Annotated in this window: 54 protein-coding genes and 1 pseudogene; 26 read left to right on the top strand and 29 right to left on the bottom strand. The window is 72.0% G+C overall.

The window, feature by feature from the left end; translation table 11 throughout:
- Positions 1-73: 73 nt before the first annotated feature.
- Positions 74-859: a glutamate racemase gene (locus tag ACFYZJ_RS11780; RefSeq protein WP_388565841.1), complete on the bottom strand. Its 786-nt coding sequence runs from the start codon at positions 857-859 to the stop codon at positions 74-76.
- Positions 860-915: 56 nt separating this feature from the next.
- Here ACFYZJ_RS11780 and ACFYZJ_RS11785 point away from each other — a divergent pair, with 56 nt between their 5' ends.
- Positions 916-2,091, top strand: a complete 1,176-nt coding sequence (locus ACFYZJ_RS11785) for a glycosyltransferase (protein WP_388565843.1) — start codon at positions 916-918, stop codon at positions 2,089-2,091.
- Between the two features lie 30 nt (positions 2,092-2,121).
- Here the strand turns inward: ACFYZJ_RS11785 and ACFYZJ_RS11790 are convergent, their stop codons facing one another.
- Positions 2,122-3,462, bottom strand: coding sequence for a TerD family protein (locus tag ACFYZJ_RS11790; protein ID WP_388565846.1), 1,341 nt, complete (start codon positions 3,460-3,462; stop codon positions 2,122-2,124).
- A 290-nt stretch (positions 3,463-3,752) separates the two neighbouring features.
- Here ACFYZJ_RS11790 and ACFYZJ_RS11795 point away from each other — a divergent pair, with 290 nt between their 5' ends.
- From ACFYZJ_RS11795 to ACFYZJ_RS11810, 4 genes are all read left to right on the top strand, one after another.
- Positions 3,753-4,190 (top strand): DUF6643 family protein, encoded by a 438-nt coding sequence (locus tag ACFYZJ_RS11795; protein WP_388565849.1) that lies wholly within the window; start codon positions 3,753-3,755, stop codon positions 4,188-4,190.
- Positions 4,191-4,470: 280 nt separating this feature from the next.
- Positions 4,471-4,830: a hypothetical protein gene (locus ACFYZJ_RS11800; protein ID WP_388565852.1), complete on the top strand. Its 360-nt coding sequence runs from the start codon at positions 4,471-4,473 to the stop codon at positions 4,828-4,830.
- Between the two features lie 117 nt (positions 4,831-4,947).
- Positions 4,948-5,553: a hypothetical protein gene (locus ACFYZJ_RS11805; RefSeq protein ID WP_388565854.1), complete on the top strand. Its 606-nt coding sequence runs from the start codon at positions 4,948-4,950 to the stop codon at positions 5,551-5,553.
- Between the two features lie 116 nt (positions 5,554-5,669).
- Entirely contained in the window at positions 5,670-8,105 is a 2,436-nt protein-coding gene (locus ACFYZJ_RS11810) for a right-handed parallel beta-helix repeat-containing protein (protein WP_388565857.1), read from the top strand.
- On the opposite strand, the gene ACFYZJ_RS11815 is transcribed toward ACFYZJ_RS11810, so the two are convergent.
- A complete protein-coding gene (locus ACFYZJ_RS11815; RefSeq protein WP_388565859.1) occupies positions 8,075-10,456 on the bottom strand; it encodes a hypothetical protein in 2,382 nt (793 codons plus the stop codon). The genes ACFYZJ_RS11810 and ACFYZJ_RS11815 overlap by 31 nt on opposite strands.
- A 275-nt stretch (positions 10,457-10,731) precedes the next feature.
- Between ACFYZJ_RS11815 and ACFYZJ_RS11820 the strand changes: the two genes are divergently transcribed.
- Entirely contained in the window at positions 10,732-11,562 is an 831-nt protein-coding gene (locus ACFYZJ_RS11820) for a DeoR/GlpR family DNA-binding transcription regulator (RefSeq protein WP_388565861.1), read from the top strand.
- A 67-nt stretch (positions 11,563-11,629) separates the two neighbouring features.
- A complete protein-coding gene (locus ACFYZJ_RS11825; protein ID WP_388565864.1) occupies positions 11,630-12,163 on the top strand; it encodes an SRPBCC family protein in 534 nt (177 codons plus the stop codon).
- Here the strand turns inward: ACFYZJ_RS11825 and ACFYZJ_RS11830 are convergent.
- Entirely contained in the window at positions 12,131-13,255 is a 1,125-nt protein-coding gene (locus ACFYZJ_RS11830) for a PLP-dependent cysteine synthase family protein (RefSeq protein ID WP_388565867.1), read from the bottom strand. The two genes, ACFYZJ_RS11825 and ACFYZJ_RS11830, sit on opposite strands and share 33 nt — an antisense overlap.
- Positions 13,256-13,660: 405 nt before the next feature.
- Here ACFYZJ_RS11830 and ACFYZJ_RS11835 point away from each other — a divergent pair, with 405 nt between their 5' ends.
- Both ACFYZJ_RS11835 and ACFYZJ_RS11840 read left to right on the top strand, forming a co-directional pair.
- The gene (locus tag ACFYZJ_RS11835; protein WP_388565869.1) at positions 13,661-13,984 is read left to right on the top strand and encodes a hypothetical protein; all 324 of its coding nucleotides are present in this window, start codon (positions 13,661-13,663) and stop codon (positions 13,982-13,984) included.
- Positions 13,985-14,227: 243 nt separating this feature from the next.
- Positions 14,228-14,752: an ATP-binding protein gene (locus tag ACFYZJ_RS11840; protein WP_388565872.1), complete on the top strand. Its 525-nt coding sequence runs from the start codon at positions 14,228-14,230 to the stop codon at positions 14,750-14,752.
- Between the two features lie 68 nt (positions 14,753-14,820).
- Here the strand turns inward: ACFYZJ_RS11840 and ACFYZJ_RS11845 are convergent, their stop codons facing one another.
- Complete coding sequence (locus tag ACFYZJ_RS11845) at positions 14,821-15,108, bottom strand: SHOCT domain-containing protein (RefSeq protein WP_388565874.1); 288 nt, start codon at positions 15,106-15,108, stop codon at positions 14,821-14,823.
- 179 nt (positions 15,109-15,287) lie between these two features.
- Between ACFYZJ_RS11845 and ACFYZJ_RS11850 the strand changes: the two genes are divergently transcribed.
- Genes ACFYZJ_RS11850 through ACFYZJ_RS11860 form a run of 3 tightly spaced genes read left to right on the top strand, consistent with a single transcriptional unit; the run spans position 15,288 to position 17,349 of the window.
- Positions 15,288-15,848, top strand: a complete 561-nt coding sequence (locus ACFYZJ_RS11850) for a TetR/AcrR family transcriptional regulator (RefSeq protein ID WP_388565877.1) — start codon at positions 15,288-15,290, stop codon at positions 15,846-15,848.
- Positions 15,849-15,859: 11 nt separating this feature from the next.
- A complete protein-coding gene (locus ACFYZJ_RS11855) occupies positions 15,860-16,444 on the top strand; it encodes a DUF4865 family protein (RefSeq protein ID WP_388565879.1) in 585 nt (194 codons plus the stop codon).
- On the top strand, positions 16,441-17,349 hold the full coding sequence (locus ACFYZJ_RS11860) for a phosphotriesterase (RefSeq protein WP_388565882.1): 909 nt from the start codon (positions 16,441-16,443) through the stop codon (positions 17,347-17,349). Before ACFYZJ_RS11855 ends, ACFYZJ_RS11860 begins: the two co-directional genes overlap by 4 nt.
- A gap of 65 nt (positions 17,350-17,414) precedes the next feature.
- Here ACFYZJ_RS11860 and ACFYZJ_RS11865 read toward each other — a convergent pair whose 3' ends face one another.
- Complete coding sequence (locus ACFYZJ_RS11865) at positions 17,415-18,653, bottom strand: ROK family protein (protein ID WP_388565885.1); 1,239 nt, start codon at positions 18,651-18,653, stop codon at positions 17,415-17,417.
- The gene (locus ACFYZJ_RS11870; protein WP_388565888.1) at positions 18,650-19,339 is read right to left on the bottom strand and encodes an alpha-ketoglutarate-dependent dioxygenase AlkB family protein; all 690 of its coding nucleotides are present in this window, start codon (positions 19,337-19,339) and stop codon (positions 18,650-18,652) included. The genes ACFYZJ_RS11865 and ACFYZJ_RS11870 overlap by 4 nt, the downstream gene beginning before the upstream one ends.
- Before the next feature lie 109 nt (positions 19,340-19,448).
- Between ACFYZJ_RS11870 and ACFYZJ_RS11875 the strand changes: the two genes are divergently transcribed.
- Positions 19,449-20,591 (top strand): methyltransferase, encoded by a 1,143-nt coding sequence (locus ACFYZJ_RS11875; protein WP_388565891.1) that lies wholly within the window; start codon positions 19,449-19,451, stop codon positions 20,589-20,591.
- A gap of 42 nt (positions 20,592-20,633) precedes the next feature.
- Here ACFYZJ_RS11875 and ACFYZJ_RS11880 read toward each other — a convergent pair whose 3' ends face one another.
- Complete coding sequence (locus ACFYZJ_RS11880) at positions 20,634-21,518, bottom strand: ketose-bisphosphate aldolase (RefSeq protein ID WP_388565892.1); 885 nt, start codon at positions 21,516-21,518, stop codon at positions 20,634-20,636.
- Between the two features lie 9 nt (positions 21,519-21,527).
- The gene (locus tag ACFYZJ_RS11885; RefSeq protein WP_388565895.1) at positions 21,528-22,424 is read right to left on the bottom strand and encodes an SIS domain-containing protein; all 897 of its coding nucleotides are present in this window, start codon (positions 22,422-22,424) and stop codon (positions 21,528-21,530) included.
- Positions 22,425-22,549: 125 nt separating this feature from the next.
- Between ACFYZJ_RS11885 and ACFYZJ_RS11890 the strand changes: the two genes are divergently transcribed.
- Both ACFYZJ_RS11890 and ACFYZJ_RS11895 read left to right on the top strand, forming a co-directional pair.
- Positions 22,550-23,329, top strand: a complete 780-nt coding sequence (locus ACFYZJ_RS11890; protein ID WP_388565897.1) for a DeoR/GlpR family DNA-binding transcription regulator — start codon at positions 22,550-22,552, stop codon at positions 23,327-23,329.
- Between the two features lie 100 nt (positions 23,330-23,429).
- Positions 23,430-25,265: a glycoside hydrolase family 15 protein gene (locus ACFYZJ_RS11895; RefSeq protein WP_388565900.1), complete on the top strand. Its 1,836-nt coding sequence runs from the start codon at positions 23,430-23,432 to the stop codon at positions 25,263-25,265.
- A gap of 227 nt (positions 25,266-25,492) precedes the next feature.
- On the opposite strand, the gene ACFYZJ_RS11900 is transcribed toward ACFYZJ_RS11895, so the two are convergent.
- The 4 genes and pseudogenes from ACFYZJ_RS11900 to ACFYZJ_RS11915 form a co-directional block, all read right to left on the bottom strand.
- Positions 25,493-26,566, bottom strand: coding sequence for a lactonase family protein (locus ACFYZJ_RS11900; protein ID WP_388565902.1), 1,074 nt, complete (start codon positions 26,564-26,566; stop codon positions 25,493-25,495).
- Positions 26,567-26,611: 45 nt separating this feature from the next.
- A complete protein-coding gene (locus tag ACFYZJ_RS11905; protein ID WP_388565905.1) occupies positions 26,612-27,085 on the bottom strand; it encodes a carbohydrate kinase family protein in 474 nt (157 codons plus the stop codon).
- A gap of 58 nt (positions 27,086-27,143) precedes the next feature.
- Positions 27,144-27,572: pseudogene (locus tag ACFYZJ_RS11910) on the bottom strand (PfkB family carbohydrate kinase); the annotation flags it as partial.
- A 351-nt stretch (positions 27,573-27,923) separates the two neighbouring features.
- Complete coding sequence (locus tag ACFYZJ_RS11915; RefSeq protein ID WP_388565908.1) at positions 27,924-28,592, bottom strand: bifunctional 4-hydroxy-2-oxoglutarate aldolase/2-dehydro-3-deoxy-phosphogluconate aldolase; 669 nt, start codon at positions 28,590-28,592, stop codon at positions 27,924-27,926.
- 246 nt (positions 28,593-28,838) lie between these two features.
- Here ACFYZJ_RS11915 and ACFYZJ_RS11920 point away from each other — a divergent pair, with 246 nt between their 5' ends.
- Complete coding sequence (locus ACFYZJ_RS11920; RefSeq protein WP_388565910.1) at positions 28,839-29,879, top strand: LacI family DNA-binding transcriptional regulator; 1,041 nt, start codon at positions 28,839-28,841, stop codon at positions 29,877-29,879.
- Entirely contained in the window at positions 29,876-30,166 is a 291-nt protein-coding gene (locus ACFYZJ_RS11925; RefSeq protein WP_388565912.1) for an SDR family NAD(P)-dependent oxidoreductase, read from the top strand. Before ACFYZJ_RS11920 ends, ACFYZJ_RS11925 begins: the two co-directional genes overlap by 4 nt.
- Before the next feature lie 72 nt (positions 30,167-30,238).
- On the opposite strand, the gene htpG is transcribed toward ACFYZJ_RS11925, so the two are convergent.
- The gene (gene htpG / locus ACFYZJ_RS11930) at positions 30,239-32,146 is read right to left on the bottom strand and encodes a molecular chaperone HtpG (protein ID WP_388565915.1); all 1,908 of its coding nucleotides are present in this window, start codon (positions 32,144-32,146) and stop codon (positions 30,239-30,241) included.
- Positions 32,147-32,327: 181 nt separating this feature from the next.
- Complete coding sequence (locus ACFYZJ_RS11935; protein WP_388565917.1) at positions 32,328-33,434, bottom strand: GNAT family N-acetyltransferase; 1,107 nt, start codon at positions 33,432-33,434, stop codon at positions 32,328-32,330.
- A 365-nt stretch (positions 33,435-33,799) separates the two neighbouring features.
- Between ACFYZJ_RS11935 and ACFYZJ_RS11940 the strand changes: the two genes are divergently transcribed.
- The gene (locus ACFYZJ_RS11940) at positions 33,800-34,540 is read left to right on the top strand and encodes a maleylpyruvate isomerase family mycothiol-dependent enzyme (RefSeq protein WP_388565920.1); all 741 of its coding nucleotides are present in this window, start codon (positions 33,800-33,802) and stop codon (positions 34,538-34,540) included.
- Here the strand turns inward: ACFYZJ_RS11940 and ACFYZJ_RS11945 are convergent.
- Positions 34,527-34,934 (bottom strand): MarR family winged helix-turn-helix transcriptional regulator, encoded by a 408-nt coding sequence (locus ACFYZJ_RS11945; RefSeq protein WP_388565921.1) that lies wholly within the window; start codon positions 34,932-34,934, stop codon positions 34,527-34,529. The genes ACFYZJ_RS11940 and ACFYZJ_RS11945 overlap by 14 nt on opposite strands.
- A gap of 86 nt (positions 34,935-35,020) precedes the next feature.
- Between ACFYZJ_RS11945 and ACFYZJ_RS11950 the strand changes: the two genes are divergently transcribed.
- Together ACFYZJ_RS11950 and ACFYZJ_RS11955 are read left to right on the top strand one after the other, a co-directional pair.
- A complete protein-coding gene (locus ACFYZJ_RS11950; protein ID WP_388565924.1) occupies positions 35,021-36,502 on the top strand; it encodes an MFS transporter in 1,482 nt (493 codons plus the stop codon).
- A gap of 72 nt (positions 36,503-36,574) precedes the next feature.
- Positions 36,575-36,883: a DUF6332 family protein gene (locus tag ACFYZJ_RS11955; RefSeq protein WP_388565926.1), complete on the top strand. Its 309-nt coding sequence runs from the start codon at positions 36,575-36,577 to the stop codon at positions 36,881-36,883.
- On the opposite strand, the gene ACFYZJ_RS11960 is transcribed toward ACFYZJ_RS11955, so the two are convergent.
- The 3 genes from ACFYZJ_RS11960 to ACFYZJ_RS11970 form a co-directional block, all read right to left on the bottom strand.
- The gene (locus ACFYZJ_RS11960) at positions 36,844-37,509 is read right to left on the bottom strand and encodes a response regulator (RefSeq protein WP_388565929.1); all 666 of its coding nucleotides are present in this window, start codon (positions 37,507-37,509) and stop codon (positions 36,844-36,846) included. The two genes, ACFYZJ_RS11955 and ACFYZJ_RS11960, sit on opposite strands and share 40 nt — an antisense overlap.
- On the bottom strand, positions 37,506-38,735 hold the full coding sequence (locus ACFYZJ_RS11965; RefSeq protein ID WP_388565932.1) for a sensor histidine kinase: 1,230 nt from the start codon (positions 38,733-38,735) through the stop codon (positions 37,506-37,508). Before ACFYZJ_RS11965 ends, ACFYZJ_RS11960 begins: the two co-directional genes overlap by 4 nt.
- Positions 38,736-38,814: 79 nt before the next feature.
- Positions 38,815-39,507, bottom strand: coding sequence for a TetR/AcrR family transcriptional regulator (locus tag ACFYZJ_RS11970; protein WP_388565935.1), 693 nt, complete (start codon positions 39,505-39,507; stop codon positions 38,815-38,817).
- A 255-nt stretch (positions 39,508-39,762) separates the two neighbouring features.
- Between ACFYZJ_RS11970 and ACFYZJ_RS11975 the strand changes: the two genes are divergently transcribed.
- Positions 39,763-40,224, top strand: coding sequence for a nitroreductase family deazaflavin-dependent oxidoreductase (locus ACFYZJ_RS11975; protein ID WP_388565938.1), 462 nt, complete (start codon positions 39,763-39,765; stop codon positions 40,222-40,224).
- Here the strand turns inward: ACFYZJ_RS11975 and ACFYZJ_RS11980 are convergent.
- Complete coding sequence (locus ACFYZJ_RS11980; RefSeq protein ID WP_388565940.1) at positions 40,208-41,446, bottom strand: geranylgeranyl reductase family protein; 1,239 nt, start codon at positions 41,444-41,446, stop codon at positions 40,208-40,210. The genes ACFYZJ_RS11975 and ACFYZJ_RS11980 overlap by 17 nt on opposite strands.
- Positions 41,447-41,664: 218 nt before the next feature.
- Here ACFYZJ_RS11980 and ACFYZJ_RS11985 point away from each other — a divergent pair, with 218 nt between their 5' ends.
- Entirely contained in the window at positions 41,665-43,020 is a 1,356-nt protein-coding gene (locus ACFYZJ_RS11985; RefSeq protein WP_388565942.1) for a dipeptidase, read from the top strand.
- Positions 43,021-43,082: 62 nt separating this feature from the next.
- The gene (locus tag ACFYZJ_RS11990; protein WP_388565944.1) at positions 43,083-43,790 is read left to right on the top strand and encodes an MBL fold metallo-hydrolase; all 708 of its coding nucleotides are present in this window, start codon (positions 43,083-43,085) and stop codon (positions 43,788-43,790) included.
- A gap of 27 nt (positions 43,791-43,817) precedes the next feature.
- Here the strand turns inward: ACFYZJ_RS11990 and ACFYZJ_RS11995 are convergent, their stop codons facing one another.
- The 3 genes from ACFYZJ_RS11995 to ACFYZJ_RS12005 form a co-directional block, all read right to left on the bottom strand.
- Positions 43,818-44,861 carry an NUDIX domain-containing protein gene (locus ACFYZJ_RS11995; protein WP_388565947.1) on the bottom strand — a complete coding sequence of 348 codons (1,044 nt, stop codon included), beginning with the start codon at positions 44,859-44,861 and terminating at the stop codon, positions 43,818-43,820.
- Positions 44,862-45,041: 180 nt separating this feature from the next.
- A complete protein-coding gene (locus ACFYZJ_RS12000; RefSeq protein WP_388565950.1) occupies positions 45,042-45,236 on the bottom strand; it encodes a hypothetical protein in 195 nt (64 codons plus the stop codon).
- A gap of 161 nt (positions 45,237-45,397) precedes the next feature.
- Positions 45,398-46,351, bottom strand: a complete 954-nt coding sequence (locus ACFYZJ_RS12005; protein ID WP_388565952.1) for an ROK family protein — start codon at positions 46,349-46,351, stop codon at positions 45,398-45,400.
- 240 nt (positions 46,352-46,591) lie between these two features.
- Here ACFYZJ_RS12005 and ACFYZJ_RS12010 point away from each other — a divergent pair, with 240 nt between their 5' ends.
- Positions 46,592-47,680: a LacI family DNA-binding transcriptional regulator gene (locus ACFYZJ_RS12010; RefSeq protein WP_388565955.1), complete on the top strand. Its 1,089-nt coding sequence runs from the start codon at positions 46,592-46,594 to the stop codon at positions 47,678-47,680.
- A gap of 78 nt (positions 47,681-47,758) precedes the next feature.
- On the opposite strand, the gene ACFYZJ_RS12015 is transcribed toward ACFYZJ_RS12010, so the two are convergent.
- From ACFYZJ_RS12015 to ACFYZJ_RS12035, 5 genes are all read right to left on the bottom strand, one after another.
- Positions 47,759-49,063, bottom strand: coding sequence for a DUF6986 family protein (locus ACFYZJ_RS12015; RefSeq protein ID WP_388565958.1), 1,305 nt, complete (start codon positions 49,061-49,063; stop codon positions 47,759-47,761).
- Between the two features lie 208 nt (positions 49,064-49,271).
- Positions 49,272-50,234 carry an electron transfer flavoprotein subunit alpha/FixB family protein gene (locus ACFYZJ_RS12020; protein WP_388565960.1) on the bottom strand — a complete coding sequence of 321 codons (963 nt, stop codon included), beginning with the start codon at positions 50,232-50,234 and terminating at the stop codon, positions 49,272-49,274.
- 57 nt (positions 50,235-50,291) lie between these two features.
- A complete protein-coding gene (locus ACFYZJ_RS12025) occupies positions 50,292-51,077 on the bottom strand; it encodes an electron transfer flavoprotein subunit beta/FixA family protein (RefSeq protein ID WP_388565963.1) in 786 nt (261 codons plus the stop codon).
- A 194-nt stretch (positions 51,078-51,271) separates the two neighbouring features.
- Positions 51,272-51,781 carry a flavin reductase family protein gene (locus ACFYZJ_RS12030; protein WP_388565966.1) on the bottom strand — a complete coding sequence of 170 codons (510 nt, stop codon included), beginning with the start codon at positions 51,779-51,781 and terminating at the stop codon, positions 51,272-51,274.
- A 205-nt stretch (positions 51,782-51,986) separates the two neighbouring features.
- The gene (locus ACFYZJ_RS12035) at positions 51,987-52,400 is read right to left on the bottom strand and encodes a thioredoxin family protein (RefSeq protein WP_388565968.1); all 414 of its coding nucleotides are present in this window, start codon (positions 52,398-52,400) and stop codon (positions 51,987-51,989) included.
- Between the two features lie 75 nt (positions 52,401-52,475).
- On the opposite strand from ACFYZJ_RS12035, the gene ACFYZJ_RS12040 reads away from it, so the two are divergent.
- Together ACFYZJ_RS12040 and ACFYZJ_RS12045 are read left to right on the top strand one after the other, a co-directional pair.
- Complete coding sequence (locus tag ACFYZJ_RS12040) at positions 52,476-52,892, top strand: DUF4395 domain-containing protein (RefSeq protein ID WP_388565971.1); 417 nt, start codon at positions 52,476-52,478, stop codon at positions 52,890-52,892.
- 182 nt (positions 52,893-53,074) lie between these two features.
- A complete protein-coding gene (locus ACFYZJ_RS12045; protein ID WP_388565973.1) occupies positions 53,075-53,803 on the top strand; it encodes a lysophospholipid acyltransferase family protein in 729 nt (242 codons plus the stop codon).
- An 18-nt stretch (positions 53,804-53,821) separates the two neighbouring features.
- On the opposite strand, the gene ACFYZJ_RS12050 is transcribed toward ACFYZJ_RS12045, so the two are convergent.
- Positions 53,822-54,415, bottom strand: coding sequence for a transglutaminase domain-containing protein (locus ACFYZJ_RS12050; protein WP_388565976.1), 594 nt, complete (start codon positions 54,413-54,415; stop codon positions 53,822-53,824).
- Positions 54,416-54,422: the final 7 nt, after the last annotated feature.

The raw sequence follows: 54,422 nt of genomic DNA on the forward strand, positions 1-54,422 counted from the left end.
GAGAGTACCCATGTTCCGTAGCGCGGGTACCGCATCGCGGAACGTCACCGGTTCGGGCTGATGTCTCCGCGGCTCACCGCGCCGGGCTGACCGCCTGCAGGAACCTTCCCTCGGGGTACGTCAGCGCCTCGGCGGGCAGCACGCCCTCCCGACCGCTCAACAGCACCGTCAGACCACCCTCGGCGGGGGCCTCCGGCGCCGGGTCCGCTCCGATGCGGCGCAGCGCCTGCGCGGCCACCGCTCCGGCACTTCCGTGCAGGATGAGGGGCACCGCGCCGGGCTTCTGCACGGCTTCGCGGATGCGGTCGGCGACCAGTTCGTAGTTGGTGCAGCCGAGCACGACGGTCGTGACATCGTCGGGGGTGAGCGCCGCGGCGGCGGCGATCGCGGCAGCGGTCGCGGAGTCCTCCGCATGGTGCACGGCGTCCGCGAGTCCGGGGCACGGCACCTCGGTGACCTTCACGCCGTCCGCGAACTGCTGGATCAGCCCCCGCTGGTAGGGACTTCCCGTGGTAGCGGGCGTGGCCCAGATCGCGACGGGACCGCCGCCCGCGGCGGCCGGTTTGATCGCCGGTACCGTGCCGATGATCGGCAGGTCCGGTTCGAAACGGGCACGCATCTCGGGCAGAGAGTGCACGGACGCGGTGTTGCAGGCGACGATCAGGACATCGGGATCGTGGGCGGCGGCGGCCTCCGCGACGGCCAGTGCCCGCTCGGTGATGTCCTCCGGGGTGCGCGGTCCCCACGGCATCCCGTCGGGGTCCCAGGAGAGGACGAGGTCCGCGTCTGGCCGCAGACGGCGTACCGCGGCGGCGGCCGGCAGCAGTCCGATTCCGGAGTCCATGAGCGCGATCTTCACCCGGCAACCATAGACGATGTGCCCAACGGACCCTGTGGTGGGGCAGACTGCCACGGGTGAGTGCCGTTGTGTGGATCGCCGTCGCGTCACTGGCAGCCTGGGTGTGGCTGCTGTTCGGCCAGGGCTTCTTCTGGCGTACAGATGTACGACTGCCGCCGCGTCGGGACCCCGATGTGTGGCCGTCCGTCTGTGTGGTCGTACCGGCACGGGACGAGGCCGCCGTACTCCCGCACAGTCTTCCCTCGTTGCTCGCACAGGACTATCCCGGACGCGCCGAGGTCTTCCTGATCGACGACGGCAGCTCCGACGGCACCGGCGAACTGGCCCGGGCGCTGGCGGAACGGCACGGCGGGCTGCCGCTCACCGTCGGATCCCCCGGGGAGCCTCCCCCGGGCTGGACGGGCAAGCTGTGGGCGGTACGGCACGGAATCGGACTGGCACGCGCGCGTGCACCCGAGTATCTGCTGCTGACGGACGCGGACATCGCCCACTCGCCCGACAGCCTGCGGGAGTTGGTGGCGGCCGCGCGCACCGGTGGCTTCGATCTCGTCTCCCAGATGGCTCGGCTGCGGGTGGAGAGCGGGTGGGAGAGGCTCGTCGTACCGGCCTTCGTGTACTTCTTCTCGCAGCTGTATCCCTTCCGCCGGATCGCGGTGAAGGGGTCACGGACGGCGGCCGCGGCGGGTGGCTGCGTCCTGCTGCGGGCCGACGCCGCCGGGCGGGCGCGGATTCCGGACGCCATCCGGCAGGCCGTCATCGACGACGTGGCGCTGGCGCGCGCGGTCAAGAGGAGCGGCGGCCACATCTGGCTGGGGCTCGCCGACCGGGTCGACAGCGTGCGTCCGTACCCGCGGCTGCAGGACCTGTGGCGGATGGTGTCGCGCAGCGCCTATGCCCAGCTCAGGCACAATCCGCTGCTGCTCGTCGGTACGGTGCTCGGACTCGCCCTCGTGTATCTGGTGCCGTCCGTCACGCTGGTCGCCGGGATCATCACCGGCGATGTGGCGGCCGCGGTGGTGGGCGGGCTCGCGAAGGCGGTGATGACGGCGACGTACGTGCCCATGCTGCGTTACTACCGTCAGCCGCTGTGGCTCGCTCCCCTGCTGTCCCTCACCGCGTTCCTGTATCTGCTCATGACGGTCGATTCGGCGGTGCAGCACTACCGGGGGCGCGGCGCGGCCTGGAAGGGCCGCACGTACGCCCGCCCGGACGCGGTGCTGGACGAGCGGTGAGCGGGCCCGGACGCGGGGGCGTACGGTGGGTCATTTCCTGCCCGGTGTCCAGTTCATGCCCCACCCGTAGGCCCGGTCGACGGTGCGCTGCGGGCTGACACCGCGCTCCGGGACGAGATAGCGGGCCTCGCGCTGGACGATCAGGTCACCGCCGCTGTTCGTGAGGAGGGCGAGCGCGCACACGGTGGAGGGCACGGTGCACTCGTCCAGGAAGAACTGGATGGGGGCGCCGTGCTGCGGCTGGAGCGTGACCGTGGCGTGCAGGTCGGCGAAGGAGCGGGCGCCTTCATAGATGGTCACGAAGACGAGGATGCGTCGGAAGCGGTCCTTGTGATCGAGGTTGACGGTGAGGTTCTCGCCGGTCTCCACGGCTCCGGTGCGGTCGTCACCGTCGAGGTGGATGTACGGCGGCCGGTGCAGCGAACCGAAGGCGTTGCCGAGCGCCTGGACGACGCCCTTGCTGCCGTCGGACAGCTCGTACAGGGCGCACAGGTCCAGGTCGAGGTTCGCCTGGCGGGGCACCGCCACGCCCTGTTCGCCGCTCCATCCGGGGAACTGCCCGCGCACCTGCCAGTTGAGGTTGACGCGCATCGCTCCGGAGGTACCGCCCTGTTTGGCCAGCGAGACGGTGGGGGCCTGCTTGGTGAGCGTGACCTTGGTGAGGCGTACCGGGGCGGGTGGTGCTGCCGGAGGGGCGGGAGGCGGGGGCGGCGACGCACCGTACGGGGTGGGGGCGGGGGGCGCCGTCACCGACGGCTGCCGCGCCGCGGCGGGCGGTGGTACCGCGGGGGCGTTGGGCCGGTCGACCAGGGCGGGCGGCGGGGGCGGAGCTGATGGCGCGGTGTGCTGCGGCTCGTCCACCGTGATCCCGTAGTCCGTGGCCAGACCCTGGAGTCCGCTGCTGTAGCCCTGTCCGACGGCGCGGAACTTCCAGGCGCCCTGGCGGCGGTAGAACTCCCCGAGCACGAACGCCGTCTCCACGGTGGCCGTGGGGTCGAAGCGCGCGACCTCAGTGCCCTGCAGGGCGTCGAGCACCCGGATGTACAGGCCGGGCACCTGGCCGAACGTGCCCCCGTCGGCCGAGGCGGCGAGCACCACCGTCTCGATCGCGGGCTCCACGCGCGCGAGGTCGACGAGGAGCGTGTCCGTCACTTGGCCGCCCAGGTCCTGCTTGCCCTCGTGGCGCACCGCGCCGGAGGGATGCACGGGCTGGTTGTAGAAGACGAAGTCCCGGTCGGTACGGACCCTCCCGGAGACCAGCAGCAGCGCCGAGGCGTCCGCGTCGGGCACGCCCGGGCCGGAACGCCAACCCAGTTCGACGCGCAGCGCCGTGGCCGGCACCTGAAGGTTGGACCCCTTCGCCATCGACATGTCCGCCCCCATCCACCTGTCACCACACCGGGGCCGGGGCGGGCAGCCCCTTGCATCCGTGAGGCCAACCTATTCCCCCGGGGCGCGAACTCCCACGACCCACGCCGCAACACCGCTGCTCAACCGCCGGTAACCCTCTTAGAACTCGTCCTTTACACGATCCAGGCCTCGTTTGCTGCCCTTTTTTGCCGAGTTCGCTCGCATTGGGGATCCCGCGTCACCCCGGGCACGGAAAACAACCCTCTTATCGGTCTCCCCAACCAGCACATCGTGGGCTTAACTTATGTCCCATGACCTCCCCCCGCTCCACCTATGGCGGCGGTTACTACTCCGCGTCGCCCTTCCCGGACACTCCGATCTACGACAAGCTCGTCGCCGAGCGGGGCACCCCGCAGATCGCTCCGATCCGGGTCCCCTCCGCGTACGAGCCGCCGGGCAGCAGCCTGCCCGCACTGCCGTCGGCGCTGCCCGCGCTGCCGTCGGGGCCCTCCCAGCAGGCCCCGGCGTACGGCTACCCCCAGACACCGCAGCCGGCACCCCTGCAGCAGGCCCCGACGGCGTACATCCCACAGCAGGCGGGGCCGCGCGGCTACCCGGCCCCGCAGCAGATGCAGCCGCCGCGCCCGATGGGCTCGGGCTACGAGGCGATGCGCCCCGCGGCGCAGCGCCCGGCTCCGACGCCCTACCAGGACCCGTACAACAACGGGCAGCAGTACCGCGGATACTGATCCGCGAACCGGGTGAGGCCGTCGACGCCGGTGGCTCGATGGCCTCATGCCGAATCCAGCGCTGTGCTCGATTCACGTCCACCCGGTCGAGGCGCTTCGGGGCCGGGCGCCCCACGAGCCGTGGTGGAGCCACGGGGGCCGGCCGAGGACCGACGCCGGGCGCTGATCGACCACATGGGCAGGGGCACCACCCGATGCGAGCGCCCGAGCCTGCCCCTTGAGCCGCCGAGATGCGCGGGCACCGTGTTGTGCCCACCACGAACGTGACCACCGCGGACGCGTGACCACCGCAGACCTCATCAGCACGGACGTGACCACCGCGGACCGGTCCACCGCCGAGCGCCGCAAAAAGCCGCCGCGCACACCGGCCCGCCATCGCCGCTTCGACGGCCAACTGGCCTTCCCGCAGGACCTGGTAGCGGAGACGACCGGCGCGGTCCGCATGCGCGGCCTCGTCCCGGTCCTCGAACAGGGCGGTCGGCGGGCCGCTCCAGGCCGCTTCCCCGACCCGGCGGAGCCGTTTCCCGCTTCCCGCGCCTTGGTGCGGAGCCTGGTTCTCCGAATCCGGGGCGAGAAAGGCCCGCGATGGGACACATGGGCGGGAACCCGGGCGACCGGCACGGTCGTTGAGTCCGCGTGAGAAGTTCATGAGTGGCGTACGGGGCGGGAGAGGGGTGATTTCGCTCTCTCTTCCCCGGCCTCGCGGGTGAACGGCCGGGTGCGGGGGTTATCACGGACGCGGAAGGGGGTGCGGGACGTGCGAGCAATCAACGGCCTGTGGCGTTGGCGGCACAATCCGCTGCGCCGTACGACCGATCTGATCGAGGCCTGGGTGGGGCTGGTCGCCCTGCTGCTGATCCTCGTCGCCGCGCCGGTCGTCGGGTCGCTGAGCGGCTCGGTCGCCCAGGACTCCCTGCAGCGCTCCGTGCGGGTACAGCAGGACAGCCGTCACCAGGTGATGGCCACCGTCGTCAAGCAGCTCAACCGCGGGCCGCTGGACCCCGATCCGGACTCCTCCACGACCCGGGACGCGCACAGCCGCGTTCTCGCCGACTGGACAGCTCCGGACGGCACCGCACAGCACGGCGCGGTTCTGGCCACTGTGTCCTCCCCGCACCCGGGCGACCGCTTCCCGCTCTGGACCGACGACCACGGCCGAATAACCGCCCGGCCCCTCGACAGTGCCACCGCCACGACGCACGCCGTGCTGGCCGGTTTCGGCGCGGCCGCGCTGACCGCGGGACTCGTCGAGGGCTGCCGCCGGCTGATCGTCTGGCGCCTGGTGCTTCGCCGCTACGCCCGCTGGGACCAGGCCTGGGACAAGGCGGGCCCGGACTGGGGCCGCACCGGCACGGGCAGTTGACGGCCTTGACCTCCGGTCATCCAGCCGCGTCCGCGCACGCTACGGTGGACCCGCCGGGCCGTCCGGCATCTTCGCGAGAACCCGCGTGAGCAACGAGGTGGGGGCACAGCAGCGCCATGGCACAGGGCACGGTCCAGGTGACGCACACCGGCACATCGCGGTGGCGGCGCCGCACGGGTGAGTACGCGTCGCTCGCCGCCGCCCTGGAGGCCGCGGGCGACGGGGACGTCCTCACCGTCGCGCCGGGCACCTACCGGGAGAACCTCGTCGTCCAGCGCGCGGTGACGCTGCGTGGCCCCGAGGGCTCCCCGGGCTCGGTGCGCATCGCGCCGGTGGACGGCGTGCCGCTGACCGTGCGCGCCTCGGCCGTGGTCCAGGACCTGCACGTCGAGGGGCAGGACGCGGCGGCGCCCGCGCTGCTCGTCGAGGAAGGCGCCCCCGAGCTGGTCGACGTGCGGATCACAACGCGGTCCGCGGCCGGCATCGAGGTCCGCGGCAGCGCGCGCCCCACGGTGCGGCGCTGCACGGTGGACAACCCGGCCGGTATCGGCATCGCCGTCGTGGACGGCGGCGGCGGGGTGTTCGAGGAGTGCGAGGTGGTGGCGGCGGCCCAGTCGGGCGTCGCCGTGCGCGGCGGAGCGCACCCGCGCCTCCAGCGCTGCCGGGTGCACCACACCTCGGGAGCGGGCCTCTCGGCGACCGGGGAGAACTCCTCGCTGGAGGCCGTCGGTTGCGAGGTCTACGAGGTGAGGGGCTCCGGTGTGCAGATCACCGGGCGGGCCACGGCCCACCTGACGGACTGCGATGTGCACCGCACCACGGCGGACGGCGTCACGATGGACACGGATGCGGTGCTCACCCTGGCCGACTGCCGCATCCACGACATCCCGGAGAACGCGGTCGACCTCAGGTCCCGTTCGGTGCTCACGCTGACCCGCACATCGGTGCGCCAGTTCGGCCGCAACGGCCTGTCGGTGTGGGACCCGGGCACCCGTGTGGACGCCAACCAGTGCGAGATCTTCGACAGCACCGGCGACTACCCGGCGGTGTGGGTCAGCGACGGCGCGACCGCGGTGCTCGACTCCTGCCGGGTGCACGACGTGCCGGACGCCCTGTTCGTCCTCGACCGGGGTTCCCGCGTCGACGTCGTGGACAGCGACCTCACCCAGGTGCGCAACACGGCGGTGTCGGTGAGTGACGGGGCCACCGCGCAGCTGGACGACTGCCGTATCCGGGAGGCGGCGACGGGCGCCTGGTTCCGGGACCACGGCAGCGGCGGCACGCTCTCCGGCTGCACCATCGACGGCACGCAGACGGGCGTGATCGTCACCAAGGGCGCCGACCCCACCATCGAGCGCTGCACGGTGACCTCACCGGCCGAGGCGGGCTTCTACGTCTCGGCGGAGGGCCGGGGCAGCTTCCTGAACTGCCGGGTGACGGGCAGCGGCGGCTACGGCTTCCATGTGATCGACGGCTGCCGTGCCACGCTGCGGAAGTGCCGCACGGAGCGGTGTGCGCGCGGGGGCTACGAGTTCGCGGACGGCGGCCCGGGGGCGCCCGGTGGGGGCGGCGCGGTCGTCGAGGACTGCACCAGCGACGAGAGCGCGGGACTGCGGCCGGTGGTCCAGGAGACAGCTGTGCAGACGACGAGCGCGTCACCGGGTCTGCTGGGCATTCCGAGCCAGCGCACCGCCGAGCAGGAGCCGCTCCTCACGGCTGTGCCGGAGCCGGAGAAGCCCGCCCGCACGTCACAGGACGTGCTCGGCGAACTTGACGCGCTGGTGGGCCTGGAGAGCGTCAAGCGCGAGGTGCGGGCCCTCACCGACATGATCGAGGTGGGGCGCCGTCGGCAACAGGCGGGCCTGAAGGCGGCCTCCGTGCGACGGCATCTGGTGTTCACGGGCTCCCCCGGCACGGGCAAGACGACGGTCGCCCGTCTCTACGGCGAGATCCTGGCCTCGCTCGGCGTCCTGGAGAAGGGCCACCTCGTCGAGGTCTCCCGGGTCGATCTGGTCGGCGAGCACATCGGCTCCACCGCCATCCGCACCCAGGAGGCCTTCGACCGGGCGCGCGGCGGAGTGCTGTTCATCGACGAGGCGTACGCGCTGTCGCCGGAGGACTCCGGGCGGGACTTCGGGCGTGAGGCGATCGACACGCTGGTGAAGCTGATGGAGGATCACCGCGAGGCGGTGGTGGTGATCGTGGCGGGCTACACGGCCGAGATGGAGCGCTTCCTGTCCGTCAACCCCGGTGTCGCCTCCCGCTTCTCACGGACGATCACTTTCGGCGACTACGGTCCGGAGGAACTGCTGCGGATCGTGGAGCAGCAGGCCGAGGAGCACGAGTACCGGCTCGGGCCGGGGACCGCCGAGGCGCTGCTGAAGTACTTCACGGCGATCCCGAAGGGGCCGACGTTCGGCAACGGCCGCACCGCGCGCCAGACCTTCGAGGCGATGGTGGAGCGGCACGCGGGCCGGGTCGCCCAGCTGGCGGACGCCAGCACCGACGACCTGTCCCTGCTCTACCCCGAGGACCTGCCGGAGCTGCCCTGAGCGCGCCCGCCGGGCTCCGCGCCCGGCGCTGAGGAGCCGTTCGCGGGCCGCGGCGCCGGCAGCCCGGGCCCCAGGCGCGCCAGCAGCCGCTCGCGTTCCTCGGCGAACGCCGGGTCCGCCTGGTAGTCGCCGTGTCCGAGGATCGGCGCGGGCAGCGGGTGTTCGCGGGTCCGGCCGTAGGCGAGCGGGTCCTTGAGCGGTGGGTGGTCCACCTGCGGGCCGCAGTCGCCGGGCAGCCGGATCGGGCCGCCGATCGGGTCGGTGAGGCGGTACAGATTGCGCCAGCAGTCCACCTCGCGATGCAGGGAGCTGAGCGCGGCCGGGCCGAAGTACGCCGGGAACCACCGCCCGTAGAGCCGTTCCAGGGGCGAGCCGTACGTCAGGAGGGCCACCTGCCTGCGTGCGGCCGGTTCCAGCTGCCAGGCCGCTGCCGCCGCCAACACGCTGCCCTGCGAGTGCCCGGACAGCACCAGCCGCCCTCCGGTGCTGCTTGTCCAGGTGGCCATGCGCCAGGTCAGGTCGGGCACGGCGCGCTCGGCGTAGCACGGCGGGGCGAAGGGGTGGGCGGCGCGCGGCCAGAACGTGCCGACGTCCCAGAGGATGCCGATGGTGCGGCGCGCGGAGGCGTCCTTGTAGGCGCGGCGCCCCCAGGTGACGAAGAGCAGGAAGCCGATGCCGATCAGCCAGGAGCCGAGGGCCTGGGAAGTCTCGGCAACGCCGCGGACGAACGGTGCGGTGCCGCGTGCGGCTCCTTCGGGCGTGTCGTCGGTGGCGAAGGCCCCTGCCAGGGCGACGGCACCCAGGAGCAAGGTCATGGCGGAGGTGACGGCGACGACGAGCGGTGCCTGATCGGTGAGGGTGGCCATCGCGCGGGTGCGCGCGATCCGCAGGGTGCGGGCCGTGTCCTTGGGCTCCCCGGGGTGGTCGAGGTCGACCGCGACCGCCTCGGTGCGGCACAGCAGCCGGACCCGCCGGGCCGACATGCCGACGAGGAGGAGCAGGACGAGCAGCAGCGCCGGGATCGTGGACGCCTGCCAGGTCAGCAGAGCGGGCGGGCCGGCCAAGGCGTGGCTGGTGCCGTCCAGCCAGTCGGCGACCCGCAGGGCCACGCCGCCGGACATCACGCCGCCGAGCGCGCAGGCCAGCAGCGCGACGGCGGGTCCCGCCAGTCCCCGCATCGCGGTGCGTGTGTCGGGGTGGGTGCGGTACAGGACGTGGGCGACGACAGCTAGTGCGATGACAAGGAGTCCCTGCGCCAGGGTGAGCGCTCCGAACGGCGCGTCGCCGGGCAGCCGGCCCGACGAACGCCAGCCGGGGCGGGACCAGGCGGCGTACACCATGGTCAGGGTCAGCAGGGCGAGGGCGCCCGCGGGCAGCCATCGCACCAGGGCCCCGTCGAGATCCTTGTCGAGCCGCTTCTCCGAGCGTCCCCGGCGGCACACCACCCACACCACGAGCACCGCGCCCCCGAGGAACAGCAGGTGCAGCAGCCAGCCGAGCACTTCCAGCTGGACGGAGCCGTGGCGGCGGTCGTAGCGGGCGGCGCTGCCGCCGAGCGCCGCGGTGACGGTGAGGAAGCCGGCGGCGGTGTGCGCGGCGCGCAGCCGGGCCACCAGCCGGCGCCCGTACCAGAACCCGGGGCGGCCGAGCGGGACGCGGTGGTCCTCGTCGGGTTCGGGATCACGGGCGATCGGCTGCTGGGACTCGTAGGCGCTCCAGGTGCGGTGCGACAGGTACCACAGCAGGCCGGTGAGCGCCGTGGGAATCAGCGACGCCAGGGCGAGGCGTCTGCCGGGCCCGCTCCACCAGCCGTGGCCGGAGACGGCGGGCGAGAGGAAACCGAGCCAGGTGTGGCGACCGGCGCACGCGCGCGTGCCCGCGCACTGCCAGGCCACCAGGTCCAGGGCGACCTCGCAGGCGGCGGCGACCAGCAGCACGGTCAGGGTGAGCCCGACGAGCCGGACGATCACTCCGTACAGGCGGATCGTCCGCCGTCGGCCGACGGTCGTGGGGCGCATCCAGTGGGCGAGGCCCGCGACCATGAACGGCAGCAGCAACAGCCACAGGGCACGGGCGGCGTTTCCGGAGGTGAGGTTGCACCAGACGTACGCCTCGGGCACCGGCCGGTCGCGGTGTTCGCCGAACCGCCGTTCCGCGTCCGCGTCGTCGGCGCGACGGTACACGGCGGCCGTCTCGTCGCCGGTGATCCTCACCGTGCGTGGATCACCGAGCATCTCCTCGGGTGTGGTGCCGCCGACTCCGTGGACCAGGAGTTCCAGGGCCGCCCCGGTCGGCGCGGACCGCTCGGCGAAGTCGCCGCTCTCCCCCTCGTTTTCCCGTGCACGCTCCACTGTTCCGCTCTTCCCCCGCGCTGCGTACGGTGTTCCCGGGCAGCGAGAGGATCTCCGCTGTGCCGGTGGCGCACACCTGCCGGCGCGGAATCTCCCCGATATGTGTGACGGCTGCGGGGAGCGCGGACGGATCCCAGGTGACGGGCGATGGCGCCACCAGCGGCGCGGCGTGCGAGGATGGGGCGTCCGCGGTGCTGGTGGCGGGAGAATGACCTCGTCGAGGCCGGTACGGGCGACATGTGGGACGTGATCGGACGAAAGGGGACGGAGCGGACGTGAGCGAGAATCAGAACCTCCTCGCGGAGCAGCGCCGTGCCCTGATCCTGGACGAGGTGCGACGGCGCGGCGGCGTCCGCGTGAACGAGCTGACGCGCAAACTCGGCGTCTCCGACATGACGGTCCGCCGCGACCTCGACGCGCTCGCCCGCCAGGGCGTGCTGGAGAAGGTGCACGGCGGTGCGGTGCCCGTGGTCGAGGCCAGTACGCACGAACCGGGGTTCGAGGCGAAGTCGGGCCTGGAACTGACCGCCAAGGAGGACATCGCCCGGGCCGCTGCGGAGCTGGTCACTCCGGGCACGGCGATCGCGCTGTCCGGCGGCACGACGACGTACGCGCTGGCCCAGCACCTCCTCGACGTGCCGGATCTCACCATCGTCACCAACTCGGTGCGGGTGGCCGATGTCTTCCACGCCGCGCAGCGCACCTCGGGTCAGCGGCAGGGCGCGGCCACGGTCGTGCTGACGGGGGGCGTGCGCACCCCGTCCGACTCGCTGGTGGGCCCCGTCGCCGACCGGGCGATCGCATCCCTCCACTTCGACGTGCTGTTCCTCGGGGTGCACGGGATATCGCTGGAGGCGGGTCTGTCGACGCCGAACCTGGCCGAGGCGGAGACCAACCGGCAGCTCGTGCAGTCCGCGCGACGTGTGGTGGTGGTCGCCGACCACACCAAGTGGGGCACGGTGGGCCTGAGTTCGTTCGCCGCCCTGGAGGAGGTCGACACGCTGGTGACCGACGCGGGGCTGCCGACGGACGCGCGGACGGAGATCTCGGAGCATCTGCGGCGGCTCATCGTGGCCGGAGAGCAGGAGGATGACGCAGACAGCTGACACGACGTCAGCTATGGTGAGCCGAGCCGACTTCCGTGCGCGCATGTCCCGCGAGGAGGTTTCGTCCATGGCACACCGTCTGCGCCCGGTGGGACTCGGGTTCGCGCGGACCGCTCCCGTACGGTTCGTGTTCACCGGGGAGATGGCCGCACCCCCCGGGGTGGTCTTCCGGGCCCTCGCCGACGACGTCCCCGGGTGGGGCGACTGGTTTCCGGCGGTGACGTCCATGGCACTGGTCGACGAGGGCGGGGGACGAAAGGTGCGTCTCGCCGGCGGCACCCGCTTTCGCGAGACGATCATGGCGGCCGACCCCGACGAGCTGTACGCCTACCGGGTCGATGAGGCGACCGTCCCCGGCGTTCACGCGCTGCTCGAGGAATGGCGCCTGGCGCCCATCGGCACGGGCACCCGGGTGCAGTGGACCTGGGCCGCCGACGGCAATGCGCTGGTCCGCTCACTGATGAGGCTGTCCCGTGGCGCCCTGGCACGGGTCTTCCGTCGCGCGGTGGCGGCCCTGGACCGCAGGCTGGCGAGTCAGAACTCCGAACCGGATGGCGCCGGACCGGAATCAGCCCGGCCAGACCCCCGTCCGCAGCAGTGACTCGATGACCGCCGCGTACGGTGCGATGTCCAGTCCCTGTTCGGCCAGCCACACGTCCGAGTAGTACTTGTCCAGATAGCGGTCCCCCGGGTCGCACAGCAGGGTGACCACACTCCCGGTGCGCCCGTCGGCCACCATCTCCGCGACGATCTTCAGCGCGCCCCACAGGCCCGTGCCGGTCGAGCCGCCCGCCTTGCGGCCGATCGCCCGCTCCAGGGCCCGTACGGCGGCGACGGCTGCCGCGTCCGGGACCTTCATCATCCGGTCGATGGCGCCGGGTACGAAGCTGGGCTCCATCCGGGGCCGGCCGATGCCCTCGATCCGCGAGCCGCGCTCACACGTGACCTCCGGGTCGCCGGTCGTCCACCCCTCGAAGAAGCAGGAGTTCTCCGGGTCGGCGACACAGACACGGGTGTCGTGTCCCATGTAGTGCACGTACCGCGCGATGGTCGCAGAGGTGCCGCCGGTGCCGGCCGTGGCGACGATCCACGCGGGCTCCGGAAACCGCTCCAATTCCAGCTGACGGAAGACGGATTCGGCGATGTTGTTGTTGCCGCGCCAGTCCGTCGCCCGTTCCGCGTAGGTGAACTGGTCCATGTAGTGGCCCCCGGTCTCCTCCGCCAGGGCGGCTGAGGCCTCGTACATCGTGCGGGGGTCGTCCACGAAATGGCATCGCCCGCCGTGGAACTCGATCAGGCGGCATTTCTCCGCGCTCGTCGTGCGCGGCATGACCGCGATGAAGGGCACGCCGATGAGCTTCGCGAAGTAGGCCTCCGAGACGGCCGTGGAGCCACTGGACGCCTCGATCACCGGGCGGCCCGGCCGGATCCAGCCGTTGCACAGCCCGTACAGGAACAGCGAGCGCGCGAGACGGTGCTTGAGGCTGCCGGTGGGGTGGGTCGACTCGTCCTTCAGATACAGGTCGATGCCCCAGTGTTCGGGCAGCGGGAAGCGCAGCAGATGGGTGTCGGCGGAACGGTTGGCGTCGGCCTGGACCCTGCGGACGGCCTCTTTCAGCCAGGCCCGGTACTCAGGGTCGCTGCGGTCCACGTCGAGGGTCTCGCCGGGGCGGATCAATTGGGAGGTGCTCACGGCGGGACTCCTTACCGGGGCGTGCCGATGTCCGGATCTCTCGGTCGGACGGTTGCATCATAGGCACCTTTCGGATGCCTTCTCACCTGCATAAACGCATCTTTGAGCCACTCAAAGACGCGCCTGGGGAGGAGAGGGGGAACAGGCGGAAAACCATGGGGGCGCATCCGCGCGAGTGCGCCGGGTGGCCGCCGCCACCTCGGTATGCGCACTGGTGCGACGCGCCGGGTCCGGGCAGACTGCACCGCGGGACGGGAGCCGGTGCGGTGGGCACCGCCGGTGAGCCTCCGTCCGAGCCGAGGATGCACACTGGATCACGACCGAACTCTCGATCGAGGCCGCGGGATCGCGTCGCCGGGCGGGATCCGAAGCGGGCCCAGCCGAAGGCACAAGGGGGCGGACATCATGGCGGAGCCGGAGTTCACGGCCACGGGTGTGCGGATCGGGAAGGGGCTGCGGTCGCTCACCCGGGCCGGGCAGGTCCGCATCAGCGACGGCAGGCTGCGACTGCTCACCAGTTACGGCAGCGAGATCGACAGCGCGCCGGTGCAGGCGGTGCGCGCGTCCCGGCGCTGGTTCGCGCCCGAGGACCGGGCGCTGGCCGATCTCAACGGCACCCGCTACTCACTGACCCTCGGTGATCACGACCCGGCACCGGGGCAGCCGGGGCCGCCGTCGGCGCGACGGTTCGTCGAAGCGGTCCGCAAGGCGGCAGGTCACGGCGGCTGAACGTGGCGTGAGTTGCGGCGCCGCGCGCCCTGCGTCACTCTGGTCTCACATCACTCTCGGTTTACCGGCGATTACGCTGAAGAACCAGCCGCCGGTCAGGACAGCGGGCGGCCCCCGTACGAAGCCGCTTCGCACCAGGCGGCCGGAGTACTCAGCCGCACAGCAGGCGGCATGACGACCGGCCACCCTGCTGGATCCGATCTCCGTGTCTTCTTCCGGACCTCAATTCGGGGAGTCGCAGCCGTGATCAGCCAGCCAAGCAGGCACTGCACGGTGGAGCTCCAAGCCCTGCCGTCGCGGATCGGCCAGGTCCGCAGAATCGTATCGGCGCAGTTGCGCTACTGGCACCTCGATTCCTTGATCGACCGAGCCGCGCTCGGTGTGACGGAGCTGTTGACCAACGTCCACCTGCATGCCCAACCCGACAAGACGTGCACCGTGGAGATGGAGTTGCTCCTCGACCGGCTCACCGTCTCGGTGCACGACCACGACCCGCGCCTGCCGGAGTTGCGCGTGCCCGATCCCTCCGCCACCAGCGGACGCGGTCTGGCGATGGTCGCCGCGGTGGCCGACAGCTGGGGGGTGCGTCCGGACGGCGATTCGGGGAAGGTCGTCTGGTTCACGCTTCCCGCGCCGTCGGCGGCGCCGGCCGGGCCGGTGCGCAGCCGTACGCCGTACGAAAGGGCCGTCGAGACGCCCGCTCGGGGGCTCGCGGTCGACGAGTCCACGCCCCGGCATGCTCCCGCCCGGTCCGCCGTTGCCGGTTGACCGGGCGGTGACCCCTTCTCCGTGACCGTCGGCGTCGGTACCAGCCACAACGCCGGCGGTCACGGTCGTCACGCGGTGCCGCCCTTGCCGGCGCGGCCGAACTGCTCGTCCAGGACGGACAGCCGGCGCCAGTACTCGTCCTCGTCGATCTCGCCGGACGCGAAGCGGCGGCCGAGCACCGCGATCGGCGAGTCCCCGGCGGGGCGGCCGTCCACCGGGCGCCAGGGCGCGCCGCGGCCACGCCAGGCCGTGCGGCGGAGCACGGTGACGGCGCCGGCCACGACGACCGCCCAGACCAGCGGGACGAACAGGATCCACGGGCCGGGGCCGCCGTCCCAGTGAGCCAAGGTCTGCATGGTGAGGTCATCTCCCTCGGTGGGTTCTTCGGTGATGCCTCGAGACTCGCCCCGGGAGGGGGTCCGGGTCGTCGTACGGGCGACGGCAGTGCGCGTACCTCGCCGGGAGTACGCGGCGGACGGTGCCGCTCCCTCACGGACCTCGACTTCTGTACCTACTAGTATGTACAGTGCTTGGCATGAGCACCTCGGACCGACTGATCGAGTCCACCCGCGAGCTGCTGTGGGAGCGCGGGTACGTGGGCACGAGCCCCAAGGCGATCCTGGAGCGCGCGGGCGCCGGTCAGGGCAGCATGTACCACCACTTCAAGGGCAAGCCCGACCTGGCGCTCGCCGCCATCCGCCGCACCGCCGAGGAGATGCGGGCCACCGCGCAGGGCGTACTCAACGGCCCGGGGACGCCGTACGAGAGGATCGAGGCGTATCTGCGGCGCGAGCGTGACGTACTGCGCGGCTGTCCCATCGGACGGCTGACGATGGACCCCGACGTGATCGCGAACGACGACCTGCGCGGTCCCGTCGACGAGACGATCGACTGGCTGCGCGAAGAGCTCGCCGGAGTCGTCGAAGAGGGCAAGGAACGGGGCCAGTTCGCGCAGGACCTGGACGCGGAGGAGATCGCGGCGACGATCCTCGCGGCGGTCCAGGGCGGGTACGTCCTGGCCCGTGCCTCCGGTTCGCCGGCGGCCTTCGACGCGGGCGTACGGGGCCTGCTCTCCCTTCTCCGTCCGGCCTCCTGAGGAGACACCCGATGCATGCCATGCAGTACGAGCTGACCCTGCCCGCCGACTACGACATGGACATCATCCGCGGACGCGTCCGTCGTATCGGGCATCTGCTCGACGACTGGGACGGCCTCGGCTTCAAGACCTACCTCATGCGTGAGCGCGGGGTGCACGGCTCACCGGTCAACCAGTACGCGCCGTTCTACCTCTGGAACACCGTGGAGGGCATGAACGCCTTCCTGTGGGGTGGCGCCTTCCAGGGGCTCGTCCACGACTTCGGGCGGCCGGCGGTGCAGCAGTGGACAGGGCTGGCCCACGAGGAGGGCGTCGCTGCGGGCTCTCCCGCCGTCGCGGCGGTGCGCCATCGGCAACACGTGCCCGACGGCGTGCAACTGTCCGAGGTCATGGAGGACGCCGTGCTCGAGGCCGGGCGGCTGGCCGGGGAGGACGGTGCCGTCCTCGCGGCGGCGGCCGTCGACCCGCGGCACTGGGAACTGGTGCACTTCTCGCTCTGGGATCACGACACGCCGAAGGCGCCGGGTGAGACGTTCGAGGTGCTCCACATGTCGGCACCCGGGCGCGGCGCGCTGCCGCGGGGGCGGCAGTGGTGACGTCCGTCCGTACCGTCCTCGGCGCTGTCCGGCCGGAGGACCTGGGTGTGTGCGACGCCCATGACCACCTCTTCCTCAGCAGTCCTCAGCTCCCCGGCCAGGAGCTGCGGGACGTGTCGGCCGCGCGCGAGGAACTGGCCGCGTTCCGCGCGCAGGGCGGTTCGGCCGTCGTGCAGTGGACCCCGTACGGCCTGGGCCGGCGTGCCGCCGACCTGCCGCCGCTGTCCCGTGACACAGGCGTGCACATCGTCGCCGCGACCGGTCTGCACCAGGCCGTCCACTACGACGACGGCACGCTCGGCGGCCTGCGCGGCCGACTGGCCGACGTGTTCGTCTCCGAACTCACCGAGGGCATCGGCACATCGGGGGTCAGAGCCGGGCTGATCAAGGTCGCCGGAGGCTTCCACACCGTCGACGCGCACGCCCGGTGGACGATGACCGCGGCCGCCGAGGCCCACCACGCCACGGGCGCGCCCATCGCTGTCCACCACGAACTGGGCACGGGCGTGCTCGACGTACTGGACCTGCTGTGCGGACGTCTCGGCGTGCCCCCGCACCGGGTGATCCTCGGCCATCTCAACCGCCACCCGGACTTCGTGGTGCACCGCCAGGCCGCGGAGACAGGTGCCTACCTGGCGTTCGACGGCCCGTCACGCGCGAACCACGCCACGGACTGGCGCATGCCCGACGCCCTCAGTGCCCTGGCCGACGCCGGATTCGGCGACCGGCTGCTGCTCGGCGCCGACACGACCACGGCCGCGGCGCGCTCGGTGGACGGTGGGCCCGGGATGCCGTATCTGCTGCGCCGGGTGCGGCCACGGCTGGAGGCCACGCTGGGCAAGGACCTGGTGGACGGCGTCTTCATCGACAACCCCGGCCGCGCCTTCGCCGTGGAGTGGCGCTGAGCTCGGGCCCGTGCGTGGCCCGACCCCCTCGGTCGCAGCACGGAGCCCGGCCTCCTGAGGGGGCGTCAGGTCAGTGCCGTCAGTGGATCGTCCAGGACCGGCTGCCATGCCAGCTCCGCGGCCCCGACCAGGCTGCTGTGGTCGAGTGTGCAGGCGAGGATGGGGACCTGGCCGCTGCGGCCCCACAGGCTGCGGTCGGCGACCACGGCGCGCAGCCGCTCGGGGTCGGCGTCGAGCAGGGTGCGGTGCAGCCCGCCGAGGATGATGCGGTCCGGGTTGAGGATGTTGACCAGGCCGGCGAGGCCGAGACCGAGCCGGTCGATCAGCAGCTCCACGGCGCCGCGGACGGCCGGGTCGGTGGCGTACGCGGTCTGGATGAGGTCGTGGGCCTGCTGAAGCTGTGACACCTCGGGGCCGGCCTCGCGCCCCGCGGCCGCCAGGAAGGCCGCCGGGTCCGTCTCCACGTCGAGGCAGCCACGGCTGCCGCAGTGGCAGGGGCGGCCCTCCGGGTTCACGGTCAGATGGCCGACTTCCAGGGCCAGGCCCGAACTGCCCGTGTGCAGCCGTCCGTCGAGGACCAGCGCGCCGCCCACGCCCCGGTGCCCGGTGGCCACGCACAGCAGGTCCCTGGAGCCGCGGCCGGCGCCGTGTCGGTGCTCGGCGAGCGCGGCCAGGTTGATGTCGTTGGCGGCGAACGCGGGCCCGGAGATGCCTGCGGCGCGCACTCGCTCGGCGAAGATCTCCCGTACCGGCGCTCCGGCGGGCCAGGCGAGGTGCAGCGGGTTGAGTGCCAGGCCCTCGGGTTCGGCGACCGCGGACGGCACGGCGAGGCCGGCGCCCACGCAGCGTCGCCCCGTGTCGCGCAGCAGTTCGACGCCCGCCTCGACGACCGAGCCGAGCACCTTCGCCGGGTCGGCGTCGACGGTCTCGCAGCCGGGCGCGGTCGCGACGATCCGGCCGCCGAGGCCGACGAGCGCGGCCCGGAAGCCGTCGGCGTGCACCTGGGCGGCGAGTGCGACGGGCCCGTCCTCGGCGATCTCCAGCCGGTGCGAGGGCCGGCCCTGTGCTCCGGCAGCGGCGCCCGGGTGCGCGTCGACCCGGATCAGGCCCAGCGCTTCCAGTTCGGCGGCCACCGCTCCGGCGGTCGCCCGGGTGACGCCCAGTTCGGCGGTGAGCACGGCACGCGTCGGCGCACGGCCGGTGTGCACCAGCTCCAGTGCGGGACCGAGCGCGCCGCGCCCCCGGTCCAGCCGCGTCCGTGTGTTCCCTTCCCCTGCCGCCCGGGGGCCCGCCTTGCCGCTCATGAGGGCGAGTCTCCCATGATCCGCTCCGGGTCCCGCCCGAAGCCGCCGACCCTGAGGGTGATGTTCAGCCGGCCCGTCAGCCCGAGCGCGGGCGGTGCCGTCCCGGGACGGACTTTCGGCACCCCGTGGTGGGCGAGCCGGGCCGGGCCGCCGAAGACGAACAGGTCTCCGCTGCACAGCTCCACGTCCGTGTAGGGACGCGCCCGGGTCTCGGTGTTGCCGAAGCGGAAGACGCAGGAGTCGCCGAGGCTGAGCGACACCACGGGTGCGTCGGACTTCTCGTCGCTGTCGCGGTGCATCCCCATACGGGCGTCCGCGTCATAGAAGTTGATCAGGGCGATGTCGTACGGCTCCAACGGCACCGCCCCGGGGCCGAGGGCGGCCTCGACGGCCTCGCGGCCCAGGGCGGCGAGCCAATCCGGGAGCAGCTTCACGGGGGCGCCGTCGCCGTCGACGACCGTGCGGGCGTATCCATAGGGGTACCAGTGCCGGCCGAGGCAGACCTGCCGCGCGGTCATCGTGCCCCCGCCGGGCGTGCGCACGGTCCGCAGTCCGGCCGGCGGGCGAGCCCACTCCCGGCAGGCGTCCAGGAGCCGGCGCTGACGGTCCGCGTCCAGCCAGTCGGGCACATGGACCGCGCCGATGGCGACCTGCGTGCGGCTCCGCGGGAACAGCTCGGCGTCCATGGCCCCATCATCACGTATCGGAATCACGTATGGGGATCGCGTATCGGGATCGCGTATCCGGCCGACCGGGGACAGGCCCCATCTGCGGCTCCGTTAGCCTGGACGCACGATGAACGACCGTCTGACCACGCCGTGGCGCGAGTACGCGCTGGTCCGTTTCCCGGAGGACCCCCGCGACCGGCTGCGCGCCTGGGACGCCTCCGACGCGTATCTCCTGCGGCACCTCGCGGCGGGCGGCACCCCGCTCGGCGGTGCGGTCGTGGTCGTCGGCGACCGGTGGGGGGCGCTCACCACGGCGCTCGCGGCGCACCGCCCGACGCTGATCACCGACTCGTTCCTGGCGCACGAGGCGACTCGCGCGAACCTCGCCCGCAACGGCGTCGACGCGGGCACCGTCCGGCTGCTCACCACCCGGGACGACCCGCCGTCCCGCATCGACGTGCTCCTGGTCCGCGTCCCCAAGAGCCTCGCGCTGCTGGAGGACCAGCTGCACCGGCTGGCGCCCGCCGTGCACGAGGACACGGTGGTGATCGGCACCGGCATGGTCAAGGAGATCCACACCTCGACGCTGCAGCTGTTCGAGCGCGTCCTCGGGCCGACCCGCACCTCGCTCGCCGAGCAGAAGGCCCGGCTGATCTTCTGCACCCCCGACCCGCACCTCGACCGGGGCACCAACCCGTGGCCGTACCGCTACCGACTCCCGGAGGGCATCGGCCCGTCGTCCGGCCGGACCGTCACCAACCACGCGGGCGTCTTCTGCGCCGACCGTCTCGACATCGGCACCCGTTTCTTCCTCCAGCACCTTCCGCGCGGCCGGGGCGCCGAACGGATCGTGGACCTCGGCTGCGGCAACGGCATCGTGGGGCTGGCCGCAGCGCTGGCGAACCCGGAGGCCGAGGTGCTGTTCACCGACGAGTCGTACCAGGCGGTGGCCTCGGCGGAGGCGACCTACCGGGACAACGCCCGGGGGCGGGCCGAGTTCCGGGTCGGTGACGGTCTGTCCGGGGTGCCCGCTGCGAGCGTCGACCTGGTCCTCAACAACCCGCCGTTCCACTCCCACCAGGCGACGACGGACGCCACCGCCTGGCGCATGTTCACCGGCGCCCGGCGCGCCCTGCGGCCGGGCGGCGAGCTGTGGGTGATCGGAAACCGGCATCTGGGCTACCACGTGAAGCTGCGCCGCCTGTTCGGCAACAGCGAACTCGTCGCGAGCGACCCCAAGTTCGTCGTGCTGAAGGCGGTCAAGAAGTAGCCGCACCCGCGGCCTTCCCGGCGGACGGCGCGGGGAAGGGCATCAGGGAGGCGCGGGCGCGGACGGGTGCGTGCCGCCGTCCCGCAGCACAGTCGCGAGACGGGTCACGGTCCGGGCCATCGCCTCCCGTCCCACGCCGAGGTAGCCGCGTGAGTCCACCGCCTCGGGCCGCCCGGCCAGGAACTCCCGGATCGCGTCGGTCATCGCGACGTTCAGGGCGGTACCGATATTGACCTTCGTGATGCCACCCGCGACGGCGGCCGTCAGTTCGTGGTCCGGCAACCCGGACGAGCCGTGCAGCACGAGCGGTACGTCGACGGCGGCACTGAGCCGTTTCAGCAGGCCGTGGTCGAGTGCGGCCGTACGTGTGGTCATCGCGTGGGTGCTCCCGACGGCGACGGCCAGCGCGTCGACGTGGGTGTCCACCACGAAGGCGGCGGCCTCGGCCGGGTCGGTCCGGGCCCCGGGCGAGTGCGGGTCGGGCGGCGGCTCGCCGTTCTTGCCGCCCACCTGCCCCAACTCCGCCTCGATCCACAGGCCTTGGGCATGCGCCCAGTGGGCGGCGGCGCGCGTTGCGGCGAGGTTCTCCTGGAACGGCAGCCGGGCCGCGTCGTACATGACGGAGCCGAACCCGGCGCCGGGTGCCTGACGGAGCAGGTCGTCGCTGCGGACGTGGTCGAGATGGAGGGCGACGGGCACGGCGGCACGCTCGGCGGCCGCGGCGGCGGCCCGGGCGAGCGGTAGGAGCCGTCCGTAGCGGTACTTGACGGCGTTCTCGCTGATCTGGAGCACGACGGGGGTGCCCGCGGCCTCGACGCCCGCGATCACGGCCTCGATGTGTTCCAGGGTGATGACGTTGAACGCGGCGACGGCACCGCCCGCCGCGGCGGCAGCGTTGATCAGCTCAGCGGTGGGGGCGAGGGGCACGGCTCCTCCTCACCTTGCGGGGGAGTCGGGTGCGAGGATCACCGAGCGGGTCAGATGGCGCGGCCGGTCGGGGTCGAGTCCCCGGGCGGCGGCGAGTGCGACGGCGAGCCGCTGGGCGCGGACGAGTTCGGCGAGCGGGTCGAGGTCACCGGCCACCCACAGCCCGCCCGTCTCCCGGACCTGTGCCGCGAGTCGGCCGGGTGCCTCGCCGAGCATCCAGGTGGCGGTGGTGTGGGTGGTGATGCTGATGGGGCCGTGCCGGTACTCCATCGCGGGGTACGCCTCCGTCCACGCCTGCGCGGCCTCGCGGAGCTTCAGCGCGGCCTCGTGCGCGAGCCCGACGGTCCAGCCGCGCCCCAGGAAGGTGAACTGCGTGCGCTCGACGAGCCCTCCGGGCAGCTCGGACCCGAGGGCGGTGCGGGCGTCGGCGACCACGGCGTCCGAGTGGAGGCCGAGATGGGCGCGGAGCAGGGTGAGGGCGGTGGTGGCGAACCGGGTCTGGACCACGGACCGTTCGTCGGCGAAGTCGAGTTCGACCAGGTCGTCGGAGCACTCCGCCACGGGAGTGCCCGCATCGGCGGTGATCGCGGTGGTCCGCACCCGACCGCGGAGCCGGCCGAGGAGGTCGAGGACTTCGGTGGTGGTGCCGGACCGGGTGAGGGCGACGACCCGGTCGTAGGCCCGGCCGTGGGGGAACTCGGAGGCGGCGAAGGCGTCCGTCTCGCCCTGCCCGGACCGCTCGCGCAGCGCGGCGGCGGACTGCGCCATGAAGAACGAGGTCCCGCACCCCACGATCGCCGCCCGCTCCCCCGCGGCCGGCAGCGCGTCCTTGTACCCCTGCGCGCTTTCGGCGGCGCGCGTCCAGCACTCGGGCTGGCTGGTCAGCTCCTGCTCGACGTACGTCATGCCGCACCCTCCCGGCGATGCTTGTTCTTGCAAGATAGAGCTGGATTTCGAGCACAATCAAGCATTCGGACCGAGGTGCGGTGCGCTAGGGTCACCCGCAGGGTCAAGGAGAGGGAGAGTGGCGGATGTCCCGCGACGCCCGCTGGAAGGCGCTGCTGGAACTGCTCGTGGAGCGGGGCCGGCTGGAGGTCGAGGAGGCGGCAGCCGAGCTCGGGGTGTCGGCCGCGACGATCCGCCGCGACTTCGACCGGCTCGCGGAGCAGCAGATGCTGGTGCGCACCCGGGGCGGCGCGGTGGTGCACGGGGTCTCCTACGAACTGCCGCTGCGTTACAAGACCGCCCGCCGCGCTTCCGAGAAGCAGCGCATCGCGCAGGCCGTGGCCGGTCTGGTCGCGCCCGGCGAGGCCGTGGGTCTCACCGGCGGCACCACCACGACCGAGGTGGCGCGGGCGCTCGCGGTGCGCGGCGACCTCGCATCGGGCTCCCCCGCGCTCACGGTCGTCACGAACGCGCTGAACATCGCCAACGAGCTGGCCGTGCGGCCCCAGTTCAAGATCGTGGTGACGGGCGGGGTCGCGCGTCCGCAGTCGTACGAGCTGGTCGGGCCGCTCGCGGACGGTGTGCTCGGCCAGATCACCCTGGACGTGGCCGTGCTCGGTGTGGTGGCCCTGGACGTCGCGCACGGCGCGGCCGCGCACGACGAGGCGGAGGCCGCGGTCAACCGTCTGCTGTGCGAGCGCGCGGCGCGCGTGGTCGTGGCGGCGGACTCCAGCAAGCTGGGGCAGCGCGCATTCGCGCGGATCTGCCCGGTGGAGGCGGTGGACGTCCTGGTCACGGACACGGCTGCCGAGATGGAGGCGGTGCGGCGGTTCGAGGAGGCGGGCGTGCGGGTGATCACGGTCTGACGACCGGCGCCCGGGGCGGATCCGCTCCCCGTGCCACCCCTTCCCCTTGGGCCTAGTCTGGGACCTGCGGTGCGCGTACCGGGTGGTCAGGGAGGCTGCGATGGCCGAGACGCCGAGCGAACAGTACGGGCCCGGGCGCTTCCGGCACCTGCCGATCGCCGATCATGGACTGATCGGGGACATGCGCACCGTCGCGCTGGTGGGGAGCGACGGCACCATCGACTGGTACTGCTGCCCCGCATTCGACTGCCCGAGCGTCTTCGGCGCGATCCTGGACGCCGAGCGGGGCGGGTCCTTCGAACTGGCCGCGACCGTGCCGGGCCGCACGAAGCAGTTCTACTTCCCCGACACCAACGTCCTGATCACCCGGTTCTTCACCGAGGACGGTGTCGGCGAGGTGCAGGACTTCATGCCCGTCGGCGCGGCGTCGGTCGAGACCGAGCGCCACCGGCTGATCCGGAGGGTCCTGTGCGTGCGGGGCTCCATTCCCTTCCGGGTACGGGTGGCTCCACGGTTCGACTACGGCAGGCAGTCGCACACGCTCCGGCTGCTCGGTGACGTGGCGGTCTTCGAGTCCGCCGACCAGTCACTGGCCCTGACCGCCACCGTCCCCCTGGAGGGCGACGACCGGGACGTGTATGCGGACTTCAAGCTCGCCGAGGGCGAGTCGACGGTGTTCGCGCTGGACCAGGTGGGTGAGCATCTGGCGCCGCGCATGTGCGCACGCGTAGAGGCCGAGAGACAGTTCGCCTCCACGGTGGAGTACTGGCGGCGCTGGCTGCACCAGTCCCGCTACCGCGGTCGCTGGCGGGAGATGGTGCACCGCTCCGCCCTCACCCTGAAGCTGCTCACCTACGCCCCGACCGGCGCGATCCTGGCCGCGCCGACGACCAGCCTGCCCGAGCGGCTCGGCGGCGAACGCAACTGGGACTACCGGTACGTGTGGGTGCGCGACGCGGCCTTCTGTGTCTACGCCCTGCTGCGGCTGGGGTTCGCCGACGAGGCCGAGGCGTTCATGAAGTTCGTGACCCGGCACATCACACCCGGCGACGGCGGACCGTCCGGCCCGCTGCAGATCATGTACGGCATCGACGGCCGCACCGACCTGCCGGAGTACGAACTCGACCACCTCCAGGGCCACCAGGGCTCCGCGCCGGTCCGGGTCGGCAACGCGGCCGCCGACCAGCTCCAGCTCGACATCTACGGCGCTCTGATCGACTCCATCTACCTCTACGACAAGTGGGCACAGCCCATCTCCAGCGACCAGTGGGACGAGGTCTGCGCGCTGGTGGACTGGGTCTGCGCCCACTGGGACCAGCCGGACGAGGGCATCTGGGAGACCCGGGGCGGCCGCAAGAAGTTCCTGTACTCGCGGCTGATGTGCTGGGTGGCGATCGAACGGGCCATCCGGATGGCCCGCCGCCGCGGCCTGCCCGCCGACCTGGTGCGCTGGCTGCAGGTCCGCGACACGATCTACCGGCGGATCATGCGGAGCGGCTGGTCCGCCAAGCGCCAGGCGTTCGTCCAGCACGAGGACAGCGACGTGCTCGACGCGTCCGTGCTGATGATGCCGCTCGCCAAGTTCATCGCGCCCACCGACCCCAAGTGGCTGTCCACGCTGGACGCCCTCACCCAGGACCTGGTCTCCGACTCCCTGGTCTACCGCTACGACCCGCACGCCAGTCCGGACGGCGTACGAGGCGACGAGGGCACGTTCTCCATCTGCTCCTTCTGGTACGTCGAGGCACTGGTCCGCGCCGGACGGCTGGACGAGGCGCGGCTGGCGTTCGAGAAGATGCTCACCTACGCCAACCATCTGGGCCTGTACGCCGAGGAGATCAGCCACACCGGCGAGCAACAGGGCAACTTCCCGCAGGCGTTCACGCACTTCGCTCTGATCAGCGCCGCGTTCAACCTCGACCGGGCGCTGGGCTAGGAGGACATGTGCCTGAGGCGGAGCAGGACGGCGGACGGGGCGGTGGGGAGGGTCACGGTGAGGTCGGCGCCGACCGGGTCCCAGGCGGTGGTGGCCCGGCTGGTGCCCGGGGAGAGGACCTCGACGGACGGGGTGCTGCCGCGCAGATGCGGCAGGGACAGGGACGCGGCGGGGCCGGCGCCGGGGCGGCGCCGGGCAGAAGTGTGGGGAAGAGGAAGCTCGCCGGTTCAGAGGGGAAGCGTGCAGACCACCGACGGCAGGGAGGCTGCCGGGGCAGGCTGTTCGAGGGTGCCGTCCTCCCGGACGCGCAGCGCGGCAAGGGTGCCGCCGTGCTGGTTGGCGACGAGGAGATGGCCGGCCGCCAGGGTGAGGCCGCGGGGCCAGCCGCCGCCGCTGGGGACCTCGCCGATCGGTGTCAGGCCGGTGTCGGTGACCCGGAACGCGGCCACGGTGTCCGCTCCGCGGTTGGTCACCCACACATGGCGTCCGCACGGCGAGGCGACGATTCCGCCGGGATAGTTGTCGACGTCCCGGGCCGTGGTCGCGGGCACGGCGGAGCCCGCCGTCAGGATGCCCGTCCCGGGGTCGTAGCGGTGGCAGGTGGCGGTGGAGGACAGTTCGTCGGCGCTGAACACCAGCTCGCCGCCGGGGTGGAACGCGAGGTGGCGGGGGCCGGAGCCCGCGCGCAGCCGGCTCACCGCGGTCTGGGTGAGCGTTCCGGTACGGGTGTCCAGCCGGTACGCGAACACCGCGTCCGCCCCCAGGTCGGTGGCCAGCACGAAGCTGCCCGCCGGGTCCAGGAGGACCTGGTGGGCGTGGCTGCCCTCCTGCCGTCCGGTGACCGGGCCCGAGCCCTCGTGCACGACGACGTCCGTCGGCTCGCTCACCCGCCCGTCCTCGTCGAGCCGGTGCACGGCCACGGTGCCGGGAGCCGTGTCACTGCCGTAGTCGGCGGTCAGCAGCCAACGGCCGTCGGGGTGGACGGTCAGATGGCACGGGTTCGTCCCGCCGCTGGGGACCGGAGGGCCCAAGGGGACCAGGGCGCCGTCGGACTGTCGGGTGACCGCGGTGACGGTACCCGGATCGGTCTCGTTGGTGCTGTAGACGACGTCGAGGGACGGGTGCGCCGCCAGGAAGGAGGCGCCGCTGACGGGCAGCGGTGTCAGCCCGCTCTCGGGGGTCAGCTCGCCGCTCACCGGATCGAAGCGCACGGTGACGAGCCCGGCGCCGTCTCCCCCGGTGTCGGGAGTGTAGGAGCCGGTGAGGACGAGGAGGGGATCTGCCGAGGTGTGCGTGGGCATGAGGCTTCCCGGGACTTTCCTTGAAGGGGGCTGTGGAGGGGCTGTTCAGCGGACGTTGTCGTCGTGGTGGTCGAGCAGGGCCAGTTCGGAGCGGCGGGGCAGGCCCTCCCAGTCGCCTGCGGTGCTGACCGCGAAGGCGCCGAGCAGGGCCGCCGTCCTCAGCCGTTTCTCGGGCGGTTCGCCCGCGAGCAGTTCGGCCAGGTAACCGGCGGCGAAGGCGTCCCCCGCGCCCACGGAGTCGTGCACGCGCACGGGTTTCGCGGGCTGTCGGTGGAGCTGCCCGTCGAGGAGCGCGAACACTCCCTCGGCGCCCAGCTTGATCACGGCGTCGGACGGGCCGAGGTCGCTGGTCCCTTGGGCGAGTTCCTGCGGGTCGTCGGTGCCGGGTACCGCGAGCCGGGCCTCGTGCGGTCCGGCGAAGACCGGGTCGCAGCGGCTCAGCAGCGGCAGCAGCGCACTCCTGGCCTCCTCCTCGCTCCACAGCAGGGAACGGAAGTCGATGTCGAGTGAGACCGTCACCCCCCGCGTCGGCGGCGATGTCCACGGCCCGGGTGACGGCCTTCGAGGGACCATCACCCAGTGCCGGGGTGATCCCCGTGATGTGCAGGACCGCCGCGCCGGCGACGACGTCTTCGGGGATGTCCTGCGGCGACAGCCCGGTACCGGCGGTGTGGGTGCGGTAGTAGCGCGTGCGGTGGTGGCCGGCGGTGCGTCGTTCCTTCAGCATGAGCAAGGTGGGGGCGGGGTCGCGTACGGCGAGGGCGGTGACCCCTTCCGCGCGCAGTTCGCGCAGGATGAGGTCGCCGAGCGCGTCCTCGCTCACGCGGCCGATCCAGATGGCGGATCCGCCGAGCCGGCTGACCCCGACCGCGACGTTCGACTCCGCGCCCGCGATCCCGAGGCGCAGTTCGGCGCCCAGGGAGAGGGGACCCGGTTGCGACGCGGACAGGGCCGCGAGGCTCTCTCCGACCGTCACCAGGTACGGCGTACACGGCGGGCTGGTCATCGGCCGACCTCCTCGGCCACGGCGAGCATCCCGACCGTCACCAGGGACGGCGTACGCCAAGGGCTGGTCATCGGCCGACCTCCTCGACCACGGCGAGCATCCCGACCGTCACCAGGGACGGCGTACGCCAGGGGCTGGTCATCGGCCGACCTCCTCGACCGCGGCGAGCGTCCCGACCGTCACCAGGTACGGCGTACGCCAGGGGCTGGTCATCGGCCGACCTCCTCGGCCGCGGCGAGCATCCCGACCGTCACCAGGTACGGCGTACGCCAGGGGCTGGTCATCGGCCGACCTCCTCGGCCACGGCGAGCATCCCGACCGTCACCAGGGACGGCGTACACGAGAGGCTGGTCATCGGCCGACCTCCTCGGCCGCGGCGAGCGTCCCGACGGCCTCGAGGACCGTGCGCGCCCGCTCGGTGAGCGCCTCCAGAGCCGTGACGCTCGGGTCCCGCTCCGCTCCGCGCAGCAGCGGCGAGCCGATGCCCACGGCGCAGGCACCCGCGTCGATGTAGTCGCGCGCCTGGGCGATGTCGACGCCGCCGACGGCCACCAGCGGGATCTCCGGCAGGGGCGCGCGGAGCTGGCGCAGATGGGCGGGGCCGCCCGTGCAGGCCGGGAAGAGCTTGACCGCGGCGGCGCCGGCCTGCCACGCGGCAGCCACCTCGGTCGGCGTCCAGGCACCCGGGTAGCACGGGATGCCGCTGGTCGCGGCCCTGCGGATCAAGTCGGCGTCCACGACCGGGGAGACGAGGAACTCGGCCCCGGCCGCCAGCGCGTCACGGGTCTGGCCGGCGGTCCTCACGGTGCCGGCGCCGACCGCGACCGCGGCTCCGAGATCGTCCCGTATGTGGGCCAGGGCATCGAGGGCACCGAAGCTGGTGAGGGTGACCTCGAGGCAGGTGACGCCGCCGTCCGCGATCGCCCGGGCGACGGCGGGCAGCCCGGAGGCGTCGGCCGACCGCAGAATGGCCATGACGCGGGTGCCGGCGAGCTGCCGGGTGACGGGGGGCCGCTCCATCAGCCCACCGCCCTGGGCGACTTGCCAATTCCCTGCAGGTCGGTCATGCGAAGTTCCTTTGGCAGAAGGTTCGGAGTCGTGCCCGCTTGCCCGACCGGCCGGGCCACGCCCAGACACTTTGTTGGGCTTCGCCCAGATACATCGCCTGTTTCCGGCCGAGGAAACCGGTTGACCTCAACTTCCGCGGAAGTCAAGTTCCGACGCCGGAGCGTGGCAAGACCTCCCAACTCACGCGAGAGAGGCGCGTTGGCGCATCAGACCGTCCGGGCCAGGCTGGTGGACGTCGCACGGGCTGCCGCGGTGTCCAAGGCCACGGTGTCCAAGGTGCTCAACGGCCGCCAGGACCTGTCCGTCCGGCCGGAGACCCGGCGGCGCGTCCACGAGGCCGCCGAAGCGCTCGGTTACCGTCCCCACTCCGGGGCGCGGGCACTGGCGGATGCGAGCACCCACGCCCTCGCGCTGCTGGTCCCCGCCCTCGCCAACCCCACGTACGTCACCATCGCCCGCGGCGCCTACCAGCGCGCCCGAGAGCTCGGCTATCTCTCCTTGCCGGCCGAGGACTTCGACGGGCAGGAGGCGGACGAGTCCTTCAACGACCTGGTCCAGGAGGGCCGGGTGGACGGACTGCTGATCGCCTCCGCCCGTCCCGGTCACCCCCTGCTCGAGGCACTCCGCCGCAGCCCGGTCCCGCACGTCTTCCTCAACCGGTCGGTCGAGGGGTCCGGCCGGAACGTCACCATGGACGTGGCCCGCTCCAGCGTCACCGCCCTCGACCACCTCCACGCCCTCGGCCACCGCGCGGTCGGCCATATCGCCGGTCCACCCGGTATCACCCCCAGTGACACCCGTGAGCAGGCGTTCCTGCGGCGCGCGGACGAACTGGGCCTCGACGCCGCTCCGGTGGCGTCCGGGGACTTCACGGAGGACGGCGGCGTGTCCGCGGCGCTGGAGCTGCTTCGTCCCGCCACCGAGGGCGGGCGCCCGCCGATCACCGCCCTCTACACCAGCTCCCTCGCCCAGGCCATCGGCGCGATGGGGGCGATCCGGAGCCTGGGCCTGCGGATACCGGAGGACATCTCGGTGGTCGGCAACGACGACCTGCCCGTCGCCGGTCACCTCCATCCGCCGCTGACCACCGTGGCGATGCCCCTGTACGAGCTGGGAACCGCCGCCGTCGAGGCCCTCGTGGCCGCCGTCCGGGGCGCACCGCCGGGTGACGTCGTCGTACCGACGCAGCCGCACCTGGTGCTGCGCGGCTCCACCGCACGCCCCGGGGACGCGGCGTGACCGCCGCCGCCCTGGCCCGCTTCGGGGGCCGCACAGCCCTGCTCACCGCGGCCGCTTCCGGCATCGGCGAGGCCACCGCCCACCGCCTGGCCCTGGAGGGGGCGTCCGTCGTCGTCACCGATGTCGATGCGGAGGCCGCCCACCGGGTGGCCGAGGACATCCGGGCGTCCATCCGCTCGCCGTCGCCCGGCCCGACCTGCACCGGGGCCGGCCTGATGCGGCTTGAGGGCGTCGGAGCGGGAGCCGATGACGGCCGCGCTGAGGGTGAGCCGCTCAGCACGTCATGACGGGCGCGGCGGTGTTCGGGGCCACCCGCGCGACCGGGCGCCCCGAACTTCCGCCGCTCCGGCGACGTGGAGCTACAGCGTGCGCTCCAGGCGATCCGCGACGAGCTTGACGAAGCGCGCGGGTTCCTTGGGCTGACCGCCCTCGGCGAGCACCGCCAGACCGTGCAGCAGTTCCGTGGTCTCGGCGAGCACGGCGCGGTCCTCACGTTCCTTGTACGCCTGGTTCAGGCCCTTCACGAGCGGGTGGTCGGGGTTGAGTTCCAGGATCCGCTTGGTGCGCGGCACCTCCTGGCCCATCGCCCGGTACATGTTCTCCAGGGCCGGGGTCAGGTCGTGCGCGTCCGAGACGATGCAGGCCGCCGACACGGTGAGACGCGTCGACAGACGCACCTCCTTGATGTCCTCGTCCAGCTGCTCCTGCATCCAGCCGAGCAGACCGGCGTACTCCTCGGTCTGCTTCTCCCGCTCGTCGTCGCCCTTGTCGTCCCCGCGCGTGCCGAGGTCGATCTCACCCTTGGTGACGGACCGCAGCGCCTTGCCCTCGTACTCGCCCACGGCGTCGACCCACACCTCGTCGACGGGGTCCGTGAGCAGCAGCACCTCGATGCCGCGGTCCCGGAACGCCTCCATGTGCGGGGAGTTCTCGATGCTCTGCCGGGACTCGCCGGTGATGTAGTAGATGTCCTTCTGCCCGTCCTTCATCCGCTCCACGTAGCTCTTCAGCGTGGTCGGCTCGTCGTCGCCGTGCGTGGTGGCGAACGAGGAGACGGCGAGGATGGCGTCGCGGTTCTCGGAGTCGGTGACCAGCCCTTCCTTCAGGACGGCGCCGAACTCCCGCCAGAACGTGGCGTACCGGTCAGGGGCACCGGTCATCATGTCCTTGACCGTGGAGAGGACCTTCTTCGTCAGACGACGCTGCATCATCCGGATGTGGCGGTCCTGCTGCAGGATCTCGCGGGACACGTTGAGCGAGAGGTCCGCCGCGTCGACGACGCCCTTGACGAAGCGGAGGTACGGCGGCAGCAGCGCCTCGCAGTCGTCCATGATGAAGACGCGCTTCACATACAGCTGCACCCCTCGCTGGAAGCCCTGCGTGAACAGGTCGTGCGGGGCGTGCGACGGGAGGAACAGCAGGGCCTGGTACTCGAAGGTGCCTTCCGCCTGCAGCCGGATCGTCTCCAGCGGATCGCGCCAGTCGTGGCCGATGTGCTTGTACAACTCGTGGTACTCGTCGTCGGACACCTCGTCGCGCGAGCGCGCCCACAGGGCCTTCATCGAGTTCAGCGTCTCGGGTTCGGGCGCACTCTCGTCGCCCTCTGCCGTGGCCGCCTGGGGAACCAGGCGGATCGGCCAGGTGATGAAGTCGGAGTACCGCTTGACGATCTCCTTGATCTTCCACTCTGAGGTGTAGTCGTGGAGCTGGTTGTCGGGGTCCGCCGGCTTGAGGTGCAGGGTGACCGCGGTGCCCTGCGGCGCGTCGTCGACCCGCTCCAGCGTGTAGGTGCCCTCGCCGCGGGACGTCCAGCGGGTGCCCTGGCTCTCGCCGGCGCGGCGGGTCACCAGGGTCACCTCGTCCGCCACCATGAAACCGGAGTAGAAGCCGACACCGAACTGTCCGATGAGCCCCTCGGCTCCGGCCCCGTCCTGGGCCTCCTTGAGTTCCTTCAGGAACTTGGCCGTGCCCGAGTTGGCGATGGTGCCGATGAGCTGCCCGACCTCGTCGTACGACATGCCGATGCCGTTGTCCCGCACGGTGAGGGTGCGGGCGTCCTTGTCGATCTCGACCTCGATGTGCAGGTCGGACACATCGGCGTCGAGCGTGTCGTCCCGCAGCGCGGCCAGGCGCAGCTTGTCCAGCGCGTCGGAGGCGTTGGAGACGAGCTCGCGCAGGAAGACATCCTTGTTCGAGTAGACCGAGTGGATCATCAGCTGCAGCAGCTGACGGGCCTCAACCTGGAACTCAAACGTTTCGGTCGGCATGGTTCGCGGTTACCTCACTGGTGTCGCCAGAACTGGTGGGAGTCACTGTAAAACACCACGTCGCGACGGAACGCAGCCTTTCGGCCGACCGTGCGGCGGCGGGCGGCGGGGCCGCGATCGGTGGGGCTCCCGGCGCGGCGGGGACGCGGTGCCCGGAGCCCGGAGCCGCCTGCCCACCGCCTCAGGTCTCCGCCTTGCCGGAGTCGGCCCCGCGCGAGGTGCGCAGGGTGCCGAGCGTCTTCAGCAACCGGTCGGCCGGTTCCCTCAGCTCGGGATGGGCCAGAACCGTGTTGCGCAGGCCGCGGACCGGCCGGCGCCACAGCCGGTACCCCGCCGCCACCGGGTGGGGGCGCGTCGCGAACCCCTCGCCCACCCGCAGCTCCCGGGTCTTGAGCCAGTCCTTGTACTCCTTGTCGCCCCGCCCGAGGTCCACGAGCGTCACACCGTGCCGGGCCGCCGCCTCGGCCAGCCGTAGGTGCATCATCAATCCGGGCGAGTAATAGCGGAGCTCGGGGTCGTAGGCGGTGAACCAGGCCGCGAGCACCGTGCTCGACCTCGGCCCGAAGTGGGCGGCCATCGGTCGGTCGCCGGCGTACAGCACGGACAGCACGCCGGTGAAGTGCTCCTCGCGGACGCGGGAGAGGTGGTGCACAAGATCGACGATCCACGGCCGCGAGAACCGGTCCATGCGTCCGGTCCGTCGGTACTGCGCGGACTTCCACTGCATGAGCGTGTGCAGTGCCCCCGGATCGCGCTCGTCGAAGACGAACCGCACCTCGCCGACATCACGACCCACCCGGCGTTCCTTCTTCAGGACCGTCTTGGCCAGCCCCGGATAGGTGCCGCGCAGCCAGTGCGGGTAGTCGCCGTCGCCGGGCTTGACATCGATCACGGGTGAGGCGAACGTCCCCGTGACGTGTCTACCGAAGGGTCTCTGCTCCTGGACGAGATGGTCGAACTCGAAGATGGACATCCCGCAGGCCCGCAACAGGTCCCGCGTGTCCCAGGAGATCCCCGGGCGGTGCACCAGGGCCTGGCAGTCGGACAGGCCGAGCCCGATGGCCCGGCCCACGCCGAAGGCGTTGCGCTCGTACGGGAGGAATCCGACGGGCTCCCCGTTCTCGCGCAGCACCGCCACCCGTGCCCCACCGCGGTAGCGGCCGATACCGGTCGCGAACTCCGGTGCCAGGAAGGGGTTGGCGTATTCGGGCGACGCGTCCATGGCCTGGTGCCAGGCCGCGCGGAGGGAGTCGCTCAGCTCGTGCGGCCGGTGAATGGTGATGTCCACCTCACATCAACCGCCCTTCCGCAGGCTCCGCGAGGAACGTGCCGGTGACGGCACAGCCCGGCAAGGCATGGTGACGACTGCTCGTCGATCTGCTCGTGGATGGCATGGACGACCGCTCCCCCCTGTGACGCTGTGCGCGTCCTGTCACTGCTTCGGGCCTCTGCCGGCCCACACCGGGTACGCGCTCGTCCGCGATCCGCGACCGGGACGAGACACGTTCGGCAAGGATCAAACGTCGCGAAACAGTGCGCACGCTGTCAAGGGTGCCTACGACAACGAAAGTTCGCGCGGGTGACGCTTCGGCCGGATCGGGTCCGCCCGGTCGTCCTTCCCTTCGAGCCCACTTCATCCGGCACACTCGCCGCATGGAGACTGCCGAGTTCGTACGGACCCTGGAGCGGGAAGGGCTGCTGCTGGCCATGGCGGCCGAGGAGGCCGGTACGGAGGCGAAGGTGCCGACCTGCCCGGGCTGGCTGGTGCGGGATCTGCTGCGGCACACCGGCATGGTGCACCGCTGGGCGGCGGCCTTCGTCGCCGAGGGGCGTACCTCGCACCACCCCGGAGGCGGGCTGCCGGACCTCGACGGGACCGAGCTGACGGCCTGGTTCCGGGAGGGGCACCGGTATCTCGTCGACACCCTCGCCACCGCCGCGCCCGACGTCCGGTGCTGGCACTTCCTGCCCGCGCCGTCGCCGCTGGCCTTCTGGGCCCGGCGGCAGGCACACGAGACGACCGTGCACCGGATCGACGCCGAGTCGGCGTGCGGCGGTACGTCCGCCCCGATCGGCCGGGACTTCGCGGTGGACGGCATCGACGAGTTGCTGCGCGGCTTCCATGCCCGGCCCAAGAGCGGGGTCCGCAGCGAGGAGCCGCGCGTGCTGCAGGTACGGGCGACGGACGCCGACGGGGCGGTGTGGACCGTACGGCTGTCGGGGGAGCTTCCCGTGACCGAGCGGGGCGAGAGGGGGGACGCGGACTGCGAAGTGGTGGGGCAGGCAGCGCACTTGTACCTGTCGCTGTGGAACCGGCTGCCGTTCCCGGACGTGACCGGTGACGCCTCCCTCGCCACGCTGTGGCGCGAGAGGTCCGCCGTCACCTGGAGCTGAGCATCCTGGTCAGCACCGCGCGCTGCACCGGGCGCACCTCGCCGTGCAGGGCGCGGCCCCTGTCCGTGAGCGTCACCCGCACACCACGCCGGTCCTCGGTGCACAGGGCGCGCTCGACCAGGCCGTCCTTCTCCAGGCGGGCGATCAACCGTGACAGCGCGCTCTGGCTGAGGTGGACCCGCTCGGAGATCTCCTGGACCCGGTAGCCGCAGGAGCCGTCCGCCACCACCCCCTCGGAGAGCACATCCAGCACCTCGAAGTCGCTGGCACACAGTCCGTGCTGGTGCAGGGCGCGGTCGAGCTCGCACTGGGTGCGGGCGTGGAGCGACAGGATGTCGCGCCAGCGGTCCACCAGCGCCCGTTCGGGAGTGTCCGCCTCGTCCTTGGCAGCCATGGGCGCACCGTAGCAGAGAACCCACTTTGTTGCACCTGAATTAAATGCACTTGCATTGAATGTAGACGCATGGAAGGCTCTGGGGCATGACCTCTCCGCTCACCACCCCCGCGTTCCAAGGACGCTGGACCCCTCGGCTGTGGGGCACCCTGCTGGTGCTCTGCGCCGCGATGTTCCTCGACGCACTGGATGTGTCCATGGTCGGCGTCGCCCTGCCGTCCATCGGAGCCGACCTCCATCTGACGACCTCCACGCTGCAGTGGATCGTCAGCGGCTACATCCTCGGTTACGGCGGGCTCCTCCTGCTCGGCGGACGCACCGCCGACCTGCTCGGCCGGCGCCAGGTCTTCCTGGTCGCGCTGGGCGTCTTCGCACTCGCCTCGCTGCTCGGCGGACTCGTCGACTCCGGGCCGCTCCTGATCGCCAGCCGGTTCATCAAGGGCCTGAGCGCCGCGTTCACCGCACCGGCCGGCCTGTCGATCATCACCACGACCTTCCCCGAGGGCCCGCTGCGCAACCGCGCCCTGTCGATCTACACCACCTGCGCCGCGACCGGCTTCTCCATGGGCCTGGTGCTGTCCGGCCTGCTCACCGAGGCCAGTTGGCGCTTCACCATGCTGCTGCCCGCGCCGATCGCACTGATCGCCCTGCTCGCGGGCCTGAAGCTGCTGCCGCGCAGCGCACGCGAGAAGGACCACAACGGCTACGACATCCCCGGCGCCGTCGTCGGCACCGCGTCGATGCTGCTGCTCGTCTTCACCGTCGTCGAGGCACCCCACGTCGGCTGGGCCTCCGCCCGCACCCTGCTGTCCTTCCTCGCCGTCGCCGTGCTCCTGACCGTCTTCGTCCTGGTCGAACGGCGCTCGGCGGGACCGCTGATCCGGCTCGGCGTGCTGCGCTCCGGCAACCAGATCCGCGCCCAGCTCGGCGCGATGGCCTTCTTCGGCTCCTACGTCGGCTTCCAGTTCCTGGTCACCCTGTACATGCAGTCGCTGCTCGGCTGGTCGGCACTGCACACAGCGCTCGCCTTCCTGCCGGCGGGCGCGCTGGTGGCCGTGTCCTCGACGAAGGTCGGCGCGATCGTGGACCGCTTCGGCACCCAGCGGCTGATCGCCGTGGGCTTCGCCCTGATGGTCGTCGGATACGCCCTGTTCCTGCGCGTGAACCTCCACCCGGTGTACGCGGCGGCCGTCCTGCCGAGCATGCTGCTCATCGGCGCGGCCTGCGCCCTGGTGTTCCCCTCGCTCAACATCCAGGCCACGAACGGCGTCGACGACCACGAGCAGGGCATGGTGTCCGGCCTGCTCAACACCTCGGTGCAGGTGGGCGGCGCGATCTTCCTGGCCGTCGTGACCGCGGTGGTGACCGCGAACGCCCCCGCGCGCCCGTCCGCGCAGGCCGTCCTCGACAGCTACCGGCCCGGTCTGGTCGTGGTCACGGGCATCGCCCTGGCAGGCCTGCTGATCACCCTCACGGGCCTGCGCACGCCCCGGACACAGCGATCCCTGGTGGTCGCGAAGTCCCTCCAGGAGGAGGCGAACGCGGAACCGGTCGGGGTCCGCGACTAGGGGGACGCCTCCCCCATGTGCGCCCGGCGGGGTTCCTTGCCCCGCCGGGCGCACGCCTGTTTGACTCGCCCCATGGAGGAACACGGGGGGCGTTCGCCGGGGAGCGGGCGGCGCACACAGGCCGAGCGGGATGCGATCACCGTCGAAATCGGATACGCCTTGTGCAGTGCGGCGTTCGCGGCGGCCCTGGTGTTCGGGGCGGTGGCGGGGCCGGCCCTCGCCTTCGGACTGTCGGGCGGCACACGGCACATGCTCGTCGCCTCGGGCATCGCGGTCGCGTCCGCGCTGTTCGCCGCACGCGTCGTCAGCGTGCTGGCCCGCTTCGGGCGCGGCGCCGGCGATCAGCCCAGCCAGCCCGGTCGTACCAGCCCCGACTCATAGGCCAGGACGACCAGTTGGGCCCGGTCCCGCGCGCCCAGTTTCACCATGGTGCGGCTGACGTGGGTCTTCGCGGTCAGCGGGCTGACCACCAGGCGGCGGGCGATCTCGTCGTTGGACAGGCCGATGCCGACCAGGGCCATCACCTCCCGTTCCCGTTCGGTGAGTCCGGCGAGCGACGCGGTGGCCGCCGGTTCCTTGGAGCGGGCCGCGAACTCGGAGATCAACCGCCGGGTCACGCTCGGTGAGAGCAGGGCGTCGCCCGCGACCACCGCCCGTACCGCACGCAGGAGTTCCTCCGGTTCGGTGTCCTTGACGAGGAAGCCCGAGGCACCGGATCGGATCGCCTCGAAGACGTACTCGTCGAGTTCGAAGGTGGTGAGCATCACCACCTTCACGCTGTGCAGGTCCGGGTCCTGAGTGATCCGGCGGGTCGCGGCGAGCCCGTCGACCTGCGGCATGCGGATGTCCATCAGCGCGACATCGGGCCGCGCCTCGCGCACCGCGCGCAACGCCTCCTCGCCGTCGGCGGCCTCCCCGGCCACCTCGATGTCGGGCTGGGCGTCGAGCAGCGCCCTGAACCCTGCCCTGACCAACGACTGGTCATCGGCGAGCAGTACCCGGATCAACGGTCCTCCCTGTGCGCGAGTGCCCCCTCGGCCGACGTCTTCAGCGGCAGCACCGCCAGCACCCGGAAACCGCCGTCGGCCCGGGTGCCCGCCTCGATCGTGCCACCGAGCGCGGCGGCCCGCTCCCGCATGCCGGCCAGGCCGTTGCCGCTGCCGCCCGCGTCGGCGCCGGTCGCGGGCCCGTCGTCGTCGACGCGCAGGCGCAGTACGTCCTGGGCGCTGTCGATGTGCACGCGCGCGTGCCGCGACCCCGAGTGGCGCACGACATTGGTGAGCGCCTCCTGCACGATGCGGAACGCGGCGAGATCGGTGCCCGGCGCGAGCCGCGGCGCCTCGCCGTCGACCGTCACCGTCAGCCCGGCGTCCGCGGCCTGCTCGACGAGTTCCGGCAGCCGGTCGAGACCGGGCGCCGGCGCGCGCGGCGCATGCCCGGGCGTGCGCAGGGTGTCGAGCACCTGGCGCACCTCGCCGAGCGCCTCCTTGCTGGCGGCCTTGATGGTGGTGAGCGCCGTACGCGCCTGCTCCGGGTCGGAGTCCAGCAATGCCAGGCCGACGCCGGCCTGGACATTGATCACCGAGATGCTGTGGGCGAGGACGTCGTGGAGTTCACGGGCGATGCGCAGCCGCTCCTCGTCGGCGCGCCGCCGCGCGGCCTGCGCCCTTTCGGCCCGCTCGCGCGCCCACTGCTCCCGCCGGACGCGCACGAGTTCCGCCATCGCCACGATCGCCACAACCCAGGCGGAGATGAGCAGCTCCTGCCCCCAGGAGGCCGCCGAGTCACCGGGCGGCGGCAGCCACCGGTACAGCCAGTGCGAGACGAGGACGTGCCCGGCCCAGAACATCCCGACCGCGGTCCACGCCGCCGTGCGGCGCCCCGCGGCGAGGGCGCTGAAGCAACCGAGGGCCACGGTGAAGAAGACCGGACCGTACGGGTATCCGGCGCCCAGGTACACCATGGCCGCCGTGGCCGTCACGAAGGCGACCGGCACGGGATGCCGCTGCCGCCACAGCAGCGCTCCCGAGGCGGCGACGACCAGCAGGTAGGCGAGGACGTCGAGGGACGCCCGGTGGCCGTGCTGGTTGCGGGCGGAGAAGTGGGTGCCGGCGACCACGAAGACGGTGAACAGCAGGGTGGAGCGCCAGGGCAGACCGGAGCCGCGGGGCCCGTGGTTCCACCACGGCGGTCCGTGCCGCCCCCACGGGGCGTCTGCGCGCTGCTCCTCCATGCCGTTCACGCTAGACGGCCCTGACCGGGGACGGCGTCAACCGGGCGAGGTGATCACGGGTACTCCCCGGGGAGTACGCCTACGGGAACACCAGGCCCACGCCGTGCGCCAGCTGGGCCGCCGCGTGCCGGAAGAACGTCGCGCGGTCCTCCACGACGTTGTGGAACTGCCCGAACAACTCGAACCCCACCAGCCCGTACAACTGTGCCCAGGCGGCGACGAGGGCGACGACCACCTCGGGCGGAAGGTCGGGCGCCAGTTCGTCGGCCATGCGCCGGGCCTCGGCCTCGAGCTCGGCGGGCACCCGGGTGCGGGCCACACCGCGCTGCCGGTACGCGTCGCGCACGATGCCGATCATCAGGACCCCGACGCGGGCGGCGGCCGGGACGGTGGTCCGGGGTGCCGAGTATCCGGGCACGGGCGAGCCGTAGATCAGCGCGTACTCGTGCGGGTGCGCGAGCGCCCAGGCGCGCACGGCCTCACACACGGCGACCCAGCGCTGGGCGGGGGCGGTGCCACCTGCCTCGGTGGCGGCGGCCTCGGCGGCCTCACCGAGGGAGTCGTAGGCGTCGATGATGAGCGCGGTGAGCAGGTCGTCGCGACTGGGGAAGTACCGGTAGAGCGCGGAGGAGACCATGCCCAGCTCGCGCGCGACGGCGCGCAGGGACAGCGCGGCGGCACCTCCGGCGGCGAGCTGTCTGCGCGCTTCCTCCTTGATGGCGGCGGTGACCTCCATACGGGCGCGGGCGCGGGCTCCTTGGGGGATGTTCATGTTGGGCAGTGTTCCACGGCGGGGAGCACTGCACACTACTTAGAGCAGTGCACATAGAAGCGATCGATGCACACGGAAGTGAGCGCCGAGCGCGGGCGAGGGCGGCGCACGCCGGCCGGCGCACCGCTCTTCCCGCCCAAAAAAGAGAGCACCGCTCTTGCTTTGGATCATCGACCTCGCGCACACTGCTCTCAAGCGAGAGCGACGCTCACATACGAGAGCACCGCACACACTCCAGGCCCCAGGAGGCCCGTCATGTCCGACGCCCGGTCCACGCACGTCCAGAAGCCCGGCTGGTTCACCGTCAACGTCTTCAACCGCGCCGTGGCCTGGCTGACCCGCCGCGGCATCAGTGTCTGGGGCTCCCGGGTCCTCGCCGTCCGTGGCCGCAAGACCGGCGAGTGGCGGACCACCCCCGTCAACCTGCTGACCGTGGACGGGCAGCAGTATCTTCTCGCCCCCCGCGGCCACGTCCAGTGGACGCACAACATGCGCGCCGCCGGCGGCGGCGAACTCCGGATCGGCAAGCACGTGGACGTGTTCACCGCCACGGAGGTCACCGACGACGACAAGGTCCCGCTGCTGCGCGCCTACCTCAAGCGCTGGAAGGCCGAGGTCGGCGTCTTCTTCAACGGGGTCGGCCCCGACTCCCCCGACGCCGACCTGCGCCGTATCGCCCCCGACCACCCCGTCTTCCGGATCACGGTGACGAGCTGACCTCGCCGCCCGCCGGTCCCCGGTCCAGCGCGGTCAGGGCGCGCTGGGCGATCGGGCGGGTGCGCACGATCTCCCCCAGGGACGTGGCCCCCTGTGTGATGTCCTTGAAGGCGTTCCAGGCGGGCCGGAAGCCGGTCAGGGCCGCGTGGAAAAGGCCCGGGCGGCGTTCGAACACGTTCAGCAGCCGCTTGCCGACGCTCATCTCGACACCGAGCCCGGCCTTGATCGCGAAGGCGTAGTTCAGGGCCTGGCGGCGGGTGTCCACCCCGTCGTGCGCCTCCGCGATCCGTACCGCCCACTCCCCCGCGAGCCGCCCCGACCGCAGCGCGAACGAGATCCCCTCCCGGGTCCACGGCTCCAGCAGCCCCGCCGCGTCCCCGCACACCAGCACCCGCCCACGCGACAGCGGCGAGTCATCGGCGCGGCAGCGGGTCAGATGCCCGGAGGAGATGCTCGGCCGGAAGCCGGCGAGTCCCAGCCGGGCGACGAAGTCCTCCAAGTACCGCTTGGTGGCGGCGCCTTCACCACGCGCCGAGATCACGCCCACGGTCAGCGTGTCGCCCTTCGGGAACACCCAGCCGTAACTCCCCGGAATCGGCCCCCAGTCGAGGAGGACCCGTCCCTTCCAGTCCTCGGCGACGGTGGTGGGCACCGGGATCTCCGCCTCCAGACCGAGGTCCACCTGGCCGAGCTTCACCCCGACGTGGGCTCCTATCCGGCTGGCGCTGCCGTCCGCGCCCACCACGGCCCGGGCCAGCAGCGTCTCGCCACCCTGCAGGACGACGGCGACCGTGCGCCGGTCCGGTACCGCGGAGCCGTGCTGCTCGACCCGCGACACCGTCGCGCCCGTGCGCAGCTCGGCGCCCGCCTTCTGCGCGTGCTCGACGAGCTGCTGGTCGAACTCGGGCCGGTTGATCAGCCCGAACAGCATCTGCTTGGAGCGGCGGGTGCGGGTGAAGCGGCCGTTGTTGGAGAAGGTGACCGCGTGCACCCGGTCACGCAGCGGCAGTTCGAAGCCGGGCGGCAGGGCGTCGCGCGAGGGGCCGATGATGCCGCCGCCGCACGTCTTGTAGCGGGGCAGCTCCGCCTTCTCCAGCAGCAGCACGCTGCGTCCCGCGACCGCCGCGGCATAGGCGGCCGAGGCCCCCGCGGGTCCCGCGCCCACCACGACGACGTCCCACACCCGCTGCACGCTGTCCGCCGAAGAGTTCTCGCCGCTCACGATGGTCTACTGCTCCCGATCAAGCCGCCTGCCGCATCTGTCCCCCGCATCCTACGGCCGCGTCCTCGCAGGCCGCTGTGGGAGGATCGGCACCGTATGCGCCCCACACCAGGACGCGCGTACACCCGCAGGACCACCCGTACACACCTAAACAGGTACACACGTACACAACAGAGGTACTCATCGGTACCTGAACAGCACCTACGAGGAGCGTGCCCATGTCGTCGAATCCGGTCGCCGAGACCGTCGCCTCGCTGATGCCCAGGGCGAAGGAGGAGCTCACCGAACTGGTGGCCTTCAAGTCGGTGGCGGACTTCGACCAGTTCCCGAGGAGCGAGAGCGAGGGCGCCGCACGGTGGATCGCCGACGCCCTCACCGCCGAGGGCTTCCAGGACGTGGCGCTGCTCGACACCCCGGACGGCACGCAGTCGGTGTACGGCTACCTGCCGGGCCCCGAGGGCGCGAAGACCGTGCTGCTCTACGCCCACTACGACGTGCAGCCGCCGTTGGACGAGGCCGGCTGGGCCACGCCGCCCTTCGAGCTGACCGAGCGTGACGGCCGCTGGTACGGGCGCGGCACCGCCGACTGCAAGGGCGGCGTCATCATGCATCTGCTGGCGCTGCGCGCGCTCAAGGCGAACGGGGGCGTGCCGGTGCACGTCAAGGTCATCGCCGAGGGTTCGGAGGAGCAGGGCACCGGTGGCCTGGAGCGGTACGCCGAGGAGCACCCGGATCTGCTCGCGGCCGACGCGATCGTCATCGGCGACGCGGGCAACTTCCGTGCCGGCCTGCCGACCGTGACCACCACCCTGCGCGGTATGACCCTGGTCCGCGTCCAGATCGACACGTTGGAAGGCAACCTGCACTCGGGTCAGTTCGGCGGCGCCGCTCCGGATGCCCTGGCCGCGCTGATCCGCGTGCTGGACTCGCTGCGGGCGGAGGACGGCTCGACGACCGTGGAGGGACTCACCGGCGAGTCCGACTGGGAGGGCCTGAGTTACGACGAGGAGCAGTTCCGCAAGGATGCCAAGGTGCTCGACGGGGTGCAGCTGATCGGTTCCGGTTCGGTCCCGGACCGGATCTGGGCGCGCCCGGCCGTGACCGTCCTCGGCATCGACTGCCCGCCGGTCGTCGGCGCCACCCCGTCGGTGCAGGCGAGCGCGCGGGCGCTGGTCAGCCTGCGGGTGCCGCCGGGCGTGGACGCGGCCGAGGCGACGAAGCTGCTCCAGGCGCACCTGGAGACGCACACGCCCTGGGGCGCCCGGGTGCGGACGGAGCAGATCGGGCAGGGGCAGCCGTTCCGCGCGGACACCGCCAGCCCGGCGTACGCGGCGATGGCCCGGGCGATGGCGGTCGCCTACCCGGGCCAGGAGATGAGTTACGCGGGCCAGGGCGGCTCCATCCCGCTGTGCAACACCCTCGCGTCGCTCTACCCGGGGGCGGAGATCCTGCTGATAGGTCTGAGCGAGCCGGAGGCCCAGATCCACGCGGTCAACGAGAGTGTGTCCCCCGAGGAGCTGGAGCGCCTGTCGGTCGCGGAGGCCCACTTCCTGCGGAACTACGCGGCCGGCTGATCCCGCTCTGCCCACGGCGGAGGCCATCGCGCCGGGCGAGGGCGCCCGCCCACGGTGGGGCCGTGGACGTCGTCGAGCTCCTTCCCCGCCTGCGTCTGCTGCGCTTCCCGGTCGGTCAGGCGTATCTCTGGACCGACGACGAGGAGTTGACGCCCGTCGACGCCGACCCGAAGGGATGCGGCACGGCGATCGCCGACGTGGTCAGGGCTGTCGGCCGGGACCCGTCGGAGGTACGGCGTATCGTGCTCACCCACTTCCACGACGACCACATGAGCGCGGCGAGCGAGTTGACGGCACTCCGCCGAGGTGCTCGCCACCCCCTGGACCCGCCGGTCGTCAGGGGTGCGGTTCCGGGTACGCCGCCGGTCTTCGAGGAGTGGGAGCTGCCTCTCCATGCGGAGGCCGTCCGGCACCTGCCCGCGGGCGGTCCCGTGCGCCCCGCCCGCGTCGTCGAGGTCTCGGACGGCGATGTCCTCGACTTCGGCGGCGGCGCCCGGGTCGTCCACGCCCCCGGTCACACGCACGGCAGTGTCGGGATCCATCTCCCGGAGCACGGCGTGCTGTTCACGGGCGACGCGGTCGCGTCCTCTCCCGTCCACGGCGTCCTGCTCGGTGTCTTCGACGTCGACCGGGCCGCGGCCGTCCGCTCCTTCCACCGCCTCGCGGGTCTCCCTGCGGACGTGGCCTGTTCCGGCCACGGCGATCCGGTGATCGGGCGGGCCGGGGCGGCACTTCGGGAATCGGCGGACAGGCACGAGGCCACGCCCTGAGGGGTCCGCACAGTAGGTGACGGAGGTTCAGCCCACGGGGACCCCCGCTTCGAGGTACAGCGCCCGGCCGCGTTCGCGTGCCCGTAGCGCCCAGCGAAGCCGCTCGTAGCGCACGGGCGGAAGCATGTCGGCCGCTTCCTCTTCCGTGACGAACCGCCAGTCACGCAACTCCGGGCCGGGCAGCAGGAGCCGGCCGACTTCGGAGCTGTCGAGACGGCCGCCGTCGAACAGCAGGCGCAGCCCACCGTAGCCGGGCGGGGCGGGGGGCTCCCAGTCGAGGACGAGCAGCCGGGGGACCTCCTCGAGCCTGATCCCGGTCTCCTCCTCCACCTCGCGCATGCCGGCTCGGGCGGGCGCCTCGCCGGCTTCGACGACTCCGCCGGGGAACTCCCAGCCGGCCTTGTAGGTGGGGTCGACCAGCAGTACGCGGTCCCGCTCGTCGAAGAGGAGGACCCCGGAGGCGACGGTCTCGGAGGTCGGCTCGGGTGTCTGCACGATGTCGCAGGCGGGTGCCTGGCCGGTCCGGACGGCCTCGGCGATCCGCACGGCGGCCTCGTACGGGGTGAGGGTGCTGGTGTCGATGAGGTGCGCGTCGACGGTGAGCCAGGAGGCGAGGGCGGCCCGATAGGGCTCGATGTGGTCGTACGACCACTGGCGGATACGCATCTCCCCGTCGGGGAGGTCGGGCGGGACCTCCCGGCCGGCTATTCGCTCGCGCAGGATCGTTTCGGCCGGAGCGAGGAGGACATGGCGTACGGGGATGCGCCGGGCGGCGAGGCCACCGAAGATCTCGTCGCGGTACTCCTGGCGCAGCAGGGTCATCGGTACCACGAGGACACCGTCGAGTTCGGCGAGCATGGCAGCCGCGGTGTCGATCACGAGCCGTCGCCAGATCGGCAGGTCCTGGAAGTCGCCGACCTCGGCGAGGCGTTTCGGCGGCAGCAGCTGGGTGAGCACCGCACCGATGGCCTCGGGGTCGAAGAGCGTGCTGTGCGGGATCAGTTCGATCAGTTCCCGTGCGGTGGTCGTCTTCCCCGCACCGAACGCGCCGTTGATCCAGACGACGGTCACGGTTCCCCCTCTTCTGTTGGCCCCCTGGGGCTTGCCCGCTCCACACTGCCACGGAAACCCGGCGCTGATGAGGGCGCCTCGGCGTGGCCGACGTCACCACCGCGTCGGCCGCCGAGCCCCGCACACCGCGGCGCCGGGCCCCACTGTCCGGGGGCACCGGCGCCGCGACGTCGACTTCTCTCAGCCGTCCTGCCCGAAGGCGTCGTCGTCCACGGCCAGGCTGTCCTGGCCGATGGAGTGGTCGACGGCGCCCAGGGTGTCCTTGACGCTCAGGTCGCCGAGCCTGTCGTGGTCGGCGGCATGGGAGGGGCTGACGGCGGCCACGACGAAGCCGGTGGCGAGGGAGGCGATGGCGAGCATGCTGCGCTTCTTCATGCCCTGTTCAACTCCCGAAGGACGCCGGGGTCACGCAACGATCTCCGCTCGGCCACTCCGTGAGTTCATCGGTATGTGACCGGGGCCCCCGCCGCACCCGGTGGTGGGCCCCGTGGGGGAACCGACTCACCCGGCGGCGACGGAACCCGTCGTCCCCGCCGTCAGACCCCGGCAGCCGTCGCGTCCGTGCCCTTCATCAGCGCTGCGGCAGCCGCGCCCACCAGGCCGGCGTCGGTGCCCATCAGCGCCGGCGCCACCGTCAGGCGCTGGACGAAGGACAGCGTGGCGTAGTCGGTCAGGGCCTTGCGCAGGGGGGCGAACAGGAGGTCACCGGCCCCGGCCACTCCTCCGCCGATGACCGCGATGTCGATCTCGACGAGCGTCGCGGTCGCGGCGATCCCGGCGGCCAGTGCCTGGGCGGCGCGCTCGAAGGACGCCACGGCCACCGGGTCACCGGCACGGGCGGCCGCAGCCACGGCGGCGGCCGAGGTGTCCCCGTCGGGCCCCGGCCGCCAGCCGCCCTCCAGGGCGCGGCGCGCGATGTTCGGCCCGCTGGCGATGCGCTCCACGCAGCCGCGCGAGCCGCACGGGCACGGATCACCGTCCAGGTCCACGCTGATGTGCCCGATGTGGCCGGCGTTCCCCGTCGGGCCCGGGTGCAGCCGCCCGCCCAGGACCAGACCGCCGCCGACCCCCGTCGACACCACCATGCACAGGGCGTTGTCATGGCCGCGGGCCGCGCCCTGCCAGTGCTCGGCCGCCGTGATGGCCACGCCGTCGCCGATCAGCGCGACGGGCAGGCCGCCCGTCGCCGACCGGACCCGCTCGACCAGCGGGTAGTCGCGCCACCCCGGTACGTTGACCGGGCTCACCGTGCCCGCGGAGGCGTCCACCGGCCCCGCGCTGCCGATACCGACGGCACGCGCCCGACCCCAGAGCGGGGAGCCCGTCAGCTCCCCTATGACATCCTCGACGGCCCCCATCACGGTGTCGCCGTCCTCCTGCGCGGGCGTCGCGCGCTGCGCGCGCAGCAGGATCCGGCCGTGGCCGTCCACCAGCGCTCCGGCGATCTTGGTGCCGCCGATGTCGAGCGCGGCCACGAGGTCGGTGTGCATCAGTGTCAGGTCTCCCAATGCGTGAGTGGTACCGGCCCCGGCGTACGGTGTGCGGTCGCCGCCGCGGGGTCCGGGCGCCGGGCACGAGCGGGCAGGGAGCGCCCCTGGGGGAAGGCGCGGGCCGGAGAGTGCGGTGGACAGTCTCTCCCGCATCTGACAACGTTGTCCAGGCTCTATGCTCGACGCCACATGGTCGTACAGCCCCATGGAATCCCGGTAGAGCCATGGAGTGACGTCTCCGTGGACGACAGGACAGGACAGCGCATCGTGCCCGAGACCGCCCGCCGCACCGACCGCCCCGCAGACCGCCACACCGGGACTCGCTACGGCAACCGTCCGACCATGAAGGACGTCGCGGCACGCGCAGGGGTGGGCCTGAAGACGGTGTCGCGCGTGGTCAACGGCGAGGCGGGAGTCACGCCCGACACCGAACGCCGGGTCCAGGAGGCGATAGAGGCGCTGGGGTTCCGGCGCAACGACAGCGCGCGGGTGCTGCGCAAGGGCCGCACGGCGAGCATAGGCCTGGTCCTGGAGGACCTCGCGGACCCCTTCTACGGGCCGCTGAGCCGGGCCGTAGAGGAGGTCGCCCGGGCGCACGGAGCCCTGTTGATCAACGGCTCCAGCGCGGAGGACCCGGACCGGGAGCAGGAGCTGGTACTGGCGCTGTGCGCGCGCCGCGTGGACGGGCTGGTCATCATCCCGGCGGGTGACGACCACCGCTATCTGGAGCCGGAGATCAAGGCGGGCGTCGCCACGGTGTTCGTGGACCGCCCCGCCGGGAGGATCGACGCCGACGTGGTGCTGTCCGACAGCTTCGGCGGCGCCCGTGACGGGGTCGCCCATCTCATCGCGCACGGTCATCGGCGGATCGGCTTCATCGGCGACATGCCGCGCATCCACACCGCGGCCGAGCGGCTGCGCGGCTACCGGGCCGCCATGGAGGACGCGGGCATACCCGTCGCGGACTCCTGGATGTCCCTGGGCGGCACCGATCCCGAGCGGGTGCGCCGGGCCGCCGAGGAGATGCTCACGGGGCCCGCTCCCGTCACCGCGATCTTCGCGGGCAACAACCGCGTGACCGTCACCGTCATCCGCGTCCTCGCCGCGCACAGCCGTCCGGTCGCCCTGGTCGGCTTCGACGACATCGAGCTGGCCGATCTGCTCCAGCCCGGCGTCACGGTCGTCGCCCAGGACGCCGCCGCCCTCGGCAGCACGGCCGCCGAGCGCCTGTTCCGCCAGCTCGACGGCACCCTCGTCACCCCGGAACGCATCGAGCTCCCCACCCGGTTGATCACCCGGGGCTCGGGCGAACTGCCGCCCGCCGACTGAGGCCGGCCGAGGGCCGCAGCCGCTCGCCACTGCTCCGCAGCCGCAGTGCCCGCTACTGCTCCGCAGCCGCAGTGCCCGCTACTGCGCCGAGGCCGTGAGATCCCCTCGCCTGGGCGCCGCGAAGCCCTCCAGGTCGGCGCGGGTCAGACCCGTGGCCCGGGTGACCTCCGCCGTGTCCAGGGCGCCGCAGTCCAGCCCCCGCAGCAGATAGCCGCTCAGCGCCTTCGCCGTGGCCGGTTCATCCAGCACGTCGCCGGCGGTGCGGTCCGCGTAGCGGGCGAGGCGTGCCGCGGCCTGCTGGAAGCCCTCCCGGTAGAAGGCGAAGACGGCCGCGTACCGGGTGGGAAGGTGAACCGGGTGCATGTCCCAGCCCTGGTAGTAGGCGCGGGCCAGCGCCCGCCGGGTGAGCCGGTAGTGCAGCCGCCAGGCGTCGTGGACCTGTTCGGTGGGGCCGACGGGCAGGACGTTCGTCGAACCGTCGGACACGCGGACGCCGGTACCCGCCGCCGCGACCTGCATCACCGCCTTGGCGTGGTCGGCGGCCGGGTGGTCGCTCGCCTGGTGGGCGGCGGAGACACCGAGACAGGCGCTGTAGTCGAAGGTGCCGTAGTGCAGTCCGGTGGCGCGGCCCTCGGCGGCGTGGATCATACGGGCGACGGTGGCGGTGCCGTCGGCGGCGAGGACGGCCTGGCTGGTCTCGATCTGGATCTCGAAGCCGAGGCGCCCCGCGTCGAGCCCGTGCGCCTTCTCGAACGCCTCCAGCAGCCGCACCATGGCGGTGACCTGCTCGGGGTACGTCACCTTGGGCAGCGTCAGCACGAGCCCGTCCGGCAGCCCGCCGGCCTCCATCAGGCCGGTGAGGAAGATGTCGAGCGTGCGGATGCCCCGGTCGCGTACGGGCGCCTCCATGCACTTCATCCGGATGCCCAGGTACGGGGTGGCCGTGCCCTTCGCGCAGGCCTCCGCGATCAGCCGAGCCGCGCGCGCGGCCGCCTGGTCCTCCTCGGCGTCGGGGCGCGGCCCGTAGCCGTCCTCGAAGTCGACACGCAGGTCTTCGATCGGCTCGCGTTCGAGTTTGGCGCGGACACGGTCGTGGACCGGCGCGGCGAGTTCGTCGCCGAGACCGAGGACCGAGGCGAACGAGGCGGCGTCCGGGGCGTGTTCGTCGAGGGCGGCGAGGGCCTGGTCGCCCCAGGAGCGCACGGTGTCGGCGGCGAAGACGTCACCGGGGACGTAGACCGTGTGGACGGGCTGGCGCGTGCCCGGGTCGCCCGGGTAGCGACGGGCCAACTCGGCGTCCACCGGGGCGAGGGAGGCACTGATCCCCTCACCGACGGCACCCGCGAGGCTCGTCGACACCCGCTCCTGCCGGCCCTGGCCCATCCCACACCCCTCCCGCTTTCCACTGCACGGAATCAACAATCCGTAGAGCGAAGCTATCCATGGCCCTTGCCGCTGGTCAACACCTCCTCGCTCGGCGGGCGGTTCCCGCGCGGCCGTCTGCTCGGGCGGGCGTCCCGGCCCTGGGACGAACGAAGGCCCCCGCGACCGCGCCGGGGCGGTCACGAGGGCCTCGCAGCCGTGGGGCGGCTCAGCCCTTGCGGGCCTTGATCTGCTCGGTGAGCTGCGGGACGACCTCGAACAGGTCGCCGACCACGCCGTAGTCGACCAGGTCGAAGATCGGCGCCTCGGCGTCCTTGTTGATCGCCACGATCGTCTTGGACGTCTGCATACCGGCACGGTGCTGGATCGCACCGGAGATGCCGGTCGCGATGTACAGCTGCGGGGACACGCTCTTACCGGTCTGGCCGACCTGGTTGGTGTGCGGGTACCAGCCCGCGTCCACCGCCGCACGCGAGGCGCCGACTGCCGCACCCAGGGAGTCGGCGAGGGTCTCGATGAGCGAGAAGTTCTCCGCGCCGCCCACGCCACGGCCACCGGAGACCACGATCGCGGCCTCGGTGAGCTCCGGGCGGCCGGTCGACTCACGCGGCGTACGGCCGGTGATCTTCGTACCGGTCGCCTTCTCGGAGAAGGTGACGTTCAGGGCCTCGACCGTGCCCGCGGCCGGGGCGGCCTCCACGGCGGCCGAGTTCGGCTTCACGGTGATGACCGGGGTGCCCTTGCTGACACGGGACTTGGTGGTGAAGGAGGCGGCGAACACCGACTGGGTGGCCACCGGGCCCTCGTCGCCGGCCTCAAGGTCGACGGCGTCGGTGATGATGCCCGAGCCGATGCGCAGCGCCAGACGTGCGGCGATCTCCTTGCCCTCCGCGGAGGACGGGACCAGCACGGCGGCCGGGGACACCTGCTCGTAGGCGGCCTGCAGGGCATCCACCTTCGGCACGACCAGGTAGTCGGCGTACTCGGAGGCGTCGTGGGTGAGGACCTTGACCGCGCCGTGCTCGGCGAGCGCGGCGGCGGTGTTCTCGGCACCGGAGCCGAGGGCGACGGCGACCGGCTCGCCGATGCGGCGGGCCAGGGTCAGCAGCTCCAGGGTGGGCTTGCGGACGGCACCGTCCACGTGGTCGACGTAGACGAGAACTTCAGCCATGGGAACGGATCTCCTTGCGGATTGCGAAGTCTGAGGGACGGTAAGGGAGTCGATCCCTTAGATGAACTTCTGGCTCGCGAGGAACTCAGCGAGCTGCTTGCCGCCCTCGCCCTCGTCCTTGACGATCGTGCCCGCGGTGCGCGCCGGACGCTCGGCCGCCGACTCGACCTTGGTGTAAGCACCCTCGAGACCGACCTCCTCGGCGTCGATCTCCAGGTCGGACAGGTCCCAGGACTCCACCGGCTTCTTCTTGGCCGCCATGATGCCCTTGAAGGACGGGTAACGGGCCTCCCCCGACTGGTCCGTCACCGACACGACGGCCGGCAGGGACGCCTGGAGCTGCTCGGAGGCGGCGTCGCCGTCCCGGCGGCCCTTGACCACGCCGTCCTCGACGGAAACCTCGGACAGCAGGGTCACCTGCGGCACACCCAGACGCTCGGCCAGCAGCGCGGGTACGACACCCATGGTGCCGTCGGTGGAGGCCATGCCGGAGATCACCAGGTCGTAGCCGGCCTTCTCGATCGCCTTGGCCAGCACCAGCGAGGTGCCGATGGCGTCCGTGCCGTGCAGGTCGTCGTCCTCCACGTGGATCGCCTTGTCGGCGCCCATGGACAGCGCCTTGCGCAGCGCGTCCTTGGCGTCTTCGGGGCCCACCGTCAAAACGGTGACCTCGGCGTCGTCCGCGTTCTCCGCGATCTGCAGCGCCTGCTCGACCGCGTACTCGTCGAGCTCGGAGAGCAGACCGTCCACGTCGTCCCGGTCGACGGTCAGGTCATCGGCGAAGTGCCGGTCGCCAGTGGCGTCGGGCACGTACTTCACAGTGACAACGATCCTCAAGCTCACGCCGGCTCTCCTACTGCATCGTCATTTCTGGGCTGCCTTCTTGCAGGCAGCATAGGCGCCTGAAGCGGCCGATCCCGGTCGGGGCGACCCCGCGCTCCGAACGAAATATTACTCACCAGTACATCGAGTGGATGCCCGCTAAGCAAGCGCTTTGAACTGTGACGTTGACAACGCTGTGTAACCGGCCGGGAGGCTCAGTCACGCAGGCCGTTGAACCGGCCCTGGTGGTAGAGGAGAGGGCGTCCGGCACCCGAGGGATCACCGAGGACTACCTCGGCGAGGACGATGCGGTGGTCCCCGGCGGGCACCCGGGCCACCACGCGGCACACGAGCCAGGCGAGGACGTCGTCCAGAAGGGGCACCCCCTCCGGGCCCTCGCGCCAGCTGGTCGGCGCCCCGAACCGGTCGGCACCGCTCGTGGCGAAAGTGCCGGCCAGGTCCTCCTGGTGCTCACCGAGTATGTGCACGCCGATGTGCTCGGCTTCCGAGACGACGGGCCAGCTGGAGGAGCCGACGCCGATGCCGAAGGAGACGAGCGGGGGCTCGGCGGAGACGGAGGACAGGGAGGTGGCGGTGAAGCCGACCGGCCTGCCGCCGCCCTGGGCGGTGATCACGGCGACTCCGGCCGCGTGCCGCCGGAAGACCGAACGGAGCAGGTCCGGGGAGGCGAGCCGATGGGTGACGACGTCGGGCGTGGCCCTCATGCGATGTCCTTCTGGGAGAGGTGGCTGGGGTCCGTGGGTGCTCAGCACGCCGGACAGCAGGCACTCGCGGTGCGTGCCAGATCCACGTGGACACGCTCGAAGAGAAGGAGTTCAGGGGGCATACGGTCAGGCTGACGATAGGTGGTAGACGCAGTCAAGTGCGTCCCGGCATACGGGAGGCACGTCACCGTCGTGGGCACAACCGTCAAACCGCCTCCCCCAGCGCCGCGATGACGTCGGCCCTGCGAGGCTGACCGGTGGCTCGGCGCACGACCCGCCCGTCGGCGTCGAGGACCAGGACCGTGGGCGTCTTCAGGATGCCGAGTTCGCGCACGAGGTCGAGGTGCGCCTCGGCGTCGATCTCGATGTGGGTCACCCCCGGAACCATGTCGGCCACCTCGGTGAGGACCCGGCGCGTGGCCCGGCAGGGAGCGCAGAAGGCGCTGGAGAACTGCACGAGCGTCGCCCGCTCGCCGAGTCCTTGGCCCAACTCCGCCGCGCCGAGCCGCTTTCCCTCGTCGCGCCCGCGCACTCTCACCCTCCCGCTCCGCCGCCGGTGCAGCACTCCGTACGCGCTCGCCAGCACGAGCACGGCCACGCACACCACAAGTCCCGTCATCGTCTGCTCCAGCGTTCACCAGACCGCAAAGATTCCCGGCTCCCCGATCCGATTCTCATGCGGAATGCTTGATTCATGGACATCGATGTGAGAGGGCCGCGCTTCGGGGCCGCCGTGACGACCGTTGTGCTGGCCGTGGTCCTGGTCACCGGCAACGCCTGGCTGCTGGCCTGGCAGTTGCTGGCGTTCGCGCTGGGCGCGGCCGGCGGCGTGACACGTTCACCGTACGGATGGCTGTTCCGGAGGGTCGTTCGCCCGCGGCTCGGGCCGCCGGCGGAGTTCGAGGCGCCGCAGCCGCCGCAGTTCGCCCAGGCGGTCGGGCTCTTCTTCGCCGTCGTCGGGCTGGTCGGCTACACCGCGGGTCCGCGGTGGCTGGGGCCGGCGGCCGCCGGGGCGGCGCTCGCCGCCGCCTTCCTCAACGCCGCTTTCGGGTACTGCCTGGGGTGCGAGGCTTACCTGCTCATGCGGCGTGTCGCGGCCCGTGGGCACTGACTGCGCATCAGACCCGGGTGCTGCGAACGGCTGACGTGACGAGGATCTCGCCGTACACGGGCACCAGGACTGGCCCCGCGTCCGTTCTTCGGGCACGATCTGCGGCAAGCCGTAAACCTACGGCTGCGTAACTTCCCGCCGGGAGTCCCTTCCCAGGCAGAGAGAAGGGTCCGTTCCCGTCCATGGCTGAGCTCGTCTACCGTCCCGTCATCGGTCTCGCCCTCACGATGTTCAAGGCATGGGACCTGAAGATCGACTGCGAGGGGTCGCAGAACATCCCCCGCTCCGGCGGTGCGGTGCTGGTGAGCAACCACATCAGCTACCTCGACTTCATCTTCAACGGCCTGGCGGCGCTGCCGCAGAAGCGCCTGGTGCGCTTCATGGCCAAGGAGTCCGTGTTCCGGCACCGCATCTCCGGCCCGTTGATGCGCGCGATGAAGCACATCCCGGTGGATCGCAAACAGGGCGAGAAGGCGTACGAGCACGCGCTGGACTCGCTGAAGTCGGGAGAGGTGGTCGGCGTCTTCCCGGAGGCGACGATCTCGCAGTCGTTCACCCTGAAGAGCTTCAAGTCGGGCGCCGTGCGCCTCGCCCAGGAGGCAGGCGTTCCGTTGGTCCCGATGGCACTGTGGGGCACCCAGCGACTGTGGACCAAGGGTCATCCGCGCAACTTCGGGCGCAGCCACACCCCGGTCACGATCCGGGTGGGCGAGGCGATCGAGGCCCCCCGTGAGTCATACGCCGGCGTCCTCACCCGTCAGCTGCGCGAGCGGGTCCAGGAGTTGCTCGAGGCCGCGCAGCGCGCCTACCCGGGGCGGCCCAAGGGCCCGGAGGACACCTGGTGGCTGCCGGCCCACCTCGGTGGCACCGCGCCGACCCCGGAGGAGCTGCGCGCGGCCGAGGTGCGCTGACACCCAGGTCATCCCGCCTCAGAGTGTGGTGGGGAGCATCTTCCAGAGGGTCGGCCGATCGGGCGCGGACTCAAGGGCCCTCACCACCGCCGGGTGAGGTGCGGCGTACAGGACCGGATGATCCGCCTCACCGAGCCCTTCGTCGGGAATCCAGGCGAGCCGCTCCCCGTCCAGAGAGAACTGTGCGTCGACGCCCGGTTTGTTGCCGCGGGGATCCTGCCGGTGCCAGGCGCCGTGGAACCGCACGGCAACCAGACCGTGCACGGCATGACCGCCGCCGTCGTCGTGCGCCAGCCGCTGGTAGCACAGAGCCGTCGGGATGTCCTCGGCCCGCAGCAGCGCCGCCAGCGCGTGCGCCTTGGCGTGGCAGATGCCGGTGCGTTGCTGCAGGACGTCGGAGGCGCGCCAGGTGACCCGCATGTCACCGCTGTCGGCGGAGTGCGGGATGGTGTCACGGACGAATTCATAGGCCGCCTGCGCATAGGCATACGAGTCCCGAACATCCTTCGTCAGGCGGGCGGCCGTCTTGCTCACCAGCGGATGGTCATGGTCGATGACCTCGTCGACGGCCAAGTACGCGGACAGATCGGGGTTTTCCTGGATCAGCTCCATGCCCGCA

Source organism: Streptomyces sp. NPDC001848, from assembly GCF_042891915.1.
In the GTDB taxonomy this organism is placed as follows: domain Bacteria; phylum Actinomycetota; class Actinomycetes; order Streptomycetales; family Streptomycetaceae; genus Streptomyces.

Excerpts from the sequence above, each read along its gene's own strand:
- ACFYZJ_RS11790 (WP_388565846.1), bottom strand. The coding sequence starts at position 3,462 with ATGTCGATGGCGAAGGGGTCCAACCTTCAGGTGCCGGCCACGGCGCTG.
- ACFYZJ_RS11795 (WP_388565849.1), top strand. The coding sequence starts at position 3,753 with ATGACCTCCCCCCGCTCCACCTATGGCGGCGGTTACTACTCCGCGTCG.
- ACFYZJ_RS11810 (WP_388565857.1), top strand. The coding sequence starts at position 5,670 with ATGGCACAGGGCACGGTCCAGGTGACGCACACCGGCACATCGCGGTGG.
- ACFYZJ_RS11825 (WP_388565864.1), top strand. The coding sequence starts at position 11,630 with ATGGCACACCGTCTGCGCCCGGTGGGACTCGGGTTCGCGCGGACCGCT.
- ACFYZJ_RS11835 (WP_388565869.1), top strand. The coding sequence starts at position 13,661 with ATGGCGGAGCCGGAGTTCACGGCCACGGGTGTGCGGATCGGGAAGGGG.
- ACFYZJ_RS11845 (WP_388565874.1), bottom strand. The coding sequence starts at position 15,108 with ATGCAGACCTTGGCTCACTGGGACGGCGGCCCCGGCCCGTGGATCCTG.
- ACFYZJ_RS11850 (WP_388565877.1), top strand. The coding sequence starts at position 15,288 with ATGAGCACCTCGGACCGACTGATCGAGTCCACCCGCGAGCTGCTGTGG.
- ACFYZJ_RS11855 (WP_388565879.1), top strand. The coding sequence starts at position 15,860 with ATGCATGCCATGCAGTACGAGCTGACCCTGCCCGCCGACTACGACATG.
- ACFYZJ_RS11865 (WP_388565885.1), bottom strand. The coding sequence starts at position 18,653 with ATGAGCGGCAAGGCGGGCCCCCGGGCGGCAGGGGAAGGGAACACACGG.
- ACFYZJ_RS11870 (WP_388565888.1), bottom strand. The coding sequence starts at position 19,339 with ATGGACGCCGAGCTGTTCCCGCGGAGCCGCACGCAGGTCGCCATCGGC.
- ACFYZJ_RS11875 (WP_388565891.1), top strand. The coding sequence starts at position 19,449 with ATGAACGACCGTCTGACCACGCCGTGGCGCGAGTACGCGCTGGTCCGT.
- ACFYZJ_RS11885 (WP_388565895.1), bottom strand. The coding sequence starts at position 22,424 with ATGACGTACGTCGAGCAGGAGCTGACCAGCCAGCCCGAGTGCTGGACG.
- ACFYZJ_RS11890 (WP_388565897.1), top strand. The coding sequence starts at position 22,550 with ATGTCCCGCGACGCCCGCTGGAAGGCGCTGCTGGAACTGCTCGTGGAG.
- ACFYZJ_RS11895 (WP_388565900.1), top strand. The coding sequence starts at position 23,430 with ATGGCCGAGACGCCGAGCGAACAGTACGGGCCCGGGCGCTTCCGGCAC.
- ACFYZJ_RS11900 (WP_388565902.1), bottom strand. The coding sequence starts at position 26,566 with ATGCCCACGCACACCTCGGCAGATCCCCTCCTCGTCCTCACCGGCTCC.
- ACFYZJ_RS11915 (WP_388565908.1), bottom strand. The coding sequence starts at position 28,592 with ATGGAGCGGCCCCCCGTCACCCGGCAGCTCGCCGGCACCCGCGTCATG.
- htpG (WP_388565915.1), bottom strand. The coding sequence starts at position 32,146 with ATGCCGACCGAAACGTTTGAGTTCCAGGTTGAGGCCCGTCAGCTGCTG.
- ACFYZJ_RS11940 (WP_388565920.1), top strand. The coding sequence starts at position 33,800 with ATGGAGACTGCCGAGTTCGTACGGACCCTGGAGCGGGAAGGGCTGCTG.
- ACFYZJ_RS11945 (WP_388565921.1), bottom strand. The coding sequence starts at position 34,934 with ATGGCTGCCAAGGACGAGGCGGACACTCCCGAACGGGCGCTGGTGGAC.
- ACFYZJ_RS11950 (WP_388565924.1), top strand. The coding sequence starts at position 35,021 with ATGACCTCTCCGCTCACCACCCCCGCGTTCCAAGGACGCTGGACCCCT.
- ACFYZJ_RS11955 (WP_388565926.1), top strand. The coding sequence starts at position 36,575 with ATGGAGGAACACGGGGGGCGTTCGCCGGGGAGCGGGCGGCGCACACAG.
- ACFYZJ_RS11965 (WP_388565932.1), bottom strand. The coding sequence starts at position 38,735 with ATGGAGGAGCAGCGCGCAGACGCCCCGTGGGGGCGGCACGGACCGCCG.
- ACFYZJ_RS11970 (WP_388565935.1), bottom strand. The coding sequence starts at position 39,507 with ATGAACATCCCCCAAGGAGCCCGCGCCCGCGCCCGTATGGAGGTCACC.
- ACFYZJ_RS11975 (WP_388565938.1), top strand. The coding sequence starts at position 39,763 with ATGTCCGACGCCCGGTCCACGCACGTCCAGAAGCCCGGCTGGTTCACC.
- ACFYZJ_RS11985 (WP_388565942.1), top strand. The coding sequence starts at position 41,665 with ATGTCGTCGAATCCGGTCGCCGAGACCGTCGCCTCGCTGATGCCCAGG.
- ACFYZJ_RS12000 (WP_388565950.1), bottom strand. The coding sequence starts at position 45,236 with ATGAAGAAGCGCAGCATGCTCGCCATCGCCTCCCTCGCCACCGGCTTC.
- ACFYZJ_RS12005 (WP_388565952.1), bottom strand. The coding sequence starts at position 46,351 with ATGCACACCGACCTCGTGGCCGCGCTCGACATCGGCGGCACCAAGATC.
- ACFYZJ_RS12015 (WP_388565958.1), bottom strand. The coding sequence starts at position 49,063 with ATGGGCCAGGGCCGGCAGGAGCGGGTGTCGACGAGCCTCGCGGGTGCC.
- ACFYZJ_RS12020 (WP_388565960.1), bottom strand. The coding sequence starts at position 50,234 with ATGGCTGAAGTTCTCGTCTACGTCGACCACGTGGACGGTGCCGTCCGC.
- ACFYZJ_RS12030 (WP_388565966.1), bottom strand. The coding sequence starts at position 51,781 with ATGAGGGCCACGCCCGACGTCGTCACCCATCGGCTCGCCTCCCCGGAC.
- ACFYZJ_RS12035 (WP_388565968.1), bottom strand. The coding sequence starts at position 52,400 with ATGACGGGACTTGTGGTGTGCGTGGCCGTGCTCGTGCTGGCGAGCGCG.
- ACFYZJ_RS12040 (WP_388565971.1), top strand. The coding sequence starts at position 52,476 with ATGGACATCGATGTGAGAGGGCCGCGCTTCGGGGCCGCCGTGACGACC.
- ACFYZJ_RS12045 (WP_388565973.1), top strand. The coding sequence starts at position 53,075 with ATGGCTGAGCTCGTCTACCGTCCCGTCATCGGTCTCGCCCTCACGATG.
- ACFYZJ_RS12050 (WP_388565976.1), bottom strand. The coding sequence starts at position 54,415 with ATGGAGCTGATCCAGGAAAACCCCGATCTGTCCGCGTACTTGGCCGTC.